General features: G+C 58.5%; 56 protein-coding genes and 1 tRNA gene (2 of these 57 cut by a window edge). 35 read left to right on the forward strand and 22 right to left on the reverse strand.

All coding sequences use genetic code 11. From position 1 onward, the window contains the following. Positions 1–591, forward strand: partial view of an IS630 family transposase gene (locus C9E91_RS19335; RefSeq protein WP_107109872.1) — the 3' portion only. 555 nt of this gene lie to the left of the window's left edge; the window shows 591 of its 1146 coding nt (coding positions 556–1146); its start codon lies beyond the left edge, outside the window; it ends in the stop codon at positions 589–591. A gap of 60 nt (positions 592–651) precedes the next feature. After that, positions 652–960 carry a hypothetical protein gene (locus C9E91_RS19340; RefSeq protein ID WP_107109873.1) on the forward strand — a complete coding sequence of 103 codons (309 nt, stop codon included), beginning with the start codon at positions 652–654 and terminating at the stop codon, positions 958–960. A gap of 436 nt (positions 961–1396) precedes the next feature. On the opposite strand, the gene C9E91_RS19345 is transcribed toward C9E91_RS19340, so the two are convergent. The 6 genes from C9E91_RS19345 to C9E91_RS19370 form a co-directional block, all read right to left on the reverse strand. Beyond that, complete coding sequence (locus tag C9E91_RS19345) at positions 1397–3142, reverse strand: hypothetical protein (protein WP_107109874.1); 1746 nt, start codon at positions 3140–3142, stop codon at positions 1397–1399. Beyond that, positions 3139–3426 (reverse strand): ribbon-helix-helix protein, CopG family, encoded by a 288-nt coding sequence (locus tag C9E91_RS19350; RefSeq protein ID WP_107109875.1) that lies wholly within the window; start codon positions 3424–3426, stop codon positions 3139–3141. Before C9E91_RS19350 ends, C9E91_RS19345 begins: the two co-directional genes overlap by 4 nt. 153 nt (positions 3427–3579) lie before the next feature. Further along, positions 3580–4008: an ASCH domain-containing protein gene (locus C9E91_RS19355; RefSeq protein WP_181316115.1), complete on the reverse strand. Its 429-nt coding sequence runs from the start codon at positions 4006–4008 to the stop codon at positions 3580–3582. A gap of 1 nt (position 4009) precedes the next feature. After that, positions 4010–6139: a GNAT family N-acetyltransferase gene (locus C9E91_RS19360; RefSeq protein WP_146144008.1), complete on the reverse strand. Its 2130-nt coding sequence runs from the start codon at positions 6137–6139 to the stop codon at positions 4010–4012. Between the two features lie 16 nt (positions 6140–6155). Next, on the reverse strand, positions 6156–6974 hold the full coding sequence (locus tag C9E91_RS19365) for an SIR2 family NAD-dependent protein deacylase (RefSeq protein ID WP_107109878.1): 819 nt from the start codon (positions 6972–6974) through the stop codon (positions 6156–6158). Continuing rightward, positions 6964–7524 (reverse strand): non-canonical purine NTP pyrophosphatase, encoded by a 561-nt coding sequence (locus C9E91_RS19370; RefSeq protein WP_107109879.1) that lies wholly within the window; start codon positions 7522–7524, stop codon positions 6964–6966. Before C9E91_RS19370 ends, C9E91_RS19365 begins: the two co-directional genes overlap by 11 nt. Positions 7525–7574: 50 nt before the next feature. Between C9E91_RS19370 and add the strand changes: the two genes are divergently transcribed. Then, complete coding sequence (gene add / locus C9E91_RS19375; RefSeq protein ID WP_107109880.1) at positions 7575–8564, forward strand: adenosine deaminase; 990 nt, start codon at positions 7575–7577, stop codon at positions 8562–8564. 159 nt (positions 8565–8723) lie between these two features. Here add and C9E91_RS19380 read toward each other — a convergent pair whose 3' ends face one another. After that, complete coding sequence (locus tag C9E91_RS19380; protein ID WP_107109881.1) at positions 8724–9284, reverse strand: recombinase family protein; 561 nt, start codon at positions 9282–9284, stop codon at positions 8724–8726. A gap of 298 nt (positions 9285–9582) precedes the next feature. On the opposite strand from C9E91_RS19380, the gene C9E91_RS19385 reads away from it, so the two are divergent. Then, entirely contained in the window at positions 9583–10206 is a 624-nt protein-coding gene (locus tag C9E91_RS19385; RefSeq protein WP_107109882.1) for a hypothetical protein, read from the forward strand. On the opposite strand, the gene C9E91_RS19390 is transcribed toward C9E91_RS19385, so the two are convergent. The 4 genes from C9E91_RS19390 to C9E91_RS19405 form a co-directional block, all read right to left on the reverse strand. After that, the gene (locus C9E91_RS19390) at positions 10176–10871 is read right to left on the reverse strand and encodes a hypothetical protein (protein ID WP_146144009.1); all 696 of its coding nucleotides are present in this window, start codon (positions 10869–10871) and stop codon (positions 10176–10178) included. The genes C9E91_RS19385 and C9E91_RS19390 overlap by 31 nt on opposite strands. A gap of 370 nt (positions 10872–11241) precedes the next feature. Further along, on the reverse strand, positions 11242–12156 hold the full coding sequence (locus tag C9E91_RS19395) for a hypothetical protein (RefSeq protein WP_146144010.1): 915 nt from the start codon (positions 12154–12156) through the stop codon (positions 11242–11244). 288 nt (positions 12157–12444) lie between these two features. Further along, the gene (locus C9E91_RS19400; protein WP_107109885.1) at positions 12445–14067 is read right to left on the reverse strand and encodes a site-specific integrase; all 1623 of its coding nucleotides are present in this window, start codon (positions 14065–14067) and stop codon (positions 12445–12447) included. Positions 14068–14144: 77 nt separating this feature from the next. Beyond that, a tRNA-Ser gene (locus C9E91_RS19405) sits at positions 14145–14234 on the reverse strand. A gap of 307 nt (positions 14235–14541) precedes the next feature. Here C9E91_RS19405 and rplU point away from each other — a divergent pair. The 4 genes from rplU to C9E91_RS19425 all read left to right on the forward strand — a co-directional run bounded on the left by rplU (position 14542) and on the right by C9E91_RS19425 (position 16507). Further along, positions 14542–14859: a 50S ribosomal protein L21 gene (gene rplU, locus C9E91_RS19410; RefSeq protein WP_028753733.1), complete on the forward strand. Its 318-nt coding sequence runs from the start codon at positions 14542–14544 to the stop codon at positions 14857–14859. A gap of 32 nt (positions 14860–14891) precedes the next feature. Next, positions 14892–15161, forward strand: coding sequence for a 50S ribosomal protein L27 (gene rpmA / locus C9E91_RS19415; protein WP_028753734.1), 270 nt, complete (start codon positions 14892–14894; stop codon positions 15159–15161). 126 nt (positions 15162–15287) lie between these two features. Then, entirely contained in the window at positions 15288–15923 is a 636-nt protein-coding gene (locus tag C9E91_RS19420) for a GNAT family N-acetyltransferase (protein ID WP_107109886.1), read from the forward strand. Next, complete coding sequence (locus C9E91_RS19425; RefSeq protein ID WP_107109887.1) at positions 15920–16507, forward strand: GNAT family N-acetyltransferase; 588 nt, start codon at positions 15920–15922, stop codon at positions 16505–16507. The genes C9E91_RS19420 and C9E91_RS19425 overlap by 4 nt, the downstream gene beginning before the upstream one ends. A gap of 44 nt (positions 16508–16551) precedes the next feature. Here the strand turns inward: C9E91_RS19425 and C9E91_RS19430 are convergent, their stop codons facing one another. Next, entirely contained in the window at positions 16552–17403 is an 852-nt protein-coding gene (locus tag C9E91_RS19430; protein WP_107109888.1) for an endonuclease/exonuclease/phosphatase family protein, read from the reverse strand. Positions 17404–17584: 181 nt separating this feature from the next. Between C9E91_RS19430 and obgE the strand changes: the two genes are divergently transcribed. The 7 genes from obgE to modC all read left to right on the forward strand — a co-directional run bounded on the left by obgE (position 17585) and on the right by modC (position 25102). Next, positions 17585–18706 carry a GTPase ObgE gene (gene obgE, locus C9E91_RS19435; protein WP_107109889.1) on the forward strand — a complete coding sequence of 374 codons (1122 nt, stop codon included), beginning with the start codon at positions 17585–17587 and terminating at the stop codon, positions 18704–18706. Further along, positions 18703–19872 (forward strand): glutamate 5-kinase, encoded by a 1170-nt coding sequence (gene proB, locus C9E91_RS19440; protein WP_107109890.1) that lies wholly within the window; start codon positions 18703–18705, stop codon positions 19870–19872. Before obgE ends, proB begins: the two co-directional genes overlap by 4 nt. Next, positions 19865–21148, forward strand: a complete 1284-nt coding sequence (locus tag C9E91_RS19445) for a glutamate-5-semialdehyde dehydrogenase (protein WP_107109891.1) — start codon at positions 19865–19867, stop codon at positions 21146–21148. The genes proB and C9E91_RS19445 overlap by 8 nt, the downstream gene beginning before the upstream one ends. A gap of 37 nt (positions 21149–21185) precedes the next feature. After that, complete coding sequence (locus C9E91_RS19450; protein WP_245407539.1) at positions 21186–21767, forward strand: nicotinate-nucleotide adenylyltransferase; 582 nt, start codon at positions 21186–21188, stop codon at positions 21765–21767. Positions 21768–22445: 678 nt separating this feature from the next. Next, positions 22446–23243 (forward strand): molybdate ABC transporter substrate-binding protein, encoded by a 798-nt coding sequence (gene modA / locus C9E91_RS19455; RefSeq protein ID WP_107109893.1) that lies wholly within the window; start codon positions 22446–22448, stop codon positions 23241–23243. Between the two features lie 87 nt (positions 23244–23330). Beyond that, positions 23331–24032, forward strand: a complete 702-nt coding sequence (gene modB / locus C9E91_RS19460; RefSeq protein WP_107109894.1) for a molybdate ABC transporter permease subunit — start codon at positions 23331–23333, stop codon at positions 24030–24032. Next, on the forward strand, positions 24029–25102 hold the full coding sequence (gene modC / locus C9E91_RS19465) for a molybdenum ABC transporter ATP-binding protein (protein ID WP_107109895.1): 1074 nt from the start codon (positions 24029–24031) through the stop codon (positions 25100–25102). Before modB ends, modC begins: the two co-directional genes overlap by 4 nt. 6 nt (positions 25103–25108) lie before the next feature. Here modC and C9E91_RS19470 read toward each other — a convergent pair whose 3' ends face one another. Continuing rightward, on the reverse strand, positions 25109–25501 hold the full coding sequence (locus C9E91_RS19470) for a winged helix-turn-helix domain-containing protein (RefSeq protein ID WP_107109896.1): 393 nt from the start codon (positions 25499–25501) through the stop codon (positions 25109–25111). A 274-nt stretch (positions 25502–25775) separates the two neighbouring features. Between C9E91_RS19470 and rsfS the strand changes: the two genes are divergently transcribed. The 6 genes from rsfS to C9E91_RS19500 all read left to right on the forward strand — a co-directional run bounded on the left by rsfS (position 25776) and on the right by C9E91_RS19500 (position 31756). After that, positions 25776–26222: a ribosome silencing factor gene (gene rsfS, locus C9E91_RS19475; protein ID WP_107109958.1), complete on the forward strand. Its 447-nt coding sequence runs from the start codon at positions 25776–25778 to the stop codon at positions 26220–26222. Positions 26223–26337: 115 nt separating this feature from the next. After that, positions 26338–26820 (forward strand): 23S rRNA (pseudouridine(1915)-N(3))-methyltransferase RlmH, encoded by a 483-nt coding sequence (gene rlmH, locus C9E91_RS19480; protein WP_107109897.1) that lies wholly within the window; start codon positions 26338–26340, stop codon positions 26818–26820. A 180-nt stretch (positions 26821–27000) separates the two neighbouring features. Beyond that, a complete protein-coding gene (locus C9E91_RS19485) occupies positions 27001–28476 on the forward strand; it encodes a murein hydrolase activator EnvC family protein (protein WP_414124100.1) in 1476 nt (491 codons plus the stop codon). After that, positions 28466–29794 (forward strand): S41 family peptidase, encoded by a 1329-nt coding sequence (locus tag C9E91_RS19490; RefSeq protein WP_104824886.1) that lies wholly within the window; start codon positions 28466–28468, stop codon positions 29792–29794. Before C9E91_RS19485 ends, C9E91_RS19490 begins: the two co-directional genes overlap by 11 nt. A 221-nt stretch (positions 29795–30015) precedes the next feature. After that, on the forward strand, positions 30016–31200 hold the full coding sequence (locus C9E91_RS19495) for a divergent polysaccharide deacetylase family protein (protein WP_107109899.1): 1185 nt from the start codon (positions 30016–30018) through the stop codon (positions 31198–31200). A gap of 16 nt (positions 31201–31216) precedes the next feature. Further along, entirely contained in the window at positions 31217–31756 is a 540-nt protein-coding gene (locus C9E91_RS19500) for an RNA pyrophosphohydrolase (protein ID WP_107109900.1), read from the forward strand. A 146-nt stretch (positions 31757–31902) separates the two neighbouring features. Here the strand turns inward: C9E91_RS19500 and bfr are convergent, their stop codons facing one another. Further along, positions 31903–32388: a bacterioferritin gene (gene bfr, locus C9E91_RS19505; protein ID WP_146144011.1), complete on the reverse strand. Its 486-nt coding sequence runs from the start codon at positions 32386–32388 to the stop codon at positions 31903–31905. After that, the gene (locus tag C9E91_RS19510) at positions 32354–32626 is read right to left on the reverse strand and encodes a (2Fe-2S)-binding protein (protein WP_245407540.1); all 273 of its coding nucleotides are present in this window, start codon (positions 32624–32626) and stop codon (positions 32354–32356) included. The genes bfr and C9E91_RS19510 overlap by 35 nt, the downstream gene beginning before the upstream one ends. Here C9E91_RS19510 and C9E91_RS20035 point away from each other — a divergent pair. Further along, positions 32513–32788: a hypothetical protein gene (locus C9E91_RS20035; protein WP_245407541.1), complete on the forward strand. Its 276-nt coding sequence runs from the start codon at positions 32513–32515 to the stop codon at positions 32786–32788. The two genes, C9E91_RS19510 and C9E91_RS20035, sit on opposite strands and share 114 nt — an antisense overlap. A gap of 18 nt (positions 32789–32806) precedes the next feature. Here C9E91_RS20035 and C9E91_RS19515 read toward each other — a convergent pair whose 3' ends face one another. The 3 genes from C9E91_RS19515 to C9E91_RS20040 are packed head-to-tail and all read right to left on the reverse strand — an operon-like array spanning position 32807 to position 38713. Next, the gene (locus C9E91_RS19515) at positions 32807–36280 is read right to left on the reverse strand and encodes an error-prone DNA polymerase (protein WP_107109903.1); all 3474 of its coding nucleotides are present in this window, start codon (positions 36278–36280) and stop codon (positions 32807–32809) included. Beyond that, positions 36277–37704, reverse strand: coding sequence for a Y-family DNA polymerase (locus C9E91_RS19520; RefSeq protein ID WP_245407542.1), 1428 nt, complete (start codon positions 37702–37704; stop codon positions 36277–36279). Before C9E91_RS19520 ends, C9E91_RS19515 begins: the two co-directional genes overlap by 4 nt. A gap of 40 nt (positions 37705–37744) precedes the next feature. Then, positions 37745–38713, reverse strand: a complete 969-nt coding sequence (locus C9E91_RS20040) for an ImuA family protein (protein ID WP_245407530.1) — start codon at positions 38711–38713, stop codon at positions 37745–37747. Between the two features lie 163 nt (positions 38714–38876). On the opposite strand from C9E91_RS20040, the gene C9E91_RS19525 reads away from it, so the two are divergent. Then, on the forward strand, positions 38877–39314 hold the full coding sequence (locus C9E91_RS19525; RefSeq protein WP_107109905.1) for a metallopeptidase family protein: 438 nt from the start codon (positions 38877–38879) through the stop codon (positions 39312–39314). 19 nt (positions 39315–39333) lie between these two features. Here C9E91_RS19525 and C9E91_RS19530 read toward each other — a convergent pair whose 3' ends face one another. Together C9E91_RS19530 and C9E91_RS19535 are read right to left on the reverse strand one after the other, a co-directional pair. After that, on the reverse strand, positions 39334–39540 hold the full coding sequence (locus tag C9E91_RS19530; RefSeq protein WP_107109959.1) for a DUF1737 domain-containing protein: 207 nt from the start codon (positions 39538–39540) through the stop codon (positions 39334–39336). A gap of 122 nt (positions 39541–39662) precedes the next feature. After that, complete coding sequence (locus C9E91_RS19535; protein WP_107109906.1) at positions 39663–40613, reverse strand: HpcH/HpaI aldolase/citrate lyase family protein; 951 nt, start codon at positions 40611–40613, stop codon at positions 39663–39665. A 126-nt stretch (positions 40614–40739) separates the two neighbouring features. Between C9E91_RS19535 and C9E91_RS19540 the strand changes: the two genes are divergently transcribed. The 11 genes from C9E91_RS19540 to C9E91_RS19590 all read left to right on the forward strand — a co-directional run bounded on the left by C9E91_RS19540 (position 40740) and on the right by C9E91_RS19590 (position 50782). Then, entirely contained in the window at positions 40740–40970 is a 231-nt protein-coding gene (locus C9E91_RS19540; protein WP_107109907.1) for a hypothetical protein, read from the forward strand. A 182-nt stretch (positions 40971–41152) separates the two neighbouring features. Beyond that, positions 41153–41761 carry a 3-isopropylmalate dehydratase small subunit gene (gene leuD / locus C9E91_RS19545; RefSeq protein ID WP_107109908.1) on the forward strand — a complete coding sequence of 203 codons (609 nt, stop codon included), beginning with the start codon at positions 41153–41155 and terminating at the stop codon, positions 41759–41761. 189 nt (positions 41762–41950) lie between these two features. Then, entirely contained in the window at positions 41951–42769 is an 819-nt protein-coding gene (locus C9E91_RS19550; protein ID WP_107109909.1) for a sugar phosphate isomerase/epimerase family protein, read from the forward strand. A gap of 262 nt (positions 42770–43031) precedes the next feature. Beyond that, entirely contained in the window at positions 43032–44144 is a 1113-nt protein-coding gene (gene leuB, locus C9E91_RS19555) for a 3-isopropylmalate dehydrogenase (RefSeq protein WP_107109910.1), read from the forward strand. Positions 44145–44275: 131 nt separating this feature from the next. After that, positions 44276–45031, forward strand: a complete 756-nt coding sequence (locus C9E91_RS19560) for a phosphatase PAP2 family protein (protein WP_245407531.1) — start codon at positions 44276–44278, stop codon at positions 45029–45031. 199 nt (positions 45032–45230) lie between these two features. Next, a complete protein-coding gene (lpxE, locus tag C9E91_RS19565) occupies positions 45231–45974 on the forward strand; it encodes a lipid A 1-phosphatase LpxE (RefSeq protein ID WP_107109912.1) in 744 nt (247 codons plus the stop codon). Positions 45975–46293: 319 nt separating this feature from the next. Continuing rightward, positions 46294–46587, forward strand: coding sequence for an ArsR/SmtB family transcription factor (locus C9E91_RS19570; protein ID WP_107109913.1), 294 nt, complete (start codon positions 46294–46296; stop codon positions 46585–46587). Positions 46588–46748: 161 nt separating this feature from the next. Then, on the forward strand, positions 46749–47498 hold the full coding sequence (locus C9E91_RS19575) for a glucose 1-dehydrogenase (protein ID WP_107109914.1): 750 nt from the start codon (positions 46749–46751) through the stop codon (positions 47496–47498). A 303-nt stretch (positions 47499–47801) separates the two neighbouring features. Then, positions 47802–48311: a Dps family protein gene (locus C9E91_RS19580; RefSeq protein ID WP_107109915.1), complete on the forward strand. Its 510-nt coding sequence runs from the start codon at positions 47802–47804 to the stop codon at positions 48309–48311. 327 nt (positions 48312–48638) lie between these two features. Next, the gene (locus tag C9E91_RS19585) at positions 48639–49673 is read left to right on the forward strand and encodes an aspartate-semialdehyde dehydrogenase (protein WP_104824905.1); all 1035 of its coding nucleotides are present in this window, start codon (positions 48639–48641) and stop codon (positions 49671–49673) included. 287 nt (positions 49674–49960) lie between these two features. Then, positions 49961–50782, forward strand: a complete 822-nt coding sequence (locus C9E91_RS19590) for a lytic murein transglycosylase (RefSeq protein WP_107109916.1) — start codon at positions 49961–49963, stop codon at positions 50780–50782. A 75-nt stretch (positions 50783–50857) separates the two neighbouring features. On the opposite strand, the gene C9E91_RS19595 is transcribed toward C9E91_RS19590, so the two are convergent. Continuing rightward, positions 50858–51499: a carbonic anhydrase gene (locus C9E91_RS19595; RefSeq protein ID WP_107109917.1), complete on the reverse strand. Its 642-nt coding sequence runs from the start codon at positions 51497–51499 to the stop codon at positions 50858–50860. Positions 51500–51571: 72 nt separating this feature from the next. Beyond that, the gene (pdxY, locus tag C9E91_RS19600; RefSeq protein WP_107109918.1) at positions 51572–52447 is read right to left on the reverse strand and encodes a pyridoxal kinase PdxY; all 876 of its coding nucleotides are present in this window, start codon (positions 52445–52447) and stop codon (positions 51572–51574) included. A 294-nt stretch (positions 52448–52741) separates the two neighbouring features. Here pdxY and C9E91_RS19605 point away from each other — a divergent pair, with 294 nt between their 5' ends. Further along, positions 52742–57339, forward strand: partial view of an NAD-glutamate dehydrogenase gene (locus C9E91_RS19605; RefSeq protein WP_107109919.1) — the 5' portion only. The gene runs 193 nt beyond the window's last position; the window shows 4598 of its 4791 coding nt (coding positions 1–4598); it begins with the start codon at positions 52742–52744; its stop codon lies beyond the right edge, outside the window.

Genomic DNA, 57339 nt, shown 5'->3' on the forward strand with positions numbered 1-57339 from the left:
CAGGTCCTGAAAAAGGCCGCCGCCAAATCGAACAAATCGGGCAAGCCGGTCGCGATCGTCTCCTATGACGAGAAGCCTGGAATCCAGGCGATCGCGACGACGGCGCCGGATTTGCCGCCCGTGCCAGGTGTCCATCCGGCCTTTGCACGCGATTTTGAATATAAGCGTCATGGCACGCTCAGCCTGTTGGCTGGAATTGACCTGTTGACAGGCAAGGTCCACGCGCTTGTCAAAGACCGTCACCGCAGCCGCGAGTTCATCGAATTCCTCAAGCTGCTCGATGCCGCCTATCCGGCCGGCACCGCCATCAAGTTGATCCTCGACAATCATTCCGCCCACATCTCGAAAGAAACCAAAGCCTGGCTCGATAAACGACCGGCAGGCCGCTTCGAATTTACCTTCACGCCCAAACACGGCTCCTGGCTCAACCTGATCGAGGGCTTCTTCTCCAAGTTCGCCCGCTCCGTCCTGCGCCACATCCGGGTGAGCTCAAAGCACGAACTCAAGGAACGCATTATGGCCGGCATCGACGACGTCAATCGCCATCCCGTCATCCACACATGGTCCTATAAACTCGCCGACGCCGCCTGATAGGATTCGAACCACGAAAACGTTGAACTAGGCAGATCCTGCAACGGAGATTTTTTTGCTGTGCGCGATGGCAATTTTGTGTGGGTCAGCGGCCTAGAAACGCAGATTGTTCAGAAGGATGTTAAGATAGCTGATCTTGGATCACATCGAATCGCCATCACTGCCACCTTCAAGGCGGGAAGCATCGTTACAACGTTCGCGTTAAATGACGCAGGAAACATCGCGAAGGTCGCGGACATAACATTCAACACAGATCTGCCCCCAGAAGCATGGGCCAGAGCCGGCATTGATCGTGAGCAATTCGATGCGAAGCTAAAACAGTTTAAGACCATCCCGACAATGGTGCTTTGTCCGCCAGCGGCCACTTAGGCTGTGATGTCTCTTAAACTCAGCCTCGGCTGAGCGAAAAATGGCGGAGAGGGTGGGACCCTCTCCCAAAACAGCCGTAAGTCATTGATTTCCCGTGAAACGGGACGCTGCCTGGGTCCACATTTTGGTACACATTTTCCGACCGGTTGTCAAAGGTTGAACCAGGCTTTTCGCGCACCACCGCGATAGTAGTTGAGGATTGCTAAGGCTCGTGACCGCATGAATCGGTAGCGCAGCCCCTAACGCAATCCCCTATAGGTGAAGCAGGGGGTTAGTGGATTTCGTCTAAAACTTAGGGAGTTCATCAATTGATCGGACAACAACTGGGACTTGGGGAGCCAGGTCATCCGGCAATCCGCACTTAAGACCGCCCTTTTTCAAAAAATCTCCAAGGCCCGAAGCCGACTTCGAGTTTACCGCTTGGGAGGAGCTTCGATCAGATAGTCGGTCCCGGCGAAATGACATTGTTCTCGGCCATTGAAGCCTTGAGGACGGCTTCTTTCTTGTCTTGAAGAACAGCACATGCTCTCGAAAGGACGAAGTCTGTGCCACCAAACGCGAACCCCGGCTGCAGTCGCAGGATGCCATAGGCAGCTTCCACCAATTCCAAAGTCGCTCCGGCCTCCCGCTTGCGCTCGACCATTTCCTTGATCTTAGCTTCATGACGTCTTTTTTCGGCGATTTCCTCAACAACGACCTTCGAGTTCAGCCTATGCAAGCGGCGTTCACAGCCCGACACCTGGTCCGACGCCTGTCTTGCATCATCCTCCAGCGTTCGAAAGCGGCGCTCTACGATGAAAGCCACGCACAAAAGGTAGTGCCACCAACGTACCCGAGGAGCCTTTCGCAACCGCAACTCGGCATTAAAATGGTGGTCGCGTGCCGTTAAAAGCTTCCTTTCCAGGCTTTTGATATCAACGTGGAGTTTGGTGACAGTTTCAGAAAACTTGAAGTCGGGAACCACTCTATGGAAATCATATTGAGCCTGCTCCTCAAGGTGCCATATCGCAGCCATCACGCGCTCGGCAGGCTTCATAGCCAACGTGTTCGCCCACCCCAAAAGCTCAGAAAGACGTGTTTGATGTCCGCCAAGCCCTCGAATCCACCCAGTGGGTTTCAAGTCGGGAGAGACCGCACTGCCTGCGGTTGACTGAGGCATTCGAGCCGGGACAGAAGTTGTTCGAGGCACTCCAGAATCTTGCCCTGCATTTGGATCATCATTTCCAGGCCCTGCGTCTCGGAATTGGTCGAGTTGTCGAGGAGCGCTCGGATTTCTCGGGCCTCGTTGAGGATTGCTTGTTCGATGGTCGCCTTGTTTGTTTGCTGATTCATTTCTGATATTCCTCATCAAATCATCGATTTCTGATTTACGTCTGCCACTCAGGCGGGAAAGTGATCCGACCACATTTCCATTCAGGTCTTCTACGATCCACGTCCCTTCTTTTTGACCGGCAACGACGGTCAATGATTTCGACATTAGCAGAGCTTCGAGGTCGGCCCTCGTCGTTGCGGTGGCGACTGCGGCCTTCACAACCTGTCGGATTGCAGGCAGGTCGATGCCAACTCTCTTTTTCGCCTGGTGCTGCGATTGCGTGAATGCTTCGCCCATCGGTAGCTCGGTTTGGGCAAACTCGGCTTCAATTCTTGAAGCCACATCGACAGCACCGCGCTTTCGCAGTCCGGCGATTACCGTCTTCGTGTGTTTGCCCAGAACAAACCTGTGCCCGAATTTGAATTCTGACCACCTAGCGACAAGCTCATGGATGATCCGATCAAACGAGCAACTGAGCACCTTACCCGCAACAGGATCAATTTCACCGACGAGGACATGCCAGTGAGCGGCATGGGCGTCTGCGGTAGTACGCTTCTTCTTATGTTCAACGATGACCGCTCGCGCTACATCGAAATCGAATTCTCCCGCGATCATCGCAACCACCTCGCGCATCTGCGTCCTGGTGGTGGCTTCGTGAGGGTTAATGATCCAATGCCTAATGGAATATGTTGAGCGCTTGGCAGACGCATCGAGATGCATGTCGTCGATATCGGCTGCCGTGCCCTTCAAGAATTCAACGTCGTCGTTGTCTTTGCCATTTTTGAGATGGCTGATCAGCTTCTTTACGTTCGAGCTGGTCCGAAATCGGATAGCTTTTATAATCATATTGAAGACCATAATGCAGATCATGTCAGGACCCTGGCGGCATCCTTGCGTACCTGCGCGGCGACTTCCTTGAGCCGTGGGACGTCAATGGGTTTTCCGGCAAAGGCTTCGAGCATTAAGTTCGTCGAACGCCGCAATTTCGCAATGCCTTCTCGTCGCTGTTGACCGGCAACGCGCCCGCGCATGGTTTCGTTAATGGCGCAACGTATGATCGCGGAAACAGATTTCCCGGCCTCATCCGCGAAATGCTCCAGCCGTACTTTGTCGACGTCTGAAATTCGGAATTTTACAATCGCGCCCTTGGTCAATTTATAAGTTCCTTTGGGGGTCCACGGGGGCAAAGTCCCCTGGTCAGCTGCGTCCACGGACGCATGGCTGGCAGCCGTAGGCCCCTCGAAATTTTGTGCCTACGTCAAGGATTGTCTGGATGTTGGTCGGCCGCAAGTCGAAAACGCATCAGGTCAGACTGGACGCGAAAAGCCTTCAAGGAAACGGGCTTCTTCAGCGGTGATTTTTGAGATTACTTGCGGTGGATTGAAGCCAACTCTCATCGATCTCAATTGCCTGATGGGAATGGGTGATATTTCGCGCACGTGTCCCAAATAAATACAAACGCCTGACGCTGTACCTTCAAAGTAGCTATCAAAATCTTCTTTAGTTATACCAGTTTCAGCACCGAAACTGGCCCACAACTCGTCCGGATGACCTCGAAAAATCTGGACCGCAACAGCAACGGCAACCACCGCGCCAATTGGTAATGTTGCATAAATCCAGAGAGTTGTTCCGGCTTGAATCGGAGGTATCCGCCTCCGCACCTCAACCGTCTTTACACCCGAAACAATCGCCTGAACAAACTTGGGGCGAATTGAAATAATTGCATTTTCAGACAAATTACCAACCTTCAGCGAGAATTTGGGCGATCTTCTCGCTTGGCAACTCAACTGGGGACACCAGATTGGCACGACCAACGGATTCCAGCTCTCTCAACCTTTTCACCGGCACAGGCTTTGGCAACTGGATGAGATTGTCAAATGTCGTCAACAGAATATCTTCGCTTGCAGAAAAGTCGGCAATATTTTCAACGACCAAGCGACGCTTGTCCTCTCCCGAAATCTCGTGTTTTTTCGAAATCACTGCGTCGACGATCCTAGCGACAGCGACCACCGCACCAATTCCCTGTCGATCCCTCTTAGACTCGTAAAAGATAATCGGCATATCGGGTCGCATCAATTTTGCCGCTTTCGGGCTATTGATATATGCCCGCTTCGTCAAGAAAGAGGCGTCCATACTTTCGATGAAGGACAGCCGTTGCTGTCGGTTTGTGCCAAGAAGTTCGTCTGCATAACGTTTGGTGATCGGCACAATCACTCCAGCACGACCGGGCCAAACGATTATCGTGGGGCTGAGCAAATTTTCTAGTTCGTCAGGACGAAGCAAACCGGCGCTGTCCTGATCGTATCCTGCAACTATGGCGTCCGCATTCGTCGGAAAATTCGCGGGCAATGTAAATCCTGTACGACGCTGTAGTTCCTTTGTAGACGCGGTCCAGTTCTGTTCAGCAAGGGGTTTGCCCACGGCAATCTTGATTAACCGCGAAGCCGGTCCCTTCGTGAAGCCCTGGCCTCGCGCGATGCTGTGAACCATAGATTGCCCAGGAAGCTGCTCCAGCTCAAGCGTAATGGGGCCGCCTTTACATGCTTCGCGTACCAGGAAGTCCAGCAAATAATCGCTGAAAAAAGCAGAGCTTTGATGCTCGGGTCTGGTGTGAACAAGCAGTTTTCCTGATGGCATTATCGAACGTTTAAGCGACAACCAACCCAGGGCGACTATTCTCTGGTCTTGAGCTATCTTCCATATGACGTTGGTTTCAGAAACGGAATCCAAGAATGATTTCGTTGCCGTAGCCACATTGTTTTCTCGTAGATATTTTTCTGCCTCATCCCTGGATGATACTTGGGCCTGAAAGCCAGCTCCCGCGACTGCAACAGCGGCGGAAGCAATTTCATCGACGGGCAACAAATCTATGATTTCATTTAACGAAATCACATCTATCCCAAAATTGCGGATCAACTCATCTCTTGAATCAAGCAAAGCAGCGTCCCGAGTAACGAAAGCAGTCGCACGAGCAATTGCCGCGTGGGCAAGATGGCGTGCATCACTCAAAGCCTGCGCCGTACCGGAGCTTCGCAGCCCTCTCCTGACGAACACAAGGTCATGCACCTTTTCTTGAAGCTGGGCTTGATTGTCGACTTCGGCCGTAGGCAGCCGGGGCATGCTCAGGGCCATTTGCAACAACGGATCGTTGTTCACATCAGTGGAGTTTCTGCGAAGCTCTCGTACGAACTCGTCAGAAACCGCGACACGGATATCGTGGGCCAGAGCAGCACCAAACAACCGGCGAGCTTGATCACTGTGCTGCCGGTTCCGAACCAGGTCCAGAAAGATATTCAAATCTAATGCAAAGAGCGGTGACTGACCGGCACTCCGGCGGCGAAGCCCTAATTCAAATCCCGTGGGCGGGATACGATTTGATATGGAGAACAGTGTATCAGTCTCAAGCTCTCGCATATGCACCAAAATTGTTCGTCCGCGAGCTTTTCCGCCACTTCGTTCTCGAACGATTTCAAATTTTGAGCGGGCGTAAAACGCGAGAGCTGAGGGCAAATCTGCGGCGACATCAGCACGAACCGTCATAAAGCCTCGGACTTCCAACTCCGAGAGGAAGGTGCGCATCAATGCGCCCGCAAACCCAAGGCCACGGTACTTATGAACAACCGCAATTTGCTGAACTTTGGCATGAGGGAAAACACCGCTATATAGAAGGTATCCCGCGAACTCATTTTCTGCGCCAGCGTTCGCCAGCATCGCGATCACACGCCTCCGACTTATAGCCTCTCTGATCGCCGTTTCCGGCAAGAAGCCAAGGGACTCTTTCTCACTGTCGGCCAGGGCCTGAACCTGACCTGCCAAGGCGAGAAGCGTGTCAACATCTTGGACTGGCGACAATTGAAGCTGGCTCACCAACGCACCTCGTACACTAGCTTGCAACCTTCGCCGACGGAGGCAGAAGCCGATTAAGGAAAGCTTCGAGCGCCTGCCCTGGCTCAGGAGAATCCTCGCTTATAACCTTAACGTCCCATTGCCGGAGTACGACTTCCTGGATTGGGTCTGGCGTCGGCAAGAAGACGTAGGAGCTGGGTCGATATTTTGCATGTCCCGAAATCTGCCAAGTTTTCCAAATTTTGTGGAGCAACAAACGGATATTCATGTCAGTCAGACTGTAACCAATAAACAATATCGTTTTACCTAACGCATCCGACCTTAACTTAACGTCCAGAGGATAATCGAACGTCAGCCTTTCAAAATAATCAGTTTCCGTCAGAACTATAGAGTCGTCGTTTTCGAAGTCTCCGTGAAACTTCACTATTTGAGTATGTCCATCTTCAATCCTAGATATATCTCTCACATCCACAATTTTTATATGTTCTTTTTTGTGCAATTTAAAAGATGCTTCAATATTCGAGTCGTAGTTGGTGGTATATATAATAGGAAAGCCGATTTCGGTAATCAGCCTATGCACTTCGGACTTGCGTAAGACCTCGTCGTCAACGTTCCAATTCTTATCCATCCAGCTTCGAAGAGGCCCGATTGAGCCTTTTTCCAATCTGTAGAACTCAGCAAGCGTAAGATAACTTGCACCACGAGCGCCAAACACCTGGGGATCGTAACCCAATTCTCTACCCATGTGGTCAATCAGCTCAGCCCAGGTCGGCGCTCCAAGGTTTTTTGAAACACCCGCGCCGACAAAGAGGATCACATTCTTACTAGCGATTGACTGAATCAATTCATCGAGCACTGACACGTTCCTCCAGATAGGTCCGGAAACTTTCCAGGGCCCGCTTCCGCATTGATATGCTGTTCTTCTGATCCCCAAGTTCGGCAAATGTCTTATCGTAACCGTCGGGAACAAAGATACAGTCCCACTGGAAATCCCGATTTCCTCGTGGCTCAGGCGAAATCTTGCCCGAGATCGCCCCCTCGAACTGGAAGACGTTCTTTCCGTCACAAAAGCCAATCTGGGTCTTAGCGATGACGCTTGTGTCCGCCATTTGACCGAAGATTGCTGCGACGCGATCAGCTTCTAGAGTGTCCCAGAATACCTGGGTGAGGCCTGCTGGAAATCCGTTCAGCGCGTTGATGTATAGACCTGTATGCTCCACAAACAGAGGCCGACCGACCTTCTGAAAAGCCTTTATGCATTTGTCTTTGACAAGTTTTTCGACGTTGTCAGTTTGTATCTCATCGATAGCGGCATCGACCGCCACAATCTCAACGCCGGAGGCTTCAAGGATCGATTTAACCTCCTTGATCTTGAACTCATTTCTAGACATAAAGCGCAATCGCATGTTGTATCTCCTCAGAAAAACACCACTAACTTCGCGACGGAAAAACTGCAATGGCTCCTCCTGGGGGAAACCTTCCCACTATTGATCTTCATGTCCACCTTCGCGGCACCATCGATCAATCAACTGCCCTCACCTTGGCGAAAAAGAACCATGTCCATATAGCCAACCGGTACCTGAAACCGGACGAAGGGTATGTTTGGAGTAATTTCGAGGAATTTCTGAACGTCTACGATCAGATTGGAAGAGTGGTCCGCACCGCCGAGGACCTTTACGCAATAGCGATATCTTACCTGAAGCGATGCGCGTCAGAGGGTACGATTTACGTGGAATTGATGTTGTCGCCCGGGCACTCGGTCCTGAACGGCATTCCTTTTGGAGAGCAGATCAATGCCATGGAGACGGCATTCGAACACGCTCGTCACGAAGCTGGTATCGAAGGCGGGTTGATAGTGACTTGCGTACGCCACCGTGGACCAGATGAGGCCGTTGCTATGGCCGAGCAGACGGTTCAAAATTTGTCACCTGCTGTAATTGGCTTCGGTTTGACAGGTAATGAACTACTATTTGACGCAGCGGAGTTTAAGGGAGCATTCCTAGTCGCTGGGGAAGCTGGTCTGGGCCTGACCGCACATACCGGGGAATGGCGTGACGCCGCTTCAGTTTTGCATACTGTGGAGCAACTGAATCTATCGCGTGTGGGGCATGGAATAAGGGCCAGCGAAGATAAGGCCGTCCTAGAGAGACTCGTAGAACGGAATGTCGGATTTGAGGTATGTCTGTCGAGCAACTTCGCGCTAGCGCCACATTATTCGCGGTTAAAACATCCCCTGGGCGAAATGCTTGCTGCTGGATGCAAAATCTCGCTCGCGACGGACGACCCCGCGTTTTTCAACACCACCCCAAACCGAGAGTATTCAATCGCGGAAAAGTCGTTCGGTCTCTCCGCCAGTCAGCTCCTGCAGATCACGCTCGATTCAATCGACATGTCTTTCGGTCGAAGCGATACAAAGATGAGACTTCGTCAAAAGGTTGGTCACTGAAACGTATTTGGAGCATTGAATTAGTGACGGGATAAGTGACTGCTTGCCGCCTATAAATTCATGACTCAGACTGTGTCATGCAAACGAAGGTTATGAGCGGCATAAACGAATCCGTCGAATATTCTCGTGCCTCCAAACCAGCTGGCGGTTTTGGGTCGATCACTCCTCCCGCAAGGCCCTAAAGACACTCGACCGGCTCACACCCAGTTCCTTCATAATCCCAGCGACTGTCTTCCCCTCTGCCTTAAGCCTGCGCACGTCAGCGGACTTGCGACGAGCGGTAGGAGCACGGCCCTGATACTTACCTTCGGCCTTCGCTTTTGAAATGCCCTCCCGTTGCCGTTCAAGCATTAGCTCCCGCTCGAACTCGGCGATTGATCCCAGCAAGTTGAGCATCAGCTTTCCGGTGGACGTGGATGTATCCAGATTGAGGGCGAGCACCTTCAGCTCAACGCCCTTGGCCTTCAGCTTCGCGGTGATCTCGACGAGGTGAGGCATGGAACGCGCGAGCCGGTCTAGCTTGGTCACAACCAGCGTGTCACCTTCCCGCACGTAGTCGATTGCCCGCTCCAGGTCCGGCCGCTTGGTGTCGACAGAGGAGAGCTGCTCCTTAAAAATACGGTGACAGCCTGCCGCTTCCAAGTCGCGTAATTGCGCCTCAAATCCAGCTGTCTGATCGATGGTGGAGGTTCGTGCGTAGCCGACAATTGCTGATGTCATATGCGCTTAGGTTCCAATAGGCTCTGAAACATCATGAGGCGGGCAGTATCAAAGGTCAACGACCACTCATGTGGCACTTCAAAACGTCGCGCCCTCCCAGTGTCATATGGGCAAGGCCCAATGAGACACCTGAACCGGTGGTTCGGACGACCGTCGGCTCATTGAGCGAACGTCCCGGCTGGGATTTCGGCCTACGCTACTTCACAAACGCCTGTATGTTCGCTAAATGTTCACGTTTGGAGCGTTGCCTTGGGTGCCGTTTCCAAAGACACTCAGGCCATTACAGATGGATTGATTTATGGACGCGACCTACAATCTAAACGGCGGTTTTAAACCCACGACAAAACGGTTTGCCGATCTTGAGGGGCCGGACTTTTTTCCAACTCCTGGGTGGGCAACACACGCATTGATGGACAACGAGCACTTCGCAGGTGACGTTTGGGAGCCCGCATGCGGCGATGGGGCCATGGCCAAGGTGATTGAGGAATACGGCAATCCCGTTTTCGCATCCGATCTGTATGATCGTGGCTATGGGAAAGCTGGTGTAAATTTTCTTGAGGCAGACCACATAGCCGAGAATATAATCACCAATCCACCATATAACTCTGCTGAAGGCTTTGTTGCCTCGGGTACGGCGAAATCGCGAAGGAAATTTGCGATGCTGTTGCGGCTTGCGTTTCTGGAAGGTGCTAATCGTCAGCGAACGATTTTTAAAGACACACCGCCAGCAAGGGTATGGATATTCAGCGAGAGAATTACCTTCTACCCGTCAGGTAGCGTCCAAAAAGGATCAGGTACCACTGCCTATGCTTGGTTCGTTTGGGACAAGGACCATCATGGCAGTTCTGAGCTGAAATGGCTTCCTCTTGGCTACAAGGCAAGGTTTTCGGATCAGGATGCGAACCCGATGCTTTTCAAATAATCGTACCCTTTATCTGTCAGCTTTATCCCGCCGGGGATAATCTCCGCCAAGCCTTGGGTGAAGATACTTTTGCTGCCTTTATGATGGACCTTCACGTTCCCAATGATTTGCCTCCATATTGCCTCACCTTTTCGAGTCAGTGAAGGCGCGAGGTCGTCGTTTGATAGGTCGTAAAAGTCTGGCACGCGGTCCTTTATTTTCCCAGTGCTAGCCTGATGGCCGGAGAATGTGGATATTATTTTTAGCACAAGCACCCTTGCCTCGGGTTCTCTCAAGCGATCTTGAGCCTGCCGCGTGAGTTCTCCATACTGGATTTGTTGCCCCCGCCTCCACGCAAGAGCACTTTCCGGAATATCGAGTGCTCGGATGGCTGTCTCTATCTGCTCCTGTATGGCGTCATCCTGATTGATTTCGCTGGGAAGATATAGGGTGACGGTTTGCGGCGGGTGTCCTAGATACGCGCGGATATCGAAGGGTGTATTATTTTCCGTGTAACCGACGAACTTGAAGTGATCCAGCTCATCCTCATCGTTGAACACGGCGTCGCTGAAATAGGTGATTGGTCTCCACATAATCGCTTGCGGAGAAACCATAGGGCCGAGTGATTGTTTTCGTTTTTTTATCATGATCAGGGCTGCATATTGATAACAGTTGCTGTGATACAAGCCATGTCCTCGCCTTTTGCGTTCACTCGGTGCGAGACGCCCGGCGTGCGCGAGTAATACCATCTGGCTTCAAGCGGCGAACTGCCACCGGGTTCAGGAGGGATATCGCTTTCGAACTGAATGCCCCGGCGGTTTACCAGTGGGCCGACGTAGGCTTGAACCGTAGGCTCCATACCGCCGCGCGGTACACCGCCCCAAATCTCGCCAGTTTTGACTTGCTCAATCGCATCCGCTGAAGTCTGCGTAGGACTTTCCACTCTTCTGTAAGTCATTTTCCCCAACACGATTACCCGCAGGACGAGAACAGCATACTAGAAGATGATCCGTCAATATTGCCTCAACCTTGTTGGCGACGTGTGAGGAGCCGCTATCAGCAAAGAAGGTGTTTGAGGAGGGTTTTCCCGGTTCTCTCAATTTTCCGCTTCCACGATAACGTTAGCGCCCTGGTCCAGCTGCAGGCCCTTCTAAGGCCATTTGCTATTCGATGGGACGGTGGGCGAGCCAGCTCTAGCGGAATCGTCGGTCCCACCCCCAAGGCCTCTCCCTGAGATACGACATTAGCCGCTGAAGAATACTCCCGGGCGGGCTGCCCCCGCGCGGGAACCATGGAAGGTGCCGTTTCGAAGAGTAGTGCAGGGACCCGCACTCCACGGATGGTCATGACAATCTTGGAGAGCAGCCGGTCCCCATTGGTAACCCGCTGCCGACTATCGGTAGTCTCGGCCCGGTTACGGCGCTTCTTGTCGTCGTCAACTCTCTGACCGGTTTTCTCCCTAAGTGGCGACTTTGACGCTCTCCATTGAGCGAAGGCCCCTCCGGCCCTAACAAACTTGAAACGGCCTTCTGTGAGCTTCCAAGCAGCTTGCAGGGCATGATCAGGCCATTGAATCATTGCTTTATTCCGGAAGACGCCCCAAAGCATGTAGGTTGCAACTGCACCCGCCTTGCGGATCGGACTGTTTGAGAAATCGTGCTTACTGAATTTCAGGCGCAACCTATTTGCCACGGCCTCGCGATGTTCCTTTGGGACCCTGGCAATAAAATGCGCGTGCAAATCGAAAAGCCCCGAGACATCATCGTATCGCGGATGGATCACGAGTAGGAGTACCTCGAATTTCCCACTTTTTCGCAGTTCGCTGAACTCAATATTGATCCTGTCGTTGAAGCCCTTTAACGCTTTATCAAGGCGATCCGGATGGGCTTTGGCTCCCGTAAGACCAATGCACCAAAACACGCAGTCGCACAGACCATCTTGTTTTGCAAACGCTTCAAAATCAGCCACCATGGGGCGATCCTTGCGGATAGCGTTGGGGCCGAAAAAGCGGGTTCCGCGTAGCGGTCGCCCCCAATCCAGGATTTCGCCAGCCCCCCCTCCTATTAAGACGACATATCGTTCCACCTCGGATTGGAATGGATTAATCCCGATGGCGAGTAAGCGTTTTGCCAAGGCCGAGGCCGCAGCATAAGGAGATTGTCGAAGGGTCACGAGGCGGCCCAAATTGTCACTGTTTCAAATGGTCAGAGCATTTGTGGCAACAGTCAAGTTTGGGCGGCCTCACGACTAGGCGGGGGGTTAGTACCGTTCTCTCTTTTGCAGGTAGGGTGAAAGATCGAGGCCCGGCGGTAGCGGCATCGCACGTAGCACCTCAACTTCTTCGGTTTTAAGATGTTTCTTTCCGTAGTTTTGGGACACGGAAGACAGGCGATGGCCGCTTTGTAGATCGCTTGTGCGCTCATCGATGCGAGCCAGCCGCATAGCGTCTTTCGCGTTGTGGCGCGTGCTATGAAACGTGCTTTCGATGCTTTTATGAATCCCAACTTTTTTCAACATATTGTTCATGCGCTTGCTGGCGGCATCAGCTGGGTCTTTGACCTCCCCCTTGTTGAACCAGAAAGCTGCCGGGAAGACCCATTGTGTGGCATCTCTGTCGCGGGCGTACTTGATAAAGCCCGTCTCTTCGAAGACTTCATGTAAGGCGATCAACCTGCGGCTCGGCTTATTCTTAAGCTGCCGCTTTTCCTTGCCGCCATCGTCGTCAATCAAATCCGTCCGCAGATCGAGGACCCAGTAAAGCTGCCCACTGGCACCGATCATCGGATAGACATCTTTCCCCTGGAGATAAACCAGCTCCCCGACCCGGGCTCCGGTGATCGTACCGAGAAGCGGAAGCCACTTGTGGTCTGGCCGCGATAGTGTCGCTGCATGTGCAAACCAGGCATTGAGGTCTTCCACCTCGAACGGGACGCGGTCGACAGATTCCTTTGCGTCTTTAGGAATTCGGATGATCACGTCGGTCAATGGAGAACGAAACTGATATTGTGCGGCCATGTCACGGAAAAACATTCTCAACGGTGACAGGTAATTATCCTCAATACTTTTTCCAGCGAGTGTATCCAGTCTGTCCTCGGGACTTAAAGAATTGTTGTAGTCAGCGGCCTCTTGCCTGGTTTTTCCCTTTAATTCAGGAAGCTTTGAGTAGTTGGATGGGACACGTGCCAGGAGGCTCGCGAATTTTTGGAAATCAAAAAATTCATACTTGTTCACTGGTTTGTCACCAGCAAATTCCTTGAAATCATTTATCCGGTTCTGGTCCGTCCGAACTTTTTTCGGGTCAATGCCCTCATGATACCGGATTTCATTCGTCCATTGCTCCAATGACTCCGATAGAAGAGGGCGTTGGGGGCCGCCGTCTAAAGACAGGGCGACCAATCTTGCAAGACCATCCAGGTCTGCCTTCACGCCTTGCATACCATTGGAGCCCATCTGATCGGCCTGTTTCTGTAGCCTTTCGATTCGCTCACCGACTTCCTTGATTTTGATCGCGGTGGCAGAATGCTGTCGAATTTGTTCGTTATAATGCTTCAACGTCAGAGCTTTAATTTCTTTCCTGCGCACCTCCTGCTGTAGTTCGAGTGTGGAGATCGCTTCGTCATAAGTGGCCTCAAGGAGATCAACAAGTTGATCGATGATGACGCCACGCATGTCCGGAATTGTCATATTTATCGGTCCGTTGTTTCGAACCGTAATGAATATGCCTTCCGCATGACCGGCAAGTAAACGCGCAGTTTTTTTCGCTGCCGAAACGCCAGCACTCTTGAGTGTAATGCGAAGGGGGGTGCTTCCAAGCTGCTCAACTAGGTCGCGGGGCACGCGAATCTGGAACCGAAAGCGGCCAGCAGACTGGGTAAAATACATCGAATTTCCTGGTACATCGTGTGGTACAATGCCCAGTCACAGCGCCCGTTCATAAGGGAAATTCAGTGGTACAGCGATGGCGGAGAGGGTGGGATTTGAACCCACGATGCCCTTGCAGGCATGCCGCATTTCGAGTGCGGTGCATTCGACCACTCTGCCACCTCTCCGGTTATGCTGGTCGGCGCGTTTCTCAGCGCGGGCTGTCTCATAGCGAGAGAAGGATGGGATGGCAAGGGTGAATATTCAAGCTTTTCATCCTTTTGCCTTGACAGATCACAGGCCCTTATATATCCCGTGCGACGCAATAGGTGTGGATAAGTCCGTGCCTTGGCCGCCCTGCTTTGTGCGGGGCTTCACCGGCAGATCCTTTTCGAGGCCGCAAGCCTTTGAAATCCCTGCTAAATTTAGACTGATAAAAAGACGGCCGCTCGCCTTTGTGGTGAGAGAGCCGGAACGAACATGAAAGGATAAAAAATGTTCGCAGTCATCAAGACCGGCGGTAAGCAGTACCGTGTGGCAGCAAACGACGTGCTGACCATCGAGAAGCTGGAAGTCACCGCCGGCGACACCGTAGAATTCACCGAAGTCCTCGTTATCGGCGAAGGCGCCGACGCTGCGATTGGTGCTCCCTTCGTCAAGGGCGCTTCCGTCAAGGCCGAAGTGGTCGAGCACAACCGCGGCAAGAAGGTCATCGCCTTCAAGAAGCGCCGTCGTCAGAACTCGAAGCGTTCGCGCGGCCATCGCCAGCATCACACGGTCGTCCGTATCACGGACATCGTGGCTGCCAAGTAAGTAACGGGATCAAGGTTTAAAGGAGAACTCCAATGGCACACAAAAAAGCTGGCGGTTCCTCGCGCAACGGTCGCGATTCCGAATCCAAGCGCCTTGGCGTGAAGAAGTTCGGCGGCGAAGCCGTCCTCGCAGGCAACATCATCGTGCGTCAGCGCGGTACGCAGTGGCATCCGGGTTCCAACGTTGGCCTCGGCAAGGATCACACGATTTTTGCGCTTACGGCGGGCAACGTGAACTACCGTACGAAGGCCAATGGCCGCGTGTACGTATCTGTAATGCCGAAAGCGGAAGCAGCGGAATAAGCCGGTAGCGCTCTAAAACAGCCGGCGTCTCATCGACCCGGCTGACGCATCAGGTTCAGTCAAGAAAAAAGGGGAGATGGGGCGCCATCTCCCCTTTTTCTTTACCCCAACCAGGAGGACTGAACCATGCAAGGCGAATTGTTAAGGGAAGACCAATCGAGGTCTCCCGAAGAACGGCTGAGGCCGGAGCGGTTAAGGACCGATTGCCCTGTCTTATTGTCGGAAAGGCTCGTCATGCGCGCGCCCCACGAAGAAGACATTGACGCCCTTGCCCATCTCGCCAACAACGCCAACGTCGCCACAATGGTATCGCGTATGCCGCACCCGTATACGACCAATGATGCCGCCGATTTCGTGCGACGCACGAAGCTTGGCGAGATTGGCAAGTGCGTCTATGCGATCACCAAAGCCGAAAACGGCGCCTTTCTCGGTTGCTGCGGCGTCGAGCCGACGGCCGACCCAGAGACCGTCGAGATCGGCTATTGGCTGGGCGAGCCCTATTGGAACAAGGGCTACATGACGGAAGCCGCCCATGCCCTGATCGACATGGTCTTCCGGACGCGCGAAAACGTCGCCCAGATCGATGCCCGTTGCCGGGTGATGAACGTCGCCTCCAGGCGAGTCTTGCAGAAGTGCGGCTTCCAGTTCCAGGGATCCGGCCTTGCCGCATCGCTGGCGCTTGGCAGCACGGTATCGGTCGAATGGTACCGGCTCGACCGCAAGACCTGGATGTCATTGCGTAGCTGGGGAGGTCTGAGATGAACGCCGCCATCCTCCCCCGCCGTGACGTCAGGCCCCTGACGCCCGGACCGACGCCGGTCATCCGGACCGAGCGGCTGACGCTGCGCCCGCACCGGCTCGGCGACGCCGACTCGATGACGGAATCCCTGTCGGATTTCGCCGTCACCCGCATGCTGGCCCGTGTGCCGGTGCCATACGACCGACAGGATGCGCTGGATTGGCTGATCCCGCGCACCGCCGGCCTCGAGAGCGACTGGATGCTGGCCATCACCGAGCGCGACGATGTCCATATCGGCTGCGTCGGCATCGATCTCCGGCATGGCCGCTGGCATCTCGGCTACTGGCTGAACCGCTACTACTGGCGGCGCGGCATCATGAGCGAGGCTGTCGCGGCCGCGCTCGAGCGCTTCGCCCGTCGCATGCCCGAGGTCGCCGTGTTCTCCGGCGTCTTCGCCGACAATCCGGCGTCGTTGAAGCTGCAGCAGAAGCTCGGCTTCGACATCATCGGCTGCGCGGAGGTCTACAGCTTCGCCCGCAACACCATGGTTCCGCATATCGAAACCGTGCTGAAGCCGGGCGCGCTGCGGCTCTCGCAGGCGGCATGAGGCCCCGAAACAGTCATCGCCGGCTCTGTCCGGCGATGACACCTTTATCCGTCGATCTCAATCCACACCGGAAAATGATCGGACCCTTCCGCATCGATATCCACATGGGCCGATCGCAGACGATCACTGAGCCCGCAACTGATGAAGCAATAGTCGAGATGCATGCGCTTGCTACGATCGTTCGGATCCATCCAGCTATAAGCTTCCGGCTTCAGCCAGCCGGCGGCATCGAGCGCGTCGGTCGGCACGTCGAAGCGCGGCAGACGGCCGTAGAAGGCGTCTTTCAGGCCGGCAAGCGCACAATATTCCGGCGATTCCGGCACCATGTTGAAATCGCCCATCAGGACAAAATCCTCCGGCAGCGGCGGATCGGGGAGGTCGATCTCGATTGCGCCTGTCAGCGAACCGCCATCGCGCGCAAAGTTGATCGCATGATCCCGAAGACAGTGGATCTGGCGGATGCGCTCGTCCGGAGAGACGTGGTCGAGCTGCACGGAATAGGCCCGGATGGCGGCGCCGGGCGCATGGATCACCGCCTCGACGGCAGCGCGCTGCAGATTGAGTTTGGAAAGCGTGCGGCTGCGCGGCAGAAGCAACGTCCGTGTCGCAACGATCGGCCAGCGCGACAGCACCATATTGCCGAACTGAAAGCGGAGATCGCGTGGACCGGCGCCGAGCGGCAGCAGGTCCATCCCCACCCCATAGATGGAGTAATAGCCGGGCAGCAACGCTTCGATCGCCGCGACCATGTCGATGCCGCCGTTGCGGGCGAAGCCGCGGGTTACCTCCTGCAAGGCAATAATATCGGCGCCCGCAAGGTTGGCGACGATGCGTTCGAGATCATATCTACCGTCGAGGCCGAAGCCGTACTGGATGTTATAGCTCACCAACTTCACGATAATCTTTGACCTCCGGCTGAACGGCCTATATCGAAGGCGACATGACGGGCAAATGACCGCGCCGCCTGTCCTGGCGGACATGCAGAGGACGCGGTAACAATTGAAAAGAGCGCAGAGGCTTTCTTGAATCCCATTCGATCTCAGGGGTTATGCGCCAATACCGAGTGACGGAAGTAAAATGAAATTTCTCGACGAAGCAAAGGTCTATATTCGGTCTGGTGATGGCGGCGCGGGTAGCGTCTCCTTCCGGCGTGAGAAATTCATCGAGTTCGGCGGTCCCGACGGCGGTGATGGCGGCCGCGGCGGCGATGTCTGGGTCGAGGCTGTCAACGGGCTGAATACGCTGATCGATTTCCGCTATCAGCAGCATTTCAAGGCCACGATCGGCATGCACGGCATGGGCAAGAACCGCGCCGGCGCCAAGGGCGCCGACGTGACGCTGAAGGTCCCGGTTGGCACGCAGATTTTCGAGGAAGACGAAGAAACCCTGATCTGCGACCTGACGCAGGAGGGCCAGCGCTTTCGTCTCGCCGCCGGCGGCAATGGCGGCTTCGGCAACGCCTATTTCAAATCCTCGGTCAATCAGGCGCCCGATTGGGCCAATCCCGGCCTGCCGGGCGAGGAAAAGACCATTTGGCTGCGGTTGAAGCTGATTGCCGATGCCGGTCTCGTCGGCCTGCCGAATGCCGGCAAGTCGACCTTCCTTGCCGCCGTCAGCCGCGCCCGGCCGAAGATAGCCAACTATCCGTTCACGACTCTTCATCCCAATCTCGGCGTCGCCACCATCGACAGCCAGGAATTCATTCTGGCCGATATTCCCGGCCTGATCGAAGGCGCGCATGAGGGTGTGGGCATCGGCGACCGTTTTCTCGGTCATGTCGAGCGCACCCGCGTGCTGCTGCATCTCGTCTCCGCCCAGGAAGAAAAGGTCGGCAAGGCCTACAAGACCGTCAAGCACGAGCTGGAAGCCTATGGCAACGACATCACCGACAAGCCGGAGATCGTCGCACTGTCGCAGATCGACGTGCTGGACGACGAAACTCTGAAGAAGAAGACCCGCGAACTGGCGCGCGCCTGCGGCAAGACGCCGTTCCGCATTTCCGCCATCACCGGCAGCGGCATGACCGAGGTGCTGCGCGCTTTGCGTGACGTGATCGTCGAGGCGAATGCAGGCATCCAGGAAGAGAAGCCGGCGAAAGCGCCGAAGCTGCGCCACCGCGACATGCAGCCCTCCGCCGGTGCGGACGAAGATGAAGGCGATCATGGGCGCCTCAGTGACGACGGGGATTATCAGGGATGACTGCCCGCAAGCCACTCGAGCGCTACCGCCGTATCGTCATCAAGATCGGCTCCGCCCTTCTCGTCGACCGCAAGGCAGGCCTGAAGAAGGCCTGGCTTGATGGCATGTGCGCCGATATTGCCGGGTTGAAGGCCAAAGGCGTCGATGTCCTCGTCGTCTCCTCCGGCGCCATTGCGCTCGGCCGATCCGTGCTCGACCTGCCCTCCGGCGCGCTGAAGCTGGAGGAAAGCCAGGCAGCGGCCGCCGTCGGTCAGATTTCTCTGGCGCGCGCCTGGTCCGAAAGCCTGTCGCATGACGATATCGTCGCCGGCCAGATCCTGCTGACGCTCGGCGACACCGAAGAGCGCCGCCGCTATCTCAACGCCCGCGCCACCATCAATCAGCTCCTGAAGATCAGGGCCGTGCCGATCATCAACGAAAACGACACGGTCGCCACCAGCGAAATCCGCTATGGCGACAATGATCGCCTCGCCGCCCGCGTCGCCACCATGACCGGCGCCGACCTGTTGATCCTGCTGTCCGACATTGATGGGCTCTACACTGCTCCGCCGCATCTCGATACGCAGGCAAAATTCCTCGAAACGATCGCCGAGATCACGCCGGACATCGAAGCCATGGCCGGCGGCGCCGCTTCGGAACTGTCGCGTGGCGGCATGCGCACCAAGATCGATGCCGGCAAGATCGCGACCGGCGCCGGCTGCGCCATGATCATCGCCTCGGGCAAGACGGATCGGCCGTTGAACGCCATCGCAAACGGCGCGCGCTCCTCCTGGTTCGCGCCTTCGGGCACGCCGGTCACCGCCCGCAAGACCTGGATTGCCGGACAGTTGCAGCCGGCCGGTGAGCTGCATGTCGACGAGGGCGCCGTCACCGCGCTCGGAGCCGGCAAGAGCCTGCTGCCCGCCGGCGTGCGCAGCATCGTCGGCCATTTCAGCCGCGGCGACACCATTGCCGTCATCGGCCCGTCCGGCCGGGAAATCGCCCGTGGCCTTGTCGGTTACGATGCCGAGGAGGCCCGCCAGATCACCGGCCGCAAGTCGACGGAGATCGAGGCGATCCTCGGTTACCCCGGCCGCGCCGCCATGGTGCACCGCGACGACCTCGTCATGACTGCGTCCGTCAAGACGAAGGCCGAGAAATTGAAGAAGGATGAAGCCCATGCTTGATACCGTCGCACAAAGCCCCGACATCGATACTTTGATGAACGATATCGGCCGCAAGGCCCGGGCTGCGTCGCGACCTCTGGCCTTCGCTTCGACCGAGAGCAAGAACAAGGCCTTGGAAGCCATGGCGGATGCCATTCTGGCCCGCAAGGATCATATCCTTACCGAGAACGCCAAGGACCTGAAAGACGTCGAAGGCACGGATATGCTCGCCTCCTTCGTCGATCGCCTGACGCTGAACGACAAGCGCGTCATCGAGATGGCCGAAGGCATTCGCGCCATCGCCGCACTGGCCGATCCCGTGGGTGAAGTCATCGCCGCCTGGGATCGTCCGAACGGCCTGAAGATCGAGCGTGCGCGCACCCCGCTCGGCGTCATCGGCGTTATCTTCGAAAGCCGGCCGAACGTCACCGCCGATGCCGGCGCGCTGTGCCTGAAGGCCGGCAATGCCGTGATCCTGCGCTGCGGCAGCGATTCGCGCCGGTCGTCCCAGGCGATTCATGAATGCCTGGTCGAAGGGCTGAAGGCGGCGGGCCTGCCGGAGCACGCCATTCAGCTCGTGCCCGTCAGCGACCGCGCCGCCGTCGGCGCCATGCTGCGCGGCCTCGAAGGCAATATCGACGTTATCGTGCCGCGCGGCGGCAAGAGCCTCGTCGCTCGCGTCCAGACCGAGGCAGGCGTGCCGGTCTTCGCGCATCTGGAAGGCCTCTGCCACATCTACATCGATGCCTCGGCCGATCTGGAAATGGCTAAATCCATCGTCGTCAACGCCAAGATGCGCCGCACGGGCATCTGCGGCGCGGCCGAAACGCTGCTGGTCGATTCGAAGGTCGCTTCCACCCATTTGAAGCCGCTGCTCGATGGCCTTGCCGCGGCAGGCTGCGAAATCCGCGGTTCCGCCGATGTGCTCAAGCTGATGCCCGGCCTCAAGGCGGCAACGGAAGAGGACTGGTCGACCGAATATCTGGCCGCGATCATCTCGGTCGCGCTGGTCGACGGCATTTCCGGCGCCATCGCCCATATCGGCAAATATTCGTCGAACCACACCGAAGCCGTGATTGCCGAGGATGCCGCAGTCGTCGAACGCTTCTTCACCGAGATCGATTCGGCGATCCTGCTGCACAACGCCTCGACGCAATTTGCCGATGGCGGCGAGTTCGGCATGGGCGCGGAGATCGGCATCGCCACCGGCAAGATGCATGCGCGCGGGCCGGTCGGCGTGGAACAGCTTACCTCCTTCAAATATCGCGTGCGCGGCACCGGACAGATACGGGCCTGACGTGCATAGAGAAGAGATCGATTACCGCTATCAGCGCATGCCACATGCCGAACGCGGCATGGTAGTCGGTCTTTTCGGCGGCTCCTTCAATCCGCCGCATCAGGGCCATGCCCTGGTGGCTGAAATCGCACTCCGCCGGCTCGGCCTCGACCAACTCTGGTGGATGGTAACGCCGGGCAATCCGCTGAAGAGCCGTAATCATCTCGCGCCGCTTGCCGAACGCATCGCGCTCAGCGAGGCGATCACCCATGATCCGCGCATCAAGGTGACGGCTTTCGAGCAGACGCTCGGTATGAGCTACACGGCCAATACGCTCGCCTACGTCAAGGCGCGCAATACCCACGTTCACTTCATCTGGGTCATGGGCGCCGATAGCCTCAATACGTTTCACCGCTGGCAGAAATGGCAGGAGATTGCCCGCACCTTTCCGATCGCCGTCATCGACCGGCCGGGATCGACGCTGTCCTATCTCTCCGCAAAAATGGCCAAGACGTTTCACTACGCGCGCGTCGACGAGGACGACGCCCGGGTCTTGTGGAAAAAACCGGCGCCCGCCTGGACCTTCATCCACGGCCGGCGCTCGACATTGAGCTCTACCGCCCTGCGCGCAGCACAATGACCGCTTAGAGCAGTTCCAGGAAAAGTGCGCAGCGGTTTTCCGTCCGGAATGCGTCAAAACAAAGGGATAGAGCGGGAAGGCAATTCCTTGAAACGCTGGACCGCTCTGGACGCAATATCGACTCTAAATTTTTCGGAAAAACCTCCAAAATGAAAAAGCCCGACGGGGGAGGAGATCCGTCGGGCTTTCAAACCTGATCAGCAACTGGGAGGAGGAGAGTTGCTGATCCATATCGAAAGGCATTGGGAGGAGGAGATCGCCGTTTCGATGATTATGTTTTAGCAGATTTGACCAAATGATAAAACGCTGATAGCGCAATGCAGCAATGCATTATCATCATAGCTATGAAAACGATCTGCCCAAAAACGCTTCTTTTTCATGATCTGACCAGGAACCCTGGGCTGTCTCAAGAATAGCACGCCTGAAAACTCCTGTGAAATTGCACGATTCTTAACGTTACGTCTTACGCCGTGAGCGTTTGCCAGTGCGCTGAGCGAATCAAGCCATGCATTTCTGCAGTAACAAAGCAGCCCAATATGCGCCCCAAAGGCAAATCCCTATAAAATTCGTAGAGTTACGTCCCTCAACAACGCTATGTTTTCCAAAATATATCCCTAGCCAAGCTTCTTCGGTCGTTATATCTCTCGCAATACGACGACACCTTTCGGGAGAAGCATGATGGCCTCGAGCCGCCGCCAATGGATCAAACTTGCAATCGCCGCCCTTTCCGCCGCCTGGCTTGGCATATCCGCAATTCCTGCGCCGGCCTTTGCCGCCGACAAGATCACCGTCTTTGCCGCTGCGAGCATGAAAAACGCGCTGGATAACATCGACGCTGCCTTCACCAAGGAAACCGGCAAGCAGGTCACCGTCTCCTATGCAGCAAGCGGACCTCTGGCCAAGCAGCTCGAAAACGGTGCGCCGGCCGACGTCTTCATCTCCGCCGACACCGACTGGATGGACTATGTCGCCAAGAAAAAGCTGATCAAGGACGACAGCCGCGTCAACCTGCTCGGCAACAAGATCGTTCTCGTCTCCGCCAAGGACAAGGCTAAGCCCGTCGAGGTGAAGCAGGGTATGGACCTTGCAGGCCTTCTCGGCGATGGACGCCTGGCGATCGGCCAGCCGGAATCGGTGCCGGCAGGCAAATACGGCAAAGCGGCGCTGGAAAAGCTTGGCGTCTGGTCTTCCGTCGAGAAGAAGGTCGCCGGTGCTGAAAGCGTGCGCGCCGCGCTCGCGCTGGTTTCACGCGGCGAAGCGCCCTACGGCATCGTCTACCAGACCGACGTTTCCGCCGATCCGGGCGTCGCCGTCGTCGGCACCTTTCCGGAAGACAGCCATCCGCCGATCATCTATCCGATCGCGATCACGGCCAGCAGCACCAATCCAGACACGCAGGCCTATGTCGATTATCTGAAATCGGCTAAGGCTGTTCCGTTCTTCGAGCATGAAGGCTTTACGGTTCTGAAGCGCTGAGCGCTATCGCTCGACCGTAGGCAAAAAGCTCATCTCTACAGGCTCGCCGGCTAATGGCGGGCCTGACATGTCTTTGCGAGGCCGGACTTGGACGCATTGGGTTTGAGCAGCGATGAATGGACGGCGATCGAGCTGAGCCTGCGCGTCTCGACCGTCGCCATGCTGGTGAGCCTGCCCTTCGGCATTGCCGCCGCGATGGTGCTTGCGCGCGGTAAATTCTGGGGTAAATCGATCTTCAACGGCATCATCCACCTGCCGCTGATCCTGCCGCCCGTCGTCACCGGCTTTATCCTCCTCATCCTCTTTGGCCGCAAAGGCCCGATCGGTGCTTTGCTCGACCAATATCTCGGTATCGTCTTCTCCTTCCGCTGGACCGGCGCAGCACTTGCCTGCGGCGTGATGGGCTTTCCGCTGATGGTCAGAAGCATCCGCCTGTCGATCGAAGCGGTCGATCGCAAACTTGAGGAGGCCGCTGGTACGCTTGGTGCCAGCCCGCTCTGGATATTCCTCACCGTGACCTTGCCGCTGATCCTGCCCGGCATCATCGCCGGCATGATCCTGTCCTTCGCCAAGGCCATGGGCGAATTCGGCGCCACCATCACCTTCGTCTCCAACATTCCAGGCGAAACACAGACGCTGTCGTCGGCGATCTACACCTTTACGCAGGTTCCCGGCGGCGATGCCGGTGCGCTGCGGCTGACGATCGTCGCCATCGTCATTTCCATGGTGGCATTGCTCGCCTCCGAATTCCTCGCTTATCTCGCCGGCAAGAGGGTGGATTGGGAATGACGCTGACCGTCGACATCCGCCATCGATTGGGCGCTTTCTCGCTCGAGGCCGCTTTCACTTCCGACGGCGGCGTCACGGCCCTGTTCGGCCGCTCCGGCTCCGGCAAGACCTCGATCATCCGCATCATCGCCGGCCTGATCCAACCCGATCATGGCCGCGTCGACCTTGATGGCACAGTGCTCGCAGATACCGACGCCGATGTCTTCGTCCCGCGCCACCGCCGCCATTTCGGCTATGTCTTTCAGGAAGCGCGGCTGTTTCCGCATCTTTCCGTGCGGCAGAACCTGAATTACGGCCGGTGGTTCGCGCCGAAGAGCGCACGCAGCGAAAGCTTCGATGGAGTCGTCGATCTCCTCGGCATCGAAACGCTTCTCGATCGACGGCCTGCGAAACTTTCCGGCGGCGAAAAGCAGCGTGTCGCCATCGGTCGCGCCCTGCTGTCGTCACCGCGGTTGCTGCTGATGGACGAACCGCTGGCCGCACTCGACGAGGCCCGCAAAGCCGAGATCCTGCCCTATCTCGAACGGCTCCGCGACGAGACGAAGGTGCCGATCATCTATGTCAGCCATTCCATCGCCGAGGTAGCGCGGCTGGCCAACCGTGTCGTTATGATGCGCGACGGCAAGGTGGAGGCAACGGGAGCGGCGGTCGACATCTTCAGCCAGCTTTCCGGCCCGCAGGCTATCGACCGTCGCGAAGCCGGCGTTCTGCTCGAAGGCCGCGTGGAACATATCGACCGCGAGCACCGCCTGACCATCGTGGCGCTGAGAGCGGCAAAGCTCTTCGTACCCGGCGAAGCGGCTGCAATCGGCAAGACCGTTCGCGTCCATATCCCCGCCCGCGACGTCATACTGGCAACGGCGCGGCCAGAAGGTCTCAGCGCCCTCAATATCCTCGAAGGCCGGGTGCTTGCCATTGGCACAGCCGCCGACGGCACCGTGGAAGTAAAGGTGGATTGCGGCGGCGACACCGTACTTGCCCGCATCACGCAGTTTTCGTCTGAACGGTTGGGTCTGCAGATCGGATTGCCCGTCCATGCGGTCATCAAGACCGTAGCGCTCGAATCGTAAGCGCGATCAGGACTCTGTTTGCGGCTCTGCGGCGGCCTCTGCGGGGTTGCGATTGGCCTCCAGCCATTCGAGATCGCCGGCAATCGCTGCCCGTACAGAGTTCTCCATGCCGCGGAACCGCCGCAGTAATTCCTCGCCGAACGGCGTTAATGCAGCGCCGCCGCCATTCTGGCCGCCGCGCTGGGATTCGACCACCGGCTCCTGGAACATATGGTTCAATTCGCTGATCAGCAGCCAGGCGCGGCGATAGGACATGTCCATGGCCCGGCCGGCCGCCGAGATCGAGCCGGTTTCGCGAATATGTTCAAGCAGTTCCATCTTGCCGCGACCAAGCCGGTCCTGTCCCGGAAAATTGATCCGGAGAATGGGCTTCAGGGACTGTTGCGGGGCTTTGGTCATGGCGTCGGAGCGTTTCGATCTGCTCCTGTGTATACGCGTCCTTGGCTCGCCTGTACATGGGAAGCGGGAGGGCGGCGGCCTCTGCCGAATTTTACATCACCTAACGTGAGTTGGCGCCTCCGTTGAGGAGTTGCGTGGACAATTGCCCATATATGGTGCGAAAGCGGTGAAAAATACCACAAAAGCTTGTCTTTACGTCCAATAGATGACAACCAGCGTCTTGAAACCTTAATGCTTTGGTGCCTATCTTTAAGGCGTGATCGACTCAGATCATGTGCCTGTTCTGTTACTCAAGGAAGGAAGAGCACTGACAACAGTACACGCCAAGGGAAGAACGCCTGTCGTTATCCCGAAGAGCCCGGAACGTGGCGTCGATGCCGCTGCCCGCGCCCTGCAAGCCGTCCTCGTAAGCCTCGAGGACTCCAAGGCCGAAAATATCGTCACCATCAACATTGCTGGCAAGTCCGCGCTTGGAGACCACATGGTCGTCGTCTCCGGACGCTCGAACCGGCATGTCCTGGCGATCGCCGACCATCTGATCACCGACCTCAAGGACGAAGGCCTGGGCAATGCCCGCGTCGAAGGCCTGGAAGGCGGCGACTGGGTGCTGATCGACACGGGTGACATCATCATTCACGTGTTCCGTCCCGAGATTCGCGAGTTCTACAACATCGAAAAGATGTGGGCAGCACCCGATCTCGACGAAGGCACGCTGCACTAACCTGTTCCGGGCATTATTCCCGGTCCCGGTTAGTAGTATCGAATCGCCGGACATGTTTGTCCGGCAACGATCTATATTTGTGCCGCCATGATGGCGGATATGCTTGGGAGCGGGAATGCGGATAGGTCTTTTTGCCGTGGGACGGTTGAAAACCGGCCCTGAAAAGGATCTTGCGGCCCGCTATCTCGACCGTTTCGCCAAGGCTGGTCCGGCAATCGGCCTCGAATTGGCGCGCATGACCGAAGTCGCCGAAAGCCGCGCATCCAACGGCGAGACGCGCAAGCGCGAAGAAGCGGTCCTGTTGCAGAAAGCGCATCCGGACGGCGGCGTCCTCATCCTCCTCGACGAGCGCGGCAAGGCGCTAGACAGCGAAGCCTTTGCCACTTTGCTCGGCACATTCCGCGATCAGGGCAAGCGCGATCTTACGATTGCCATCGGCGGTGCCGACGGTCTCGACCCCTCCCTTTACGACAAGGCCGACGCGACCATCTGCCTCGGCAAAATGACCTGGCCGCACCAGCTTGTGCGCATTCTCATCGCCGAACAGCTCTACCGCGCCGTCACCATTCTGTCCGGCCACCCGTACCACCGGGTTTGATGTCTTCTGCTTGGAATCGAAAAGCTCGAAAACAGTTTGGCTTTCCGATATTTTGCGTTAACGGAACGCTCACACAGGCGTGTTTTGATTCCCGCCGCAAAATTGATGATGCTTCCTAGATAATCGCGCCAAACCGGTTTAATTTCACGCGATTTGAAGGGGCTAAGCCCAAACGACTGGATGAGAAAAACCCCGCCCACGCTTTTCCGCTTGCTGCTGCCCTCCCTGGCAGTGTGCCTTGGCGTCGGCGTCTATCTGGAAAGTCCGTTTCAATTCCGGGACATGGCCCTGGCGCAGGAAGATGACGGTGCTTCGCCCGCTCTCGCGCCAACCAAAGACGATCAGCCCGTCGCCACATCGACCGCACCATCGGCGCAGCAGCCGGAACAGGCGCCAGATCCGGCCGCCGACCTTGCTCGGAAGCGCGACCAGACCCGCGCCGAGCTGCAGGAATTATCAAAGACGATCAGCCTTTCCTCCGACAAGACGAAAGCCCTGGAAGACAGCATCGCTTCGCTCGACAAGAGCACCGACAGCCTGCGCCAAGCGTTGATTGACAGCGCCGCCCGCCGAAGGGATATGGACCGCAAGATTCAGCAGAGCGAAAAGACGCTGACCGATCTCGCGGTCAAGGAAGACAAGATCCGCCAATCGCTGCATGAGCGCCGTGCGCTGCTGGCCGAAGTTCTGGGCGCGCTGGAACGCATGGGCCGCAACCCGCCGCCGGCGCTGCTGGTGACGCCCGACGATGCGCTTGCTTCCGTGCGTAGCGCCATCCTGCTCGGCGCCGTCGTTCCCGGCATGCGCAAGGAGACGGACAAGCTCATCGCCGACCTCACCGATCTCACCAAGCTGCATGCCGCCACCGCGGCAGAAAAGGCTGATCTCACGGCCACCATGACCAACAGTCTGGAGGAAGAACGGCGCATGGACATGCTGATCGCCGAAAACGACAAGCTCAGCCATGAGAACGCCGCCAAACTGGATGCCGAGCGCAAGCGTTCCGAGGAATTGGCGGGCCAGGCGACCAGTCTCGAGGGCCTCGTCGCGTCGCTGGAAAGCCAGATCGGCTCGGTGCGCGATGCCGCCGCCGCGGCCCGCGCGGAAGAGGCCCGCCGCGAGCAGATGACCGATCAGCAGCGCGAACAGGCAAAGGCCCTGGCCGAAAACGGTGTGCCCGATAAAAACCGCATTGCGCCCGCATATCCGTTTTCCGACCTTAAACGGAAATTGGAGCTGCCTGTGGCGGGTGATATTCTCCGCCAGTTCGGCGACGATGATGGTACGGGGCATACGGCGATGGGCCTGACCGTCGCAACCGGCCCCGATGTGCTCGTCACCGCTCCCGCCGATGGGACGGTCGTTTACGCCGGCGCGTTTCGCAGCTATGGCCAGATGGTTATTCTCGATACCGGCGACGGCTACCATATGGTGCTGTCGGGAATGGACGCGATCAAGACGCGTCTGGGCAAATTTGTCTTCGCTGGCGAACCGCTTGCTGTGATGGGCCAAAAAAGAGTCGCGAGCGCGACTGCATTGGCGCTGGAAACGGATCGGCCAACGCTTTACATTGAATTTCGAAAAGATGGGAAGCCGGTCGATTCTCGGCCTTGGTGGACCTCCAAAGACACTGGAAAGGCACGCAATGATACGTAGGGCTTCTCTTGTTCTCGTTGGCGCATTGATGGGTGCGACCGCGATGAGCGTCATCTACACGGCGGTAGCGCCGGCGGAAGCCGCAGGCGCTTCCACGTACAAGGAACTGTCGATTTTCGGCGACGTCTTTGAACGTGTGCGCGCGCAGTACGTAACGCCGCCCCAGGAAGACAAGCTTATTGAAGCCGCCATCAACGGCATGCTGTCCTCGCTGGACCCGCATTCGAGCTACATGAATGCCAAGGACGCCGACGATATGCGCACCCAGACCAAGGGTGAATTCGGCGGTCTCGGCATCGAAGTGACCATGGACAACGACCTGGTCAAGGTCATCACGCCGATCGACGACACGCCCGCCGCCAAAGCCGGTGTTCTCGCCGGCGACTACATCACCGCCATCGACGGCCAGTCGGTCCGCGGCCTCAAGCTGGAAGACGCCGTCGAGAAGATGCGCGGCGCCGTCAAGACGCCGATCAAGCTGACGCTGATGCGCAAGGGCGCCGACAAGCCGATCGAACTCACCATCATCCGTGACGTGATCGCCGTTGCTGCCGTCAAGTCGCGCGAAGAGGGCGGCGATGTCGGTTATCTCCGCATCATCTCCTTCACCGAAAAGACCACGCCGGACCTGGAAGCCGCGATCGCCAAGATCAAGAAGGATATCCCGGCTGACAAGTTGAAGGGCTATGTCCTCGACCTGCGCCTCAATCCGGGCGGTCTGCTCGACCAGGCGATCAACGTCGCTGACGATGTGCTGGAGCGTGGCGAAGTCGTCTCGACCCGCGGCCGCAACCCGGACGAAACCCGCCGCTTCAACGCCGGCCCGGGCGATCTGACCGACGGCAAGCCGATCATCGTGCTCATCAACGGCGGTTCGGCATCGGCATCGGAAATCGTTGCCGGCGCCCTGCAGGATCTGCGCCGCGCCACCGTTCTCGGCACCCAATCCTTCGGCAAGGGCTCCGTGCAGACCATCATCCCGCTTGGCGATGGCAACGGCGCGCTGCGTCTGACGACGGCGCTCTATTACACGCCGTCGGGCCGTTCGATCCAGGGCACCGGTATTACGCCTGACGTCAAGGTCGACGAGCCGCTGCCGGATGACCTGAAGGGCAAGCTGGTGACGGAAGGCGAATCCAGCCTGCCGGGCCACATCAAGGGCCAGAGCGAAACCGATCAGGGCTCCGGCTCGGCCGCCTACGTGCCGCCGGATCCGAAGGACGACGTCCAGCTCAACTACGCGCTCGACCTGTTGCGTGGCGCAAAGACCGACCCGTCCTTCCCGCCGAACCCGGAAAAGGCGGTTTCCTCCAAGTAAGGAAATAGCGCCGGGCTGGAAACAGACCCGGCGCGTTCATATCAAGAGCGAGGTGACTCATCTCATCTCGCTCTAACTATTTGAATAAGCAGGATCTTATTCGAAATCCATTTTGGATCTGCTTGAGTGTTTTGAATCTGGAGCGTCCTTCCGCTTTGATGGTTGCATGACAGCGGAAGGCACAGGGGCAGACAGTTTCCCTTTTGGGGTGGATACGGACTTTGGGAACGGATTTGCATGCACCGCTGGGCCAGAACCGCGGCTCTGGCCGCAAGCCGCGGCGTCCGCCCTTCGGGCGCATCCTCGCCGGCTTCTGCCTGATCGCGATCGCCAGTTTTTCGCTCTATTCGGCACTGCTGCGCGACAACCTGCAGAAAACTCCCCCCGTCGAGACCACAGCGAAGGTATCGCCGCCTCAAGCCGACGATAAGCAGGCTACAGCCGATCAAACCCCGGGCCTGAAGCAGGTCGATCCGCAATCCGGCGCCGATACGCATCGGGTCATCACCAGCGATGGTTCCGTTGTGACCATGTTCAGCCCGAACACCCGCGATGGCGATGGCCCCGTACTGATCAATGCCAATCAGGTCGGCCAGGATCCGCGCATGGCGGCAACGCCGAACGACAGCCTGCTGGAGGATTCGCCTTTCGGCAAGCTGCCGATTACCGCGCCCGGTGGCTTGAGACCGATGGACCAATATGCGCGGCCATGGTCCGGCGCCCGCGGCACGCGCATCGCCATCGTCGTCAGCGGCCTCGGCCTCAGCCAGACCGGCACGCAGCGCGCCATCGAGAAACTGCCGGAGGATATCACGCTCGCCTTTGCCGCCAGCGGCAACAGTCTGCAGCGCTGGATGCAGGAGGCGCGGCGGGGCGGCCATGAGATTCTGATCCAGGTACCTTTCGAGCCGTTCGATTATCCCAGCAACAATCCGGGACCGGATACGCTTCTGACCTCGCAGCCGGCGGCCAAGAATATCGAAGACCTGCACAAGGCCATGGCCGAAATCACCAATTATACCGGCGTGATGAACTATCTCGGCGGGCGATTCCTGTCGAATGCCGGCGCCATGGAACCCGTCATGCGCGATATCGGCAAGCGCGGCCTGCTGTTCCTCGACGACGGCTCCTCGGCGCAGTCCAAATCCGGTACTATCGCCAAGGCGCTGGAGATGCCGCATGCCTTTGCGGATCTGCAGCTCGACGGAGAATTGAAGCAGGATGCCATTCTGAAGAAGCTCGACGAGCTGGAGCGCATCGCGCGCCGCAATGGATCGGCAATCGGCGTTGCATCCGCTTTCGACGAGAGCGTCGACGCCATTAGCAAATGGAGCGAGGAGGCAGCCATGCGCGGCATTGAGATCGTCGCCGTCTCCGCCCTCGCCGACGACCCAAAACATCCCTGAGGCTTAGAGGATAATCATGAGCAAGAGCCACTTCCCCGTCAGAGCTGAAGACCTGCCCTATCGCGCTTGCGTCGGCATCATGGTGCTCAACCGCGATGGGCTGGTCTGGGCCGGCAAGCGCATCCCGGACGGCAATTCCGAATATGACGGCTCTCCGCATCTCTGGCAGATGCCGCAGGGTGGCATAGACGAGGGCGAAGACCCGCTGGCGGCGGCCTATCGCGAGCTCTACGAAGAGACCGGCATGAAGACCGTGACCCTGCTCGCCGAAGCCAAGGACTGGATCAATTACGATCTGCCGCCGCAGTTGATCGGCATCGGCCTCAGGGGAAAATTCCGCGGCCAGACCCAGCGCTGGTTCGCCTTCCGCTTCGACGGCGACGAGAGCGAAATCGCCATCAACCCGCCGCCTGGCGGTCATGAGCCGGAATTCGATGCCTGGGATTGGAAGCCGATGGCAGAGCTGCCCGGCCTGATCGTCGCGTTCAAACGGTCGGTCTACGAACAGGTCGTCGCCGAATTCCAACATCTGGCCGGTCTGAAGGCGGAAGATTGAGGGCGTTCCGGCCACCTTTCAGGCGGCCGGAAGCAATAGAGCGGTTCAGCTTTTCACAGCATCTAACAACCGCTCTATCACTTTGTTTTTACGCAATTCCGGACGGAAAACCGCTTCGCACTTTTCCTGGAATTGCTCCAAGCCAATTATTCAGCAGAATCAGCGGAATCGGCGTTGAGCTGGCCGTATTTGGCCTCGCCGATCTTTTCGAGCAGTTCGATCTGGGTTTCCAGGAAGTCGATATGGCCTTCCTCGTCCGCCAGCAGCTCTTCGAACAGCTTCATCGAGACATAGTCGCCGGCATCGTGACAGATATCGCGCGACTTCTTGTAGGCGGTGCGGGCATCATATTCGCCGGCGAGATCGGCCTCCAGCACTTCCTTGACGTTCTGGCCGATGCGCAGCGGCGCCAGCGTCTGCAGGTTCGGATGTCCTTCGAGGAAGATGATCCGAGCGACGAGGCGATCGGCGTGGTGCATCTCTTCGATGGATTCCGCGCGCTCCTTCTTGGCAAGCTTGGTATAGCCCCAATCTTCCAGAAGCCGGTAATGAACCCAATATTGATTAACTGCACCGAGTTCGAGAAATAGGGCCTCGTTAAGCCGCTCGATGACTTTTTTGTCGCCTTTCAATGTCCGCTCTCCTGTTGTCTTCATGAAATTTTTTCAAGCGGGACATGAAATCAAATATTTCCGCCTCCGTCGAGTGGCGGCGGGCATGATAGTCCTCGGTCGTCTGTATAATGATGTCGACGACATTCGGGAAACAGCCGCAGCAACGGCCACGCTTCGACATGGCGTGATAGACCTTGGCAGGAACGATGAGCTGCCAACAATCCTGATCGAGGAGCTCGATAATCGTCTCCCGGATTTCCTTGTCGGTGATGTAATTACAACTGCAAACCAGCATTCTTCGCTCAGCCCGTCAAACATGACATCTGCTGTCTTGTTATCTGCGAAAGAAGACGATCTTTGTCAAGAAAAATCGATTCATTTTCCAGCGGGCAAGCCGGACAAGGTCACTTCAGCGTGAGCCCTAACATCCGGCGCATCAATGGAAGTTACGGCCTCGCGGCATGACGCTTGCCGTCTGGGCGATAGTGCTGCGGCCATCTGCCGCTATCTCAGCAGTCTGCTCGCGCACCGACCGGCTTTCGGCAAGCCGCTTCTTTTGCCGATGATCCATGGTCGGACGCAGGGCCTCATCCGCCCGATCGTTGACGCCGAACCGCCTGGCTTCGCGTTGCAGGATCCCCAGCGCTGGTGTCATATCCTCGATATAATCGACCACCACATGGATGACACCGCTCTCGCTCTGCAAGCGGCCGCGTATCTTGACCAGCCGGGCGCCCATCACGATGGCCCGGTATTTCTCGAACATCTTCGGCCAGACGATCGCATTGGAGACGCCGGTCTCGTCCTCCAGCGTCATGAAGATCACGCCCTTCGCCGATCCCGGTCGCTGCCGCACCAGCACCAGCCCGGCAATCGTCACCATCCTACCATTAGGAACATTGGGCAAATCCCGGTTCTGCACGATGCCCAGTCGGGCGAAATCCGCACGCAGGAAGGACACCGGATGCGCCTTCAGCGACAGCGAAAGATAGCGATAATCCTCGATCACCTGCTCGCCGGGGAGCATTTCCGGCAGGGAAACTGCGGGCTCGACTTGCAGGTCGGTCCGATCGGCAAGATCGAAGAGGGGAAGCTTTTCCGCGGCGCTGCCGACATCGAGCGCCCTGACAGCCCATAGCGCCTCGCGACGGCTGAGGCCGATCGAGCGAAAGGCATCGGCATCGGCCAGGCGCTCGATAGCGGACTTGGCAAGCCCGGAGCGCAGCCAAAGATCGCGCACGGACCGATAGCCATCGCCGCGGCGCTCGACGAGCTGTTCCATCTCATCCTCGGACAAACCTTTGACCTGCCGGAAGCCGAGGCGGACGGCACATTGCGCCTTGATGATCTCGCGCATCGACGCATGACGCGGCTCGACGGCATCCTGATCGAAACGCGCCTTCTCCAGCAGGCAATCCCAACTGGAATGATTGACATCCACCGGCCGCATCTCGACACCATGCTCACGCGCATCGCGCACGAGCTGCGCCGGCGCATAGAAGCCCATAGGCTGGGCATTCAGGATCGCCGCACAGAAGACATCGGGATAATAGGCCTTGAGCCAGGAAGAGGCGTAGACGAGAAGCGCAAAGGACGCCGCATGGCTTTCGGGAAAGCCATATTCGCCGAAGCCTTCAATCTGGCTGAAACAGCGCTCCGCAAAGTCCCGAGGGTAACCGTTCGCGACCATGCCCGAAACCAGGTCCTGCTTGAATTCGTCAACCTTCCCCGTTCGTTTGAATGTCGCCATGGAACGGCGTAGCCGATCGGCCTTGGCGGGCGAGAATCCGGCCGCTGTAATGGCAATCTGCATCGCCTGCTCCTGAAACAGGGGAACTCCCAATGTTCTTTCCAAGACCGCTTTCAATTCCGGACGATGGTATTCGATCGGCCTATTATGAAGAATGTCATCCCGCCGCTTGAGATAAGGGTGAACCATGTTGCCCTGGATGGGACCGGGCCGGACGATCGCCACCTCGATGACCAGATCATAGAATTTGCGAGGACGGAGACGCGGCAGCATGCTCATCTGTGCCCGGCTTTCGATCTGGAAGACGCCGATCGTATCGGCGCGGCAGATCATGTCGTAGACCGGTATGCGATCGGGATATTCGCCGCTACCAAGATCGGCGAGCTGCTTCTTCACATCGTAATGCAGCAGCAACAGATCGAAAGCCTTGGCGAGACAGGTCAGCATACCGAGCGCAAGCACGTCGATCTTCAGTATGTTGAGATTGTCGAGATCGTCCTTGTTCCACTCGATCATATAGCGATCGTCCATCGCCGTGTGCATGATCGGCACCACCTCGTCCAATCGATCCCGGGTGATGACGAAACCGCCGACATGCTGGGTCAGATGCCGCGGAAACCCCATCAGAGTCGTGGCGTAGGAAAGGACGTTGCGTGTCGTCTTGTCCTTGAGATCAAGACCGGCAATCTTCGCCTCGCGTTCGGACAACTCCTCCGTCGACCAGCCCCAGACACCGCTTGCAAGGGCAGACTGCACATCCTCGGACAAGCCGAAAGCCTTGGCGACTTCGCGACCGGCCGAGCGCGCCCGATAGCTGGTGACCGCCGCCGTCAGCCCGGCATGCTCCTTTTTGTAATGCTTGTAGATGAATTGGATGACCTCTTCACGCTTCTCATGCTCGAAATCGACATCGATATCAGGCGGCTCCTCGCGTTCCGTCGATATGAAACGCTCGAAGAGCAAGCTTGTTATTTCCGGATTGACCTCGGTAATCCTGAGGCAATAACAGACCGTCGAATTGGCCGCCGATCCCCGTCCCTGGCACAGGATATTCGCGCTACGGGCAAACTCCATGATGCGGTGCACCGTCAGGAAATAAGGCTCATATTGCCGCTCACGAATGAGCTTGAGTTCATGCTCGATCTGCATCGAGACCTTTTCGGGAATCTTTTCAGGAAAGCGCCTTCTGGCCCCCTCCCACGTCAGTCGCTTCAGCGTCTCCGCAACGGTCTCGCCATCAATGCTTTCGTCGGGATAATTGTGCTTCAACTCGTCCAGCGAAAAAGACAGCCGGCTAAAAAACTTCTGCGTATTGGTGATCGCCTTCGGATAATCCCGGAACAAGCGTGCCATCTCGACCGCATTCTTCATGTAGCGTTCGGCATTGGCCGCCAGTTTGAAGCCGGCCTCGGCGATCGGCACATGCTCGCGGATCGAAACGACGATATCGGCAAGCGGCTTGCGTTCGGTCGCGTGATAAAGCGGCTGGTTGCTGGCGATTAGCCGCACGCCGTTGCGCAATGCGATGATGGAGAGCGTAGCAAAGACCAGCCGATCCCTACCATCATAGGCCGGCGACAGGACCAGATGGAGCTTGCGGCCGAAGCGGGCCCATAGTCGCGCTAGGCACTGTTCCAGCTTGGCCTGCCCCTCCGACGTCTCGACGCTATCAGCATCAGGAACAAGGGCCAGCATCATCTCGTCGCCCCATTCCATGAGGTCGCTTTCATTGAGGATACAGACGCCTTTCTCGCCGCTCAGATTGCCGGCGCTCAACAGCCGGCAGAGATGCGCCCAGCCCTTGCGGTTCTGCGGATAGGCAAGGATGTCGGGCGTACCGTCCGAAAACACCAGGCGAGCGCCGGGTTGGAAGGGAACCGGCTTCAGGAGGGGCTTTTCCGGCTCCCCCTTGGCTCGAAGCTCCCTGTTGTTCCTAGCGGCCTCTTCATATTTTTCTCGGAGAACTTTGGTATGCGCATGCGCCTTGACGACGCCTGCAACCGAATTGCGGTCGGCAATTCCAAACCCCGAAAGTTTCAGGATAGCGGCTTGCGCCACTATTTCTTCCGGATGCGAGGCGCCTTCGAGAAAGGAGAAATTCGTTCTCACCCCGATCTCGAAGAAGGGTACGGGGTCGTGAAAGCTCGGGCGCGCATTCATGCGAAGACCCCGTGCATGTACCAGTCCGGCGCCGTTCCGCCTCGGCCGTAGAGACCCTTGCGAAACAGCCAGAAACGATGGCCCTCTTCATCCTCGATCTGGAAATAATCGCGGGCAGGCTCCTCCTTTTCCTCGACCCACCATTCCGCCGAAAGCCGCTCCGGCCCTTCGGCTCGGCTGACCCGATGCATGATCCGTCGCCAGCGAAACTGCCGGGGAGGACCGTCGGGCACTTCGGCGGCAACGGTTTCGACCAGCTCCGGCATGCGAAACAGCCGCAGCGGCCGCTCACCGCGGAAGAAGCCAGACCCGGCATCTTCCTTACCTATCCGCCGCCGGGAAGCGAGAAGCCCCATGGCCGGCATCGGTCGCACGGCCCGCTCGGGAATATGGCTTTCCTGCAATTCGAAACCCTGCAGGCAATCCGGCCCCAGCCGCGCAGCCACCCGGTCGACAAAAGCGGCGAGCGACGCGTCCTGGCGGCCTTCTCCGACAAAATCGCCCTGCATCGCGTCGAAAGGCGCATGCTGCAGCACATTGAGACGGACGATTTCAAAGCCGTATCCCACATCGAGATCGTCATGAATGGCGGTGAAGCGCTCCGTGAACAGGTTGGCGATCCGGCTCGGCTCCCGCAGCGGCTGCGATGCGCCGGCGGCAATGCGGAACACAGCGCCATCGACCCGGAACAACAAAAGTTCGAAGGAGCGGCCGCCGACACCGCGGGCCTCCAGCCCCGGCTTCAAGGTTTCGGCAAGCTGACGGGCAAGCTGCAGAATATCGTCTTCCGCCTGCACCGGCTCGGCAAGCCGCCGCTCGGCTGACAATTGCGCAACCGGCCGACGAGGCGAGATAGGCTCCTCGTTGAGGCCGATGGCCTGATCGAGCCGCAAAAGGAGTTGCGCACCGAAACGGCGGGTCAGCGGCGCCCGCGGCGCTGCCAGGAGATCGCCCACCTGCCTCAATCCCAGCTTCTGCAATGCGGCGACGGTTTCCTCGCCAAGCCTGAGCGAGGCGACCGGCAGCGGCGCCAGCGCCTCTTCCATGGCCTCCGGAGGAACAACGCGGCTGTCGTCGAAGCGGGCAACCGCCCAGGAAAGGCCCGGTGCGGAGGAAATGGCGCCGCGCACATAGAGACCAAGCCGGGAAATTCGGATCAGAATATCCTCGAGCAGCGCCTCTTCGCCGCCGAAGAGATGGGCGCAGCCGGTGATATCGAGGAAAAGCCCATCCTTGCCGTCGATCGCCACCAGCGGCGTATAGCGATCGCACCAATCGGCGATCGCCTCCAGCAGTTTGCGGTCCGCGCCCGGGTCCTCTTCGACGACGTCAAGGGTGGGACAGATTGCCTTCGCCTCGGCAACGCCCTGTGCGAGCTTCAGGCCGATCGTCTCGGCCCTTTCATTGAGCGCGGTGAGCCGCATGGCATTGTTCAGCTTGCCGGCACAGGCGAGCGGCGGCGCCTCAAGCCGACCGGTCGAACGCCAGGACAGACCCCATCGCTTGCGCGCGATCCGGTCGGTCGGCAGGTGCGGAAAGGTCAGCGCCAGAATGCGCTGCGTGTTCACCGGGAAAGGCAGGGTGCTGAGCGTCGAGGACAGGGGCAAACTGGCGGTCATGGGCATTCCACTCCAGGGTTATGGAAAAGGGCGCCGGGTTACGGCTTTTTTCCAGGGTGAGACGAAAGGCCGGATGACCGATGCTGCCGCCAAGCAGCGATCCGTCCGGCAAGGGCCGCGCCAGGGCCGGCGCGGGTTCGACGGCGAGACGGAAGAGAGCGCTGCTCGCCTCCTCCTCGCCCGCTTGACGCAACAGAAACAAGGGCCGCCCCGCCGCCTTGGCCCGCAGCGCCAGCCGCCGGCTCTCGGTCAGCCCGAAGCGGGCCGGATTGCCGCGCACCTCCAGAATGACGACCGCAAAGGCCGCACTGGCAAGCGCCGTCTCCGCCAGCCATAGCGCCTCTTCCAGCTTGCGCGGCGACGCCTGTAGAAAGCCGGCCGGCTCCAATCCGAAATCCTGAAGCCCGAGCGCATAGGGCAGGCCCGCCTCCATCCCCGCGACAGTATCGCCGATCCACAAAACCGGCGATACGGCCGTGGTTTTGCCGACGGCTTGCCCCCGAGGCCGCCCTGCAAACACTCTGAGCCGGGCAGCAAGAGCAAGGGTGAAACCGCTCGCCGCTCCGGCATCACGCAAGGCGAGCGAACGGATCTCCGTCAGCGCATCCAGCGGCACGCCGCCCTGCATCGCCTCGTCGAGAGCGGCAACCCCTATTGCAAGCGGCTGGACAGCATCGGCCGAACCGGCCTCCGGCTCTGCCGCCCGTGTCTCATGCGCCATGGCTGCCAGCGCCGGTATCGGCCTGCCTTCCAGTCGGGCAATGGTTTCACGCAGGGCAAAAAGCGTCTCCCGCGCCACGGCGGCCTCAGCCATGACGGTAGCTCCAGATCAATTATGTTCCTGTTATGTTCTTATGGATTCCAGAGGTCGGAAGAAGAGTCAACACCATTTTATGAGAAAATATTCCTCTGCCTGAATCCACTCTCGAAAAACCGAAACAAAGGCTCTATATGACCAGCTAAGGAAGGAAGCATTCATGGCCCGCATTGACCAGAGCGAGGATTGGCGGGACCGCCATGCCCCCTCGATCAGCACATTCGAATCCCTGGCCACGGAGGCTTACAGCCACCTGCCGGACGAATTCCGTTCGCTCACCGGCAATCTCATCATCCTCATCGAAGATTTCCCCGACGACGACGTGTTCGAGGACATGGCGCTGGAAACGCCGTTCGACCTGCTCGGTCTGTTCGAAGGGCGCGGCATATCGGAGCGTTTCACAGCCCAAACCGGGGAAATGCCGAACAAGATCCGCCTCTATCGCCGGCCGATCATCGATTATTGGGCGGAAAACGACGAAACCCTCGGGGACATCATCACCCATGTCCTGATCCACGAAATCGGCCACCATTTCGGCCTGAGCGACGAGGACATGGAACGCATCGAGGCGAGCGCCGAAGAGGCGACGGACCGCTGAATAAGCGATCCTGTTACTCTTACTGCTCCGAAAGCTTCATTTCCGGATCGTAATCCTTGCCCGCGACGTCCTTGACGACTGCCTGGCCGCACAGCATTAGGCCGGTCGCCGCATTGAAGGCGTAGGTCGGCGAGCCCGAGAGTTCCCAGCCTTTGTTCAGCGCCGCGGTCACCTTATGGCAGAAGGAAGCGTCGTCGGGGCCGGTAAGGAAGCGATAAAGTTTCATCAAATCGTCTTTCATAACCTAGCAGTTCAGCGCTTCACGGAATCTCTGAACTGCTCTATCTCTTTGTTTTCACACAATTCCGGACGGAAAGCGGTTCACGCACTTTTCCTGGAATTGCTCTATCAGCCTTCATCCCGAGGTGCGGCCGTAGACAACCGCAAAGGACGCTCTGAAATCAGGCGAGCTTTATGGACCAGTCTCTCCGCCTGGACAAGATGCAGCCGCTCGACCATGCGCCCGCCGAGGTTCACGACATTGAGACCGGCCGCCGCCGGATCGGCGAAAGCGGCGATAATGGCTTGCGCCTCGGCAAGAGCGGCCTCGTGCGGCCCGAAATGCCGGTTGGCGGCTTCGATCTGGTTTGGATGGATCAGCATCTTGCCGGCAAAGCCCATGGCTCGGCCCTCCGCACATTCGACGTCGAAGGCTTCCATATCCTTGAAATCGTTGAAAACACTGTCGATGGCGTCGAGCCCATAGGCGCTGACGGCCAAGATCACCTGCATGAGCCACGGCATGAGATAGGTGCGGCCCGGCTGCGGCAACACACCGGTTTCCTTGCGCAGATCATTGAGGCCGACGGTCAAACAATCGAGCCGGCTTCCCGGTGTGCGGCCGGCCTCGGCGATGGCCGCGGCATTCAAGACGCCGCGCGGCGTCTCGATCATCCCCCAGATGCGCAGGCTCTCCGGCGCATCCGCCTCGGCAAGCCTGTCGCTGACAACAGTCACATCCTGCGGCTCGTCGACCTTTGGCAGAAGAACCGCATCGGGCTCAAGCGCCAGCACCAGCTCCAGGTCTTCGGCACCGAAGCCGGATGACAGCGTATTGATGCGGATGATGCGCTCCTTGCCAGCCTCTCCTTTGCCGGCAAGCAGCGAGCCGGTGAAAAAAGCCCGCAAATTCTCCCGCGCTTCCGCCTTTTTCTCCGGCGCCACGGAATCCTCGAGATCGAAGATGACTGCGTCGCAATCGAGATCGGCTATCTTCTCAAGCGCACGGCGGTTGATCGCAGGGACACTCAGCACCGAGCGGCGCAGACGGACGGAACGGGGAGGGGCGAGACGGCTCATGATGCAGTTTTGCCGCGCTTTCCGCCGTCAAGCAAGACAACAACGGGCAAGACAACAAAAAGCCATGCTCCTCTTGCAGAGAGAAGAAGAGAGGACCACATTGCCATGAGTAGAGAGGTCTCGACCATGCAGAATATCCGTTCCCTGTTCATCGCGCTTGCCGGCATCACCGTGTTTGCAGCCCTGGCGCTGTTTACCGTTTCAATCACGCTCGCTGTCGGCGGCATCCTCACCGTGCTTATGGTGGGCCGCGCGATTTCGTTGCGGATGAAACCTGCTCCGGTGCGTGCCAAGGCGAATGCTCAGCGCGAAATGCGCGTTTGGAACGACGGCCGCGGCACGATCATCGACCTCTAAGCCAAGATCAGGGCAGGGCGGCGCCTCGCCGCTCTCCAATGCGCTTAATCCACGCGCAATTCCTGAACTGCGGCCAAGGCGCCCGGTTTAGAGCATTTCCAAGATTCCCCTTCATTTTTGCCGGGATTTGCTCTATTGGCAGGATAATTCGTGCATAGACGAAAATTGAAGGCAGGACCCCCATGGACAAGTTCGTGAAGTTGACTGGTGTCGCAGCACCCCTCCCGGTCGTGAATGTCGATACCGACATGATCATCCCGAAGGACTATCTGAAGACCATCAAGCGCACCGGTCTTGGCACGGGATTGTTCGCCGAAGCCCGCTACAATGAGGATGGTTCGCCGAACCCGGATTTCGTGCTGAACAAGCCGGCCTATCAGAATGCCAAGATTCTCGTCGCCGGCGACAATTTCGGCTGCGGTTCCTCGCGCGAACATGCCCCGTGGGCACTGCTCGACTTCGGCATCCGTTGCGTCATTTCGACCAGCTTCGCCGACATCTTCTACAACAACTGCTTCAAGAACGGCATTCTGCCGATCAAGGTCAGCCAGGAAAATCTCGACAAGCTGATGGACGACGCCTCGCGCGGCTCCAACGCCATCCTGACGATCGATCTGGAAAACCTTGAGATCACCGGCCCGGACGGCGGTTCGATCAAGTTCGATCTCGACGAATTCAAGCGTCATTGCCTGCTGAACGGCCTCGACGATATCGGCCTGACGCTGGAAAAAGCCAAAGCGATCGACAGCTTCGAAAAGACGAATGCCGCATCCCATCCCTGGGCTGCCTGATCGATTTCATCATCACATTTGCGTGTCGAAGCCGGGCTGAAAAGCCCGGCTTTTTGTTTTCATGCCGTGGCAAGCTGATGACTTTGCCGGCTGTAATATGCCCGACAAAAAGGGGGATCATATAGCCTTTGCGGAGCCCCTCTGGCCGCTCCCGCTCCCTCCATCTCCTCCTCCCGATCGGAGCATTTCATGTCTTCCCTTCCCATTCTTGGCGCCGCCATGACGCTTGACGACGTCGAAACCCATCGCAACTGGCTGCTCGAAAAGCGGCGCGACTTGGAACTGCAGAGCTTCGTCGAAGCCGAAATCTTGAATGGCGACTGGGCGCCGCTTGCCGAGCGCGCGAGGAAGCTGCTTGACGGCCATCAGGGCCGCCTCGGCATCCACGGCCCGTTCTGGGGCTTCATCATCGCCTCGCAGGACCCGGAGATCCGCGCCGTCGTCACGAAGCGCCTGCTGCAGGCACTCGACGTCTGCGCCAATATCGGCGCCACCCAGATGGTCATCCATAGCCCCTATACGTCATGGTCCTACAACAACCTCGACAACAACAAGGGTGAACGCGAGAAGATCATTGAATACACGCATCTGACGTTGAAGGATGCCGTGAAGCGCGCCGAAGACATTGGCCTGACCATGGTCATCGAGAACATCGAGGATAAGGATCCCCATATCCGCGTCGGTCTTGCCGACAGCTTCAACTCGCCCGCCGTCGCCGTTTCGATCGACACCGGCCATGCCCATTACGCGCACGGCTACACCGGTGCACCGCCGGTCGACTACTACGTCCACGCCGCCGGCAACCGCCTCCAGCACGTCCACCTGCAGGATGCCGACGGCTATGCCGACCGCCACTGGAGCCTCGGCGAAGGCAATATCCACTGGCGCGCCGTCTTCGCCGCCCTTGCCAAGCTCAACAGCAATCCGCGCCTGATCATCGAGATCAAGGACAAGTCCAAGATCCCGGCATCGGCAGCCTATCTCGCTTCGCTTGGATTGGCTGAGTAAAGATAAAGCAACGCAAGCCATCCGCCCTCGTGGTTCGAGACGGCCCTTTGGGCCTCCTCACCATGAGGGCTCGTCCTCTCGCCTGGCTTATAGTTCGCTCCGCCCTCATGGTGAGGTGTGAAGCCCAAAGGGCGCAGCCTCGAACCACGAGGGTCGGCCGCAAAAGCCCCAAACCGTACCGTTTCCGCCCCTTCCTCGCTTGAAAAGCCTTCTTGGCGGGTCTAAGAACCCGCAACTTATTTCTTTTGCGGAGGCTTTTCCCATGACAGTGCGCAATCTCTTCCTCCTGCCGGGTGACGGCATTGGTCCCGAAGCCATGGGCGAAGTCCGCAAGATCATCGCCTATATGAACGAGGCGAAGAATGCCGGTTTCGTTACGGATGAAGGCCTTGTCGGCGGCAGCGCCTATGATGCGCATGGTGTCGCCATCTCCGAAGAGGACATGCAGAAGGCGCTTGCGGCCGACGCCGTGCTCTTCGGCGCCGTTGGCGGCCCGAAGTGGGACGACGTTCCCTACGAAGTGCGCCCGGAAGCCGGCCTGCTGCGCCTGCGCAAGGACCTCGAGCTTTTCGCAAACCTGCGCCCGGCCATCTGCTATCCGGCGCTGGCATCGGCTTCCTCGTTGAAGCCGGAACTGGTCGACGGCCTCGATATCCTTATCATCCGTGAGCTCACCGGCGGCGTCTATTTCGGCGAGCCGAAGGAAATCATCGACCTCGGCAACGGCCAGAAGCGCGGCATCGACACCCAGGTCTACGACACCTACGAGATCGAGCGCATTGCCGGCGTCGCCTTCGAACTGGCACGCACCCGCAACAACCGCGTCTGCTCGATGGAAAAGCGCAACGTCATGAAGTCGGGCGTGCTCTGGAACCAGGTCGTCACCGCGACGCACAAGGAAAAATATGCCGACGTGCAGCTTGAGCATATGCTCGCCGACGCCGGCGGCATGCAGCTCGTTCGTCAGCCGAAGCAATTCGACGTCATCGTCACCGACAATCTCTTCGGCGACATGCTGTCCGACGTCGCTGCCATGCTGACCGGCTCGCTCGGCATGCTGCCGTCCGCTTCGCTCGGCGCACCCGATGCCAAGACCGGCAAGCGCAAGGCGCTCTACGAGCCCGTGCATGGCTCGGCCCCCGACATCGCCGGCAAGGGCATCGCCAACCCGATCGCCATGATCGCCTCCTTCGCCATGTGCCTGCGCTACTCCTTCGGCCTGGTGGCCGATGCCGATGCGCTGGAAAAGGCAATCGCCAACGTGCTCGACAGCGGCATCCGCACCGGCGACATCATGTCGGCTGGCAGCCGCCAAGTCGGCACCGCCGAAATGGGCGATGCCATCCTCGCCGAATTCAAGGCGCTGTCGGCATAATCGCGGTCTGATATTTCATGTGAAACATCAAAGGCCCTCGCTCTCGGCTTGCAGAGCGGGGGCTTTTCGTTGAACTCCGCGCGGCGGACCCTTATTTCCGTTGGATGAGCACGGAAACGACATCGCCGCCGGTGAGCACAATCCAGAAGCAATCACGGCCTTGGCAGAGGCTGGCGCGGCGTTATGACCTTCGCCGCAACCGTCATGGCCCCCTTCCTTGGCTTGGCTACACGCTGACCGCGGTCAACATCGTCATTCTTGCCTTCCTCGTCTTCGATACGCCACTTGGACAGGCTGCAAAGAACCTCTCGCCGCAACTGATCGCAGTCGCAGGCGCCATCACCGATATCGGCAGGCTGGCCTGGATCCTCGCCGCTATCGCCGTCGTGTCTGCCGTCGGCCTTTTCATCCTACGTCGTGCACCGACGCACGGCCGTTACCGGGCCGCCCTTTTCATCCGGATGATCGCCTATGTCGGCCTGTCCGTTCTCACGACCAGCATCGTCGTCAATCTTCTGAAATACGCGATCGGCCGCGCCCGGCCCCCTCTTTATGATCAATACGGCATTTTCGGTTTCGAGCCGTTTCACGGCGACTTTCTGTTTGAAAGCTTTCCCTCGGCGCATTCGGCCAATGTGGGTGCGCTCTTTGTCACTCTGGCCCTGCTTTTCCCGCGATTCCGGCTGCTGTTCATCGGCATCGGCCTTTGGCTTGGCGCTTCGCGCATCATCATCGGTGTCCACTATCCAAGCGATGTCACCGCCGGCCTGGCGCTCGGCGCCTGGATCGCTTTCGCCGTTGCGATCCTCTTTTCCCGTTTCGGCCTGGTTTTTTCCGTGGTCAAAGACGGGTGGCCGCGGCCGCGGCTGAACCACGGGCTTCGCTGAACCACCGACCGTCTTAAATCTGTAAAAAAACTGTTGCAGGAGCCTGCTACAGCAATTCCAGGAAAGTGCGTGAGCCGCTTTCCGTCCGGAATTGCGTGAAAACAAAAAGATAGAGCAGTCCAGCGATTCCGTGAGGCGCTGAACTGCTCTGGGCGTAATTGCCGACTTGGGTAGGAAGTAGCGGCGACAGGCGGTGGATATGCAGGCGATCTTGACGTCTCTGGACAGGCGGTGGCGGCGGAACAAGAGCGGCTTCGCACCGTCGCATTGGAAGATCTGTCTGTTCCTGACCGCCAATGTCGTCTTGCTCGCGGCGCTGCTGTTCGATTGGCCGGTCGGCGCCAACATCAAGAACATCGCTCCACCCATTCATTTCTTCGGCAAACTGCTCACCAATTTCGGCGAATCCGGCTGGATCATCCTGCTCAGCGCCTTTCTGTTCTTCGAAGGCTGGGCCGGCAGCCGGCTGTTGCAATCGCCACGCTGTCGTTGCCAGGCCCTGCGCATCTGTCAGATCGGCGGCTATCTGCTGACGACCATCACGCTGTCGGGTATCATCGCCAATCTCCTGAAGCGCGCCATCGGCCGTGCCCGCCCAATGCATTTTGAGGATTGGGGTCCTTTCGGTTTCTCGCCCTTCAACGGCCATGCCGGCTTCGAAAGCTTCCCGTCCGGCCATGCGACCACCATCGGCGCCTTCTTCGTGGCGCTTGCCTTCCTCTTCCCGCGCTATCGTTACATCTTCATCGCCTGCGCCCTCTGGCTGGCGACCACGCGCGTGATGATCGGCGCCCACTATCCGAGCGACGTCATCGCCGGCCTCGCCCTCGGCGGCTGGTTTTCCTTCATGGTGGCGATCGTCTATTCCCGCTACGGCCTGCTCTTCCGCATCGGCGAGACCGGCTGGCCGGTGCCGAGATTGCCGCTGTTGAAGGGGAAGTAACCTCTTTGCCGCGGCCTTGGGGCCACCCTCGTCCTTCGACAAGCTCAGGATGAAGGTGGAGCGCATACCGCGCCCGGCCACAGGGGATAAAGTCCTTCACTCCGAGGAGCGAAGCCAAAAAAGGTTAGCCCTCATGGTGAGGCGGCGCACAGCGCCCTCGAACCACGAGGGCGGATGAGGGAAAAGAAAATTCCCCTCATCAATATGCCACGCAACGCACCATCACACCTCGAATAGTTGCCAAGTATTGCCTGCATTCATATATCTGAAGCGGCGAATTTGCGGGAAATCCATTCCCCGTTCGAGTGTGGCGAAGACAATGACCGATGCAGGACAGACGCGACTGAGCGAAAGGCAACTCGGGTTGATTTCCCGGGCGCTCGCCGAGCCGCGCCGCGTGCAGATATTGAAGGAAATCGGCGGTCGCGCCGAGCCTATGCCTTGCAGCATCCTGACGCAGTGCCATGCTGTCAGCGCCGCGACGATATCGCACCACATCAAGGAACTCGAAAACGCCGGCCTCATCGAGATCGTGCGGGAAGGCAAGTTCGCAAACTTGCTGCTTCGGCGCGATGTCCTGAATGCCTACATGGCGGAACTCGCCACCATCTGACAATTCTTTTCCCTCCGCCCGCAACGGCTGCTCTTGTATCAGTTAGATGATTATCTAAATATCAAAGGGACGGGATGAAGGTCGACACACTAAGGCCCTCGTCTGCGTCAACAATTCGATAGTTATAAAATTATCTAACAACCTTCTCGACAGGAGATAACATGAGCAAGCTGGCAGGCAAGGTCGCGATCGTGACCGGAGCATCGAAGGGTATCGGCGCAGGCATCGCCAAGGCATTGGGCGAGGCAGGCGCGGCCGTCGTGGTCAATTATGCGTCGAGCCGGGAAGGCGCCGACAAGGTCGTGGCCGAGATCACCGCCAAAGGCGGCAAGGCGATCGCAGCACACGGCGATGTTTCGAAATCCGCCGACGTGAAGCGGCTTTTTTCCGAAACCAAGGAAGCCTTCGGCGGCCTCGACATCCTCGTCAACAATGCCGGCGTCTATCAATTCCAGGCGCTGGAAGAGATCACCGAAGAAGAATTCCACCGCGAATTCAATATCAACGTTCTCGGCACACTGCTGACGACGCAGGAAGCGGTGAAACATTTCGGCCCCGAAGGCGGGAACGTCATCAACATCGCCTCGACAGCCGTTACCATGAACCTGCCGACCGCTGCGGTCTATACGGCGACCAAGGCCGCCGTCACCTCGATCACCCAGATCCTTGCCAAGGAACTCGGCCCACGCAACATCCGCGTCAACACCATCTCGCCCGGCGGCGTCGAGACTGAAGGCGTCATCGCGGCAGGCATTATCGGCAGCGATTTCGAGAAGCATATGGTTTCGCAAACACCGCTTGGCCGCCTCGGCCAGCCGACCGATATCGCTCCGATCGCTGTTTTCCTCGCCTCGAAGGATTCCGGCTGGTTGACGGGCGAAACCCTCTATGCCGGCGGCGGCTTGAAGTAACCGCTTATCCCGCAGAGCCGCTTTCCTCCCAACGAGGGAAGCGGCGTCCCCCATGCCATGGCCGATCCGGCCGGCCGGCACCTCCGGCAACAATTGCCAAACCGCATCCGTCTTCATACTATCATTGCCGTTCGGGTTTTTCCGTCGATCCGCAGCCACTTTTGCTGCAAACGACATCTTGACCGCGAAAACCTTCACGACAGATCCTATCTGCAATGCGATCCCTTGCGAGCGAACGCCGTAAATTCCTGTGAAAGTCTCTGAGAGATCGCTGTTGCGACCAACGAAACGGAGCACGTCATCATGAATACCGCCAATACCAAATCGAAACTGGGCACGCGCACCAATCTCAGCGAAGAAGCGACACGCGATATTTCCGCAGCACTGAATGCGCTGCTGGCCGACGTCTTTTCCCTTTATCTCAAGACCAAGAATTTCCATTGGCATATGAGCGGGCCACATTTTCGCGATTACCACCTGTTGCTGGATGAGCAGGGCGAGCAGATCTTCGCCATGACGGACCCGATGGCCGAACGGGCCAGAAAGATCGGCGGCACCACGTTGCGTTCGATCGGCCACATCGCCAAGCTGCAGCGCATCCCCGACAATAATGCCGAATATGTCGACGCTCAGGATATGCTCGCCGAACTGGCCGACGACAATCTCAGGCTTTCCGCCGAAATCCGCGCCACGCACGATGTCTGCGATGAATATGGCGATGTCGCCACCGCCAGCCTTCTTGAAAATTGGCTGGACGAGACGGAACGCCGCATCTGGTTCCTGTTCGAATCCACGCGCAACAGCAGTCGCTGAGGCTGAGATCGATTTCCGCGTTCCCGCCTCGGTGGGAACGCAAAATCCTTGACTCCTGTGGAAAACCCCTTAGAACCGGCGACGGAAAAGGAAGACCTCCATGGTTCGCTTCGAACAGATCGATAGATTCGATCACCTGGCAGAATTTGCCGGGCAGGAGTTCCGTTTTCCGGTTTCTTCCAAAACCAAGGCCAAAACGACGACGAAAACCGTCTGACGTCTCTGGCCTGCCGCTCTCTCCCCGGCTCGGCTGGGGACAGGAACCGGTCGTCATGACCGTGGTTCCCCCCTCGCCAAAGAGGAGAGAAGAGAAAGAGAGCTTGAGAAATGGGTTTCAAAGTTGCAGTTGCGGGCGCGACCGGGAATGTCGGCCGCGAAATGCTCAATATCCTGTCCGAACGCGGTTTTCCGGCTGACGAGGTCGTAGCGCTCGCATCGGCCCGCTCGCAGGGCACCGAAGTTTCCTTCGGCGACCGGACGCTGAAGGTTTCGAACCTGGAGAATTACGATTTCTCCGATACCGATATCTGCCTGATGTCGGCCGGCGGCGATGTCTCCAAGAAGTTCTCGCCGAAGATCGGTGCCCAGGGCTGCGTCGTCATCGATAACTCCTCGGCCTGGCGCTACGACGCCGACGTGCCGTTGATCGTGCCGGAAGTGAACCCCGATGCCGTCACGCAGTTCACCAAGCGAAACATCATCGCCAATCCGAATTGCTCGACCGCGCAGCTCGTCGTGGCGCTGAAGCCGCTACATGACTTTGCCAAGATCAAGCGCGTCGTCATCTCCACCTACCAGTCCGTTTCCGGCGCTGGCAAGGACGGCATGGACGAGCTATTCAACCAAACCCGCGCCGTCTTCGTCGCCGATCCGATCGAGTCGAAGAAGTTCACCAAGCGCATCGCCTTCAACGTCATTCCGCACATCGATGTCTTCATGGAAGACGGCTACACCAAGGAAGAATGGAAGGTGCTGGCCGAAACCAAGAAGATGCTCGATCCGAAGATCAAGGTCACCTGCACCGCCGTGCGCGTGCCGGTCTTCATCGGCCATTCGGAATCGGTCAACATCGAATTCGAAAACGAAATCACTGCCGATCAGGCTCGCGATATCCTGCGCGAAGCCCCGGGCTGCCTCGTCATCGATAAGCGCGAAAACGGCGGCTACATCACGCCTTATGAGTCTGCTGGCGAAGACGCGACCTACATTTCGCGCATTCGCGAGGATGCGACGGTCGAAAACGGTCTCAACATCTGGGTCGTCTCCGACAATCTGCGCAAGGGCGCGGCACTGAACGCCATCCAGATTGCCGAACTCCTGATCAACCGCGGCCTCGTCAAGCCGCGCAAGCAGGCGGCCTAAACGGTTTATAAACCAATTTACGGTTCTTAAACCTTTGCTGGCTAAGCAGGATTTAAAGAAAAGCCTCGTCATTTCGCATCGAAAGGCGAGGCTTTTACAAAGCTGCTTAGGTGCAATGTTTCACGTGAAGCGAAATATTGATCGCGAAAACGTGATAATGACAGAATTGCCGGATACTGGCATGGTCCGGTCACAGTAAGACCGCGTGTAGGCCTGGAAAATAGAAGGCTTATGCGCCATCAAAAACCGTTACCGCGTCTCGCGCGGTAAGAATTCGGGGACTCTGAATGCGCATGACAAAGTCTGGAATGGCAGCTCTCGTAGCAGGCGGGTTGCTGTTGGTGACGCCGTTTGCGGCCAATGCGGCAGCTTGTGGCAATACGTCGGCTGGTTTTGAGAATTGGGTGCAGCAATTCAAGCAGGAAGCCCAGGCTCAGGGCGTCAGCGCCTCTGTTCTCGACCGGGCCTTTGCCAACGTGCACTACAATCAACCAACCATCCGCGCCGATCGCGGTCAGAAAAGCTTCAAGCTCTCCTTCGAAGACTTCATGAGGAAGCGCGGCGGCCAGACGATCATTACCCGCGGCAAGGCCATGAAGCAGGCCAATGCCCCGTTGTTTGCGAAAATCGAGAAGCGCTATGGCGTGCCCGCCGGCCCGATCATTGCTATCTGGGGCATGGAAACCGGTTTCGGTGGCTTCATGGGCGACCAGCATACGCTTTCCGCCGTGTCGACGCTCGCTTATGACTGCCGCCGCTCCGATTATTTCACCGATCAGCTCTATGCCGCCCTCAAGCTCGTCGGCGAAGGCTATCTTAGCCCGACCGCCCGCGGTGCAGCCCATGGCGAAATCGGCCAGACGCAATTCATGCCGAAGAACGTCGTCAATTTCGGTGTCGACGGCGATGGCGACGGCAGGGTCGATCTGGTCGGATCCCGCGCCGACGCGCTGGCCTCGACTGCAAACTTCCTGAAGGGCCATGGCTGGCAGCCGGGTCTTGGCTATCAGCCCGGCGAGCCGAACTTCGCAGCGATCGGTGGCTGGAACGATGCAGCCGTCTACCAGCAGGCAATCGCCTATATCGGCAAGCAGATCGACGGCCAATAATCACGGCGACAAAATTGATAAAAGGCGCTCGGCCAAATGGCCCGGGCGTCTTTTTCGTTTGTCCCTATCGAGGTCTCAGATTTCCGGCCGGATAAAATCGCGCGTCTCGGGGTCCATCACCCACAGCTCGCCAGTCGAAATATCGAACCACGCACCGTGCAGGCTCAATTTCCCTTCCTCTTCCAGCGCCTTGATATCAGGAAAGCTGCGCAGATTATTGAGCGAATTGCGGATGGAGATGCGCTCCAACGCCGTCTGCCGCTCGGCCGGCGTCATGACGTCATTGCTCTGGATCTGCTCGGCGGCCGGCTTTACGAGGCCCATCCAGCGGCCGATGAAATCGCCCGGCGACAGCGGCTCGGCATTCGGGTCCAACGCTGCGCGGATACCGCCGCAACGACCATGCCCCATGACCACGATATCTGAGACCTTCAGCGACTGCACCGCGAATTCCAGAGCTGCGGACGTCGAGTGAAAATGACCATCCGGCTCGTAGGGCGGCACCATATTGGCGACGTTGCGGATGACGAAAAGCTCTCCGGGACCCGCATCGAAAATAGTCTCCGGTGCAGAGCGGCTGTCGGAACAGGCAATCACTAGCGCCGCGGGCTTCTGCCCATCCTCCGCCAGACTGCGATAGCGCTCGCGTTCGTCGACGTAACGCCCGCTCATGAAGTTGCGATAGCCATTCAGAAGGGAGGTAGGAAAGCTCAGCATAGTATTGAATTACAGCGCACTGCGGCCGATGGCAACTATTGCGCTGCAAAAACCTATCGCCCGAGCCGATCGCTATTTCTTCCGCCGTTGCGCCGGATGCAGCAGGCGCCGCATCTGCACCATTGCCATGGGGGTCGATAGGCTGGAAGCATCGGCGGCGAGCGTCAATTCGTCGCTGCCGCGCTTAACCGCCCGCGCCAGCACTTCGTAGACGCTGGCCGTGGTCAATTGCAAAGCCCGCTCTTCGTCCATCCCTGACAGCAGCCGCGACAGGAACACGGCCGAGAGCAGGTCGCCGAGCCCGTTCGGCGCCTTGTCGATGCTGCGATGTTCGGCAAACAGCGCGTTGCGGCCGCTGAGATAGAGATTTCCGGTGCCGCCGGTCATCATCGGAACGGCCGACGTTACCAGCATGCGCGGCGGCCCCAGCGCCAGGGCAGCCTCCATGACGGCATTGTTGTCCTCTAGCGGCGCGCCGGCGAGCCAGGCAAGCTCGTGGCGGTTCGGCGTCGCCAGCGATGCAAGCGGGATGAGGTGATCGCGGATCGCTTCCGCGGTTGCTTCCGGCACATAAAGCCCACCGGAATCGCCGATGACGGGATCGCAGGCATAGAAGATATCGGGGTTCTTTTCCCGCAGTGCCGTTACCAACCGCGCGACGGAGCGCACTTGCGCTGCATTGCCGAAATAACCCGACAGCACCGCCTTCACCTCCGCCAGCCAAGGCGCGGCGATGAGATCGTCGATCGCATGGTCGAAATCCGCCTCGGCAAAGGTTAGCCGGGTGGAGCGGCCATGGCCGGGGTGCCAGGGCAAAACGATGGTCGGCAGCGCCCAAACGGGGTGACCCAGGGTTTCCAGCGCGAAGACGGCGGCGCGATTGCCGACGGAGCCTCTGACGACATGGCTGGAGATGACGATAACGGCGCCTGCCGCAGTGTCCGACATGATGCTTGTTTCCAGTTCCGATCTTCGGGCCACGATGGCGCCGGTGATGATCTCTTTATCGTCAGTCTGTCAACCACGCTTCACAGAGTCATGAAAACCTCTGTTGAGGACGCAATATCGCCAATTCTGCGCCGATTTTCCCGCGATTTGCATCGAGATCACAAAAACCAGCAAGATTTTTCAAAATTTGAGGCCAAATCCGTCGAAAAGCGATGAAATCCGCATTCATTTTGCCAGTTTTTTCGATAAATCTTCTGATAAGGTCACCAAAACTCTGAAATGGGGAGGAATTTCATGGCATCGAGGACCAATCCGAAACGGGAAAAACAGATCGAAGCGGCCCGCAAGATCGCCGCCGCGACCGGCGAGGCGCATCTCGATCCGGAAATCCTGTTCGGCCGGGCGAGCAATGACGATATGGAGCGCTACAGCCCGGAAATGCTGGCTCTTGCCGCCGTGCATGCGGCGGGTGAACTGGCGGCCTGGAGCGGCTCGTCTCCCCGTGTGACCATCGAACAGGTCGCCAATATCGAGCCCGAAGGCGCACCCGTTTCGATCCTGTCTATAACGGATCATAACATGCCGTTCCTCTACGAATCGGCGATGGGCGAGGTGACGAGCAGCTACCGCGACCTTTACATGGCGGTGCATCCGATCCTCGTCATCGAAGACGGCAAGCAACCCACGCTCTATTCCGCCGATCAACCAAGCGATCCGGCCAATCGCGTCAGCCATATTCAACTGCACCTGTCGCCGCTGACCGCGGCGCAGGCAGCGGACTTGATCAAGCGCGTGCAAACCGTGCTCGACCAGACGCATCTGACCGTTTCCGACTGGAAGCCGATGCTGACGCGGCTGGATACGGTGATATCCGAGCTTTCCACTTACGAGACCACCGGCCGTCGTAAAGCGGATCGCGATGAAGCGCTGGCCTTCCTCGCCTGGCTGCGCGACGGCAATTTCACCTTCCTTGGCATGCGCGAATATGTCTATTCCGGCAAGGGCGCCAGCGCCAAGGTGGAGCGCGACCGCGGCGCCGGCCTCGGCATCCTCTCCAATCCCGATGTCCTCGTCCTGCGCCAGGGAAAAGACGCCGTCACCACGACCCCGGAAATCCTGGCCTTCCTCGAGGGACCGGATTTCCTGATCGTCACCAAGGCCAATGTGAAGTCTGTCGTCCATCGTCGCGCCTATATGGACTATGTCGGCGTCAAGCGTTTCGATGCCGATGGCAAGGTCACCGGCGAACTGCGCATCGTCGGCCTCTATACATCCACCGCCTACACCAGCGCCGCCGCCGAAGTGCCGCTGCTGCGTTCCAAGGTGCAGAAGGTCAAGGACTACTTCGGCTTCGACCCGGCCAGCCATTCCGGCCGCATGCTGGACAACACGCTGGAATCCTATCCGCGCGACGATCTTTTCCAGATCGATACGACGCTGCTCGCAAGCTTTGCCGAACAGATCAACGACCTTGCCGATCGGCCGCGCGTCCGTGCGCTGCCGCGCATCGACCATTTCGATCGCTTCGTCTCGGTCATCGTCTACGTTCCGCGCGAGGAATATGATTCCTCCGTCCGGGAGCGAATCGGCAATCATCTGAAGACCGTCTATGACGGCCGCGTCTCCGCCTACTACCCAGCCTTCCCGGAAGGTGGCGTGGCGCGCGTGCATTTCATCATCGGCCGCAGCGGCGGCAAGACCCCGCACATTCCGCAGGCCAGGCTTGAAGCAGCGATCCGCGCCATCACCGCCCGCTGGGACGACCGCTTCGAAATGCTGGCCGGGCCTAAGGCGCCGCATATCTCCGTCAGCCAGGCCTTCCAGGAGGCCTTTTCGCCGGAGGATGCCGTTGCCGACCTGCCCAACATCATGGCCATTGCCGGTGCCGGACAGATCCGCATCGCCTTCTACATCCGCAAGGATGAAACGGGCGATATCCTGTCCCTGAAGATCTTCCACGGCGAAGGCAATCTGGCGCTGTCGCGCCGCGTGCCGCTGCTCGAAAACCTCGGCTTCAACGTACTCAGCGAGCGGACCTTCGACATATACGTCACCGCCAAGAACGGCGGGAACGGCCATATCGTTCTCCATGATATGGAGCTCGAAGCTCGCGGCGGCGTGACGATCGACCTCGCGCGCCACGGTGCGGCGCTGGAGGAAGCCTTCCTCGCTGCATTCGGCGGTACGATCGACAATGATAGCTTCAACCGGCTGATCATCTCCGCCGGCCTTTCCGCCCGCGAAACCAACGTCCTGCGCGCCTATGCCCGTTATCTCCGCCAGGCTGGCATTGCCTATTCGCAGGATTACATTGCCGCGACGCTGGACAAATATCCGCGCATCGCGGGCTCGATCTTCCGCCTGTTCCACGACACGCTCGACCCCAGGCTCAGCGAGAAGAACCGCACGAAGAAACTCAGCGACTTGCATGCGACGATCGAGACCGAACTCGCCGACGTTCCAAGCCTCGACGACGACCGGATTCTCCGCCGCTACGTCAATGCCGTCGACGCGACGCTGCGTACCAACCATTTCCAGAGAAACCCAGATGGCACGCCAAAGGCCATGCTTGCCTTCAAGCTCGATCCGAAGCTTCTGGACGGTCTGCCGGAGCCGCGGCCTTTCCGCGAGATCTTCGTCTATGGCGTCGAGGTGGAGGGCGTGCACCTGCGCTTCGGCAAGGTCGCCCGCGGTGGCCTGCGCTGGTCGGACCGCGCTGAAGACTACCGTACCGAGGTTCTGGGCCTTGTGAAGGCGCAGCAGGTGAAGAATGCCGTCATCGTGCCTGTCGGCGCCAAGGGCGGCTTCTATCCGAAGAAACTTCCGGTCGGCGGCAGCCGCGACGAGATCTTCAATGCCGGCCGCGAAGCCTACAAGACCTATATTCGCACCCTGCTGTCGATCACCGACAATATCTCGGGCAACGATATCGTCCCGCCGCCGGACACTGTGCGGCAGGATGGAGACGACCCCTATTTCGTCGTCGCCGCCGACAAGGGCACGGCTACTTTCTCCGACACCGCCAATGCCCTGGCGCAGGAAGCCGGTTTCTGGCTCGACGACGCCTTTGCCTCGGGCGGCTCGGCCGGCTACGACCACAAGAAGATGGGCATCACCGCCCGTGGTGCCTGGGAGACCGTCAAACGGCACTTCCGTGAAATGGATATCGATATCCAGACGACGCCCTTCACCGTCGCCGGCGTCGGCGACATGTCCGGCGACGTCTTCGGCAACGGCATGCTGCTGTCACCCAAAATCCGCCTGCTCGCCGCCTTCGATCACCGCGACATCTTCATCGATCCGGATCCGGACATGAAAAAGACGCTTGCCGAGCGGCAGCGGCTTTTCAATCTCGCCCGCTCGAGCTGGCAGGATTTCGACAAGAGCGTCCTGTCGAAGGGTGCGATGATCATCTCGCGTTCGGCCAAATCGGTGACGCTGACACATGAGGCCGCTGCCACTATCGGCATCGACAAGACGGTGGCGACACCCTTCGAGATCATGACGGCGATCCTGAAGAGCCCGGTGGACCTGCTCTGGTTCGGCGGCATCGGCACCTATGTGAAGGCGCCGGCCGAAACGGATTCGGAAGTCGGCGATCGCGCCAACGATCCGATCCGCATTACCGCGGAGGAGGTTCGCGCGAAGGTCATCGGCGAAGGCGCCAATCTCGGCGTCACCCAGAAGGGCCGCATCGCCTACGGCCTCAAGGGTGGACGCTGCAATTCCGACGCCATCGACAATTCCGCCGGCGTCAACACCTCGGACGTCGAGGTCAATATCAAGATTGCGCTGGCATCCGCCATGTTTGATGGCCGCCTGACGCGCGCCAAACGCGATACGCTACTGGCATCGATGACCGACGAAGTCGCGACACTGGTGCTCCGCAACAACTATCTGCAGTCGCTGGCGATCTCGCTGACGGAACGCAAGGGCACTGGCAACGGTCTGGAGCTCAGCCGCTTCATGAGTGTTCTCGAAGGCGCAAAACAGCTCAACCGCAAGGTCGAGACGCTGCCGGACGACCAGACCTTTGCCGAGCGCTACGCCAATGGCCGGCCGCTCAGCCGCGCCGAGATCGGCGTCCTGCTCTCCTATGCCAAGATCGTCCTCTTCGATGCCTTGGCGGCGAGCGACCTGCCGGACGACCCCTATTTTGCCGCGACGCTCAGCCGATATTTCCCGGCGAAGATGCAGCGCTCACATGCCGCCGATATCGCCGGCCACCGGCTGCGCCGCGAAATCATCGCAACGGCATTGGCAAACGAAGCGATCAACCGCGGCGGACCGGGCTTTGCCGTCAGCATGATGGATGCAACGGCCGCTTCTGCCGCTGAAGTGGTCAAGGCTGCCGTGCTCGCCCGCGACGGCTTCGATCTCGACAGGCTGTGGAACGAGACCGATGCGCTCGACGGTAAAGTCGGCGGCCAGACGCAGAACCGCGTCTATGGCGAAATCACCGAAGTCTATACGGTGCTGACCCGCCTGCTGCTGAAAACCGGAGCGGCCAAAGGCGACATGGAGGAAACCGTTAGCCGGCTTCAGGCAGCATTGAAACGGCTGCGGCCTGTCTTCCTCAGCCAGATCCCGGCGGATTTCGCAGCCGAGATCGCGACCCGGCAGGCGGATTATCAGACCGCCGGCCTCCCGGAAAAGCTCGCGTCCGAGATCGCGACGATCTACGCGCTCGTCCTCGTGCCGGAGATCATGCAGATCGCCGAGCGCACGGGCGATACGCTCAACCGCGCCGCCGAAAGCTACTTCACGGTGTCGCAGACCTTCCGCGTCGGCCGCCTGCTACTTGCCGGCAGCCGGATCATCACCGGCGATCACTATGAAAGCCTGGCGCTGGCCCGCAGCCTCGACCAGATCGCAGGCGCTCGCCGCGATAT

Origin of the sequence: Rhizobium sp. SEMIA4064, from assembly GCF_003025035.1 — a bacterium.
Lineage (GTDB): Bacteria > Pseudomonadota > Alphaproteobacteria > Rhizobiales > Rhizobiaceae > Rhizobium > Rhizobium paranaense.

Excerpts from the sequence above, each read along its gene's own strand:
- C9E91_RS19345 (WP_107109874.1), bottom strand. The coding sequence starts at position 3,142 with ATGATCTGCATTATGGTCTTCAATATGATTATAAAAGCTATCCGATTT.
- C9E91_RS19370 (WP_107109879.1), bottom strand. The coding sequence starts at position 7,524 with ATGCGATTGCGCTTTATGTCTAGAAATGAGTTCAAGATCAAGGAGGTT.
- add (WP_107109880.1), top strand. The coding sequence starts at position 7,575 with ATGGCTCCTCCTGGGGGAAACCTTCCCACTATTGATCTTCATGTCCAC.
- C9E91_RS19380 (WP_107109881.1), bottom strand. The coding sequence starts at position 9,284 with ATGACATCAGCAATTGTCGGCTACGCACGAACCTCCACCATCGATCAG.
- C9E91_RS19385 (WP_107109882.1), top strand. The coding sequence starts at position 9,583 with ATGGACGCGACCTACAATCTAAACGGCGGTTTTAAACCCACGACAAAA.
- C9E91_RS19395 (WP_146144010.1), bottom strand. The coding sequence starts at position 12,156 with ATGGTGGCTGATTTTGAAGCGTTTGCAAAACAAGATGGTCTGTGCGAC.
- C9E91_RS19400 (WP_107109885.1), bottom strand. The coding sequence starts at position 14,067 with ATGTATTTTACCCAGTCTGCTGGCCGCTTTCGGTTCCAGATTCGCGTG.
- rplU (WP_028753733.1), top strand. The coding sequence starts at position 14,542 with ATGTTCGCAGTCATCAAGACCGGCGGTAAGCAGTACCGTGTGGCAGCA.
- rpmA (WP_028753734.1), top strand. The coding sequence starts at position 14,892 with ATGGCACACAAAAAAGCTGGCGGTTCCTCGCGCAACGGTCGCGATTCC.
- C9E91_RS19420 (WP_107109886.1), top strand. The coding sequence starts at position 15,288 with ATGCAAGGCGAATTGTTAAGGGAAGACCAATCGAGGTCTCCCGAAGAA.
- C9E91_RS19425 (WP_107109887.1), top strand. The coding sequence starts at position 15,920 with ATGAACGCCGCCATCCTCCCCCGCCGTGACGTCAGGCCCCTGACGCCC.
- obgE (WP_107109889.1), top strand. The coding sequence starts at position 17,585 with ATGAAATTTCTCGACGAAGCAAAGGTCTATATTCGGTCTGGTGATGGC.
- proB (WP_107109890.1), top strand. The coding sequence starts at position 18,703 with ATGACTGCCCGCAAGCCACTCGAGCGCTACCGCCGTATCGTCATCAAG.
- C9E91_RS19445 (WP_107109891.1), top strand. The coding sequence starts at position 19,865 with ATGCTTGATACCGTCGCACAAAGCCCCGACATCGATACTTTGATGAAC.
- C9E91_RS19450 (WP_245407539.1), top strand. The coding sequence starts at position 21,186 with ATGCCACATGCCGAACGCGGCATGGTAGTCGGTCTTTTCGGCGGCTCC.
- modA (WP_107109893.1), top strand. The coding sequence starts at position 22,446 with ATGGCCTCGAGCCGCCGCCAATGGATCAAACTTGCAATCGCCGCCCTT.
- modC (WP_107109895.1), top strand. The coding sequence starts at position 24,029 with ATGACGCTGACCGTCGACATCCGCCATCGATTGGGCGCTTTCTCGCTC.
- C9E91_RS19470 (WP_107109896.1), bottom strand. The coding sequence starts at position 25,501 with ATGACCAAAGCCCCGCAACAGTCCCTGAAGCCCATTCTCCGGATCAAT.
- rlmH (WP_107109897.1), top strand. The coding sequence starts at position 26,338 with ATGCGGATAGGTCTTTTTGCCGTGGGACGGTTGAAAACCGGCCCTGAA.
- C9E91_RS19485 (WP_414124100.1), top strand. The coding sequence starts at position 27,001 with ATGAGAAAAACCCCGCCCACGCTTTTCCGCTTGCTGCTGCCCTCCCTG.
- C9E91_RS19490 (WP_104824886.1), top strand. The coding sequence starts at position 28,466 with ATGATACGTAGGGCTTCTCTTGTTCTCGTTGGCGCATTGATGGGTGCG.
- C9E91_RS19500 (WP_107109900.1), top strand. The coding sequence starts at position 31,217 with ATGAGCAAGAGCCACTTCCCCGTCAGAGCTGAAGACCTGCCCTATCGC.
- C9E91_RS19515 (WP_107109903.1), bottom strand. The coding sequence starts at position 36,280 with ATGAATGCGCGCCCGAGCTTTCACGACCCCGTACCCTTCTTCGAGATC.
- C9E91_RS19520 (WP_245407542.1), bottom strand. The coding sequence starts at position 37,704 with ATGCGGCTCACCGCGCTCAATGAAAGGGCCGAGACGATCGGCCTGAAG.
- C9E91_RS20040 (WP_245407530.1), bottom strand. The coding sequence starts at position 38,713 with ATGGCTGAGGCCGCCGTGGCGCGGGAGACGCTTTTTGCCCTGCGTGAA.
- C9E91_RS19525 (WP_107109905.1), top strand. The coding sequence starts at position 38,877 with ATGGCCCGCATTGACCAGAGCGAGGATTGGCGGGACCGCCATGCCCCC.
- C9E91_RS19530 (WP_107109959.1), bottom strand. The coding sequence starts at position 39,540 with ATGAAACTTTATCGCTTCCTTACCGGCCCCGACGACGCTTCCTTCTGC.
- C9E91_RS19535 (WP_107109906.1), bottom strand. The coding sequence starts at position 40,613 with ATGAGCCGTCTCGCCCCTCCCCGTTCCGTCCGTCTGCGCCGCTCGGTG.
- C9E91_RS19540 (WP_107109907.1), top strand. The coding sequence starts at position 40,740 with ATGCAGAATATCCGTTCCCTGTTCATCGCGCTTGCCGGCATCACCGTG.
- leuD (WP_107109908.1), top strand. The coding sequence starts at position 41,153 with ATGGACAAGTTCGTGAAGTTGACTGGTGTCGCAGCACCCCTCCCGGTC.
- C9E91_RS19550 (WP_107109909.1), top strand. The coding sequence starts at position 41,951 with ATGTCTTCCCTTCCCATTCTTGGCGCCGCCATGACGCTTGACGACGTC.
- leuB (WP_107109910.1), top strand. The coding sequence starts at position 43,032 with ATGACAGTGCGCAATCTCTTCCTCCTGCCGGGTGACGGCATTGGTCCC.
- lpxE (WP_107109912.1), top strand. The coding sequence starts at position 45,231 with ATGCAGGCGATCTTGACGTCTCTGGACAGGCGGTGGCGGCGGAACAAG.
- C9E91_RS19570 (WP_107109913.1), top strand. The coding sequence starts at position 46,294 with ATGACCGATGCAGGACAGACGCGACTGAGCGAAAGGCAACTCGGGTTG.
- C9E91_RS19575 (WP_107109914.1), top strand. The coding sequence starts at position 46,749 with ATGAGCAAGCTGGCAGGCAAGGTCGCGATCGTGACCGGAGCATCGAAG.
- C9E91_RS19580 (WP_107109915.1), top strand. The coding sequence starts at position 47,802 with ATGAATACCGCCAATACCAAATCGAAACTGGGCACGCGCACCAATCTC.
- C9E91_RS19585 (WP_104824905.1), top strand. The coding sequence starts at position 48,639 with ATGGGTTTCAAAGTTGCAGTTGCGGGCGCGACCGGGAATGTCGGCCGC.
- C9E91_RS19590 (WP_107109916.1), top strand. The coding sequence starts at position 49,961 with ATGCGCATGACAAAGTCTGGAATGGCAGCTCTCGTAGCAGGCGGGTTG.
- C9E91_RS19595 (WP_107109917.1), bottom strand. The coding sequence starts at position 51,499 with ATGCTGAGCTTTCCTACCTCCCTTCTGAATGGCTATCGCAACTTCATG.
- pdxY (WP_107109918.1), bottom strand. The coding sequence starts at position 52,447 with ATGTCGGACACTGCGGCAGGCGCCGTTATCGTCATCTCCAGCCATGTC.